Annotated in this window: 55 protein-coding genes, 2 tRNA genes and 2 pseudogenes (2 of these 59 only partly in view); 19 read left to right on the top strand and 40 right to left on the bottom strand. The window is 71.6% G+C overall.

What is annotated here, in order from left to right:
• A protein-coding gene (locus BMY89_RS15045; protein ID WP_092380594.1) for an extracellular solute-binding protein crosses the window boundary here: on the bottom strand, positions 1-13 show its beginning. It extends 1289 nt beyond the left edge of the window; the window shows 13 of its 1302 coding nt (coding positions 1-13); it begins with the start codon at positions 11-13; its stop codon lies off the left edge, out of view.
• 328 nt (positions 14-341) lie between these two features.
• Between BMY89_RS15045 and BMY89_RS15040 the strand changes: the two genes are divergently transcribed.
• Together BMY89_RS15040 and BMY89_RS15035 are read left to right on the top strand one after the other, a co-directional pair.
• Positions 342-1418, top strand: coding sequence for a LacI family DNA-binding transcriptional regulator (locus tag BMY89_RS15040; protein WP_232521346.1), 1077 nt, complete (start codon positions 342-344; stop codon positions 1416-1418).
• Between the two features lie 153 nt (positions 1419-1571).
• On the top strand, positions 1572-3203 hold the full coding sequence (locus BMY89_RS15035; protein ID WP_092380593.1) for a glycoside hydrolase family 13 protein: 1632 nt from the start codon (positions 1572-1574) through the stop codon (positions 3201-3203).
• Positions 3204-3342: 139 nt separating this feature from the next.
• Here the strand turns inward: BMY89_RS15035 and BMY89_RS15030 are convergent, their stop codons facing one another.
• From BMY89_RS15030 to BMY89_RS15010, 5 genes are all read right to left on the bottom strand, one after another.
• Positions 3343-3780, bottom strand: coding sequence for a hypothetical protein (locus BMY89_RS15030; RefSeq protein ID WP_092380592.1), 438 nt, complete (start codon positions 3778-3780; stop codon positions 3343-3345).
• A gap of 55 nt (positions 3781-3835) precedes the next feature.
• Entirely contained in the window at positions 3836-4759 is a 924-nt protein-coding gene (locus BMY89_RS15025; protein WP_092380591.1) for a YihY/virulence factor BrkB family protein, read from the bottom strand.
• Positions 4760-4837: 78 nt separating this feature from the next.
• Positions 4838-5407, bottom strand: a complete 570-nt coding sequence (locus BMY89_RS15020) for a 2'-5' RNA ligase family protein (protein WP_092380590.1) — start codon at positions 5405-5407, stop codon at positions 4838-4840.
• 36 nt (positions 5408-5443) lie between these two features.
• The gene (gene trpS, locus BMY89_RS15015; RefSeq protein ID WP_092380589.1) at positions 5444-6469 is read right to left on the bottom strand and encodes a tryptophan--tRNA ligase; all 1026 of its coding nucleotides are present in this window, start codon (positions 6467-6469) and stop codon (positions 5444-5446) included.
• 33 nt (positions 6470-6502) lie between these two features.
• Positions 6503-7501 carry a hemolysin family protein gene (locus tag BMY89_RS15010; protein ID WP_092380830.1) on the bottom strand — a complete coding sequence of 333 codons (999 nt, stop codon included), beginning with the start codon at positions 7499-7501 and terminating at the stop codon, positions 6503-6505.
• Positions 7502-7726: 225 nt separating this feature from the next.
• On the opposite strand from BMY89_RS15010, the gene galE reads away from it, so the two are divergent.
• Entirely contained in the window at positions 7727-8656 is a 930-nt protein-coding gene (gene galE, locus BMY89_RS15005) for a UDP-glucose 4-epimerase GalE (RefSeq protein ID WP_372433287.1), read from the top strand.
• Positions 8653-9822, top strand: a complete 1170-nt coding sequence (galK, locus tag BMY89_RS15000) for a galactokinase (RefSeq protein WP_092380587.1) — start codon at positions 8653-8655, stop codon at positions 9820-9822. Before galE ends, galK begins: the two co-directional genes overlap by 4 nt.
• Positions 9823-9954: 132 nt before the next feature.
• On the opposite strand, the gene BMY89_RS14995 is transcribed toward galK, so the two are convergent.
• The 9 genes from BMY89_RS14995 to BMY89_RS14955 form a co-directional block, all read right to left on the bottom strand.
• Complete coding sequence (locus BMY89_RS14995; protein WP_092380586.1) at positions 9955-11238, bottom strand: sulfate adenylyltransferase subunit 1; 1284 nt, start codon at positions 11236-11238, stop codon at positions 9955-9957.
• Positions 11238-12149 carry a sulfate adenylyltransferase subunit CysD gene (cysD, locus tag BMY89_RS14990; protein ID WP_092380585.1) on the bottom strand — a complete coding sequence of 304 codons (912 nt, stop codon included), beginning with the start codon at positions 12147-12149 and terminating at the stop codon, positions 11238-11240. Before cysD ends, BMY89_RS14995 begins: the two co-directional genes overlap by 1 nt.
• 74 nt (positions 12150-12223) lie before the next feature.
• The gene (locus BMY89_RS14985) at positions 12224-13057 is read right to left on the bottom strand and encodes an inositol monophosphatase family protein (RefSeq protein ID WP_092380829.1); all 834 of its coding nucleotides are present in this window, start codon (positions 13055-13057) and stop codon (positions 12224-12226) included.
• A gap of 114 nt (positions 13058-13171) precedes the next feature.
• A complete protein-coding gene (gene pth / locus BMY89_RS14980; protein WP_092380584.1) occupies positions 13172-13762 on the bottom strand; it encodes an aminoacyl-tRNA hydrolase in 591 nt (196 codons plus the stop codon).
• Between the two features lie 121 nt (positions 13763-13883).
• Positions 13884-14573: a 50S ribosomal protein L25/general stress protein Ctc gene (locus BMY89_RS14975; RefSeq protein ID WP_092380583.1), complete on the bottom strand. Its 690-nt coding sequence runs from the start codon at positions 14571-14573 to the stop codon at positions 13884-13886.
• A 337-nt stretch (positions 14574-14910) separates the two neighbouring features.
• A complete protein-coding gene (locus BMY89_RS14970; protein ID WP_092380582.1) occupies positions 14911-15891 on the bottom strand; it encodes a ribose-phosphate diphosphokinase in 981 nt (326 codons plus the stop codon).
• A gap of 60 nt (positions 15892-15951) precedes the next feature.
• A complete protein-coding gene (gene glmU, locus BMY89_RS14965; RefSeq protein WP_092380581.1) occupies positions 15952-17529 on the bottom strand; it encodes a bifunctional UDP-N-acetylglucosamine diphosphorylase/glucosamine-1-phosphate N-acetyltransferase GlmU in 1578 nt (525 codons plus the stop codon).
• A gap of 33 nt (positions 17530-17562) precedes the next feature.
• Positions 17563-17633 (bottom strand) — tRNA-Gln (locus BMY89_RS14960).
• Between the two features lie 255 nt (positions 17634-17888).
• Positions 17889-18182, bottom strand: a complete 294-nt coding sequence (locus BMY89_RS14955) for a helix-turn-helix domain-containing protein (protein WP_092380580.1) — start codon at positions 18180-18182, stop codon at positions 17889-17891.
• A gap of 104 nt (positions 18183-18286) precedes the next feature.
• Between BMY89_RS14955 and BMY89_RS14950 the strand changes: the two genes are divergently transcribed.
• Together BMY89_RS14950 and BMY89_RS14945 are read left to right on the top strand one after the other, a co-directional pair.
• The gene (locus BMY89_RS14950; RefSeq protein ID WP_092380828.1) at positions 18287-19246 is read left to right on the top strand and encodes an acyl-CoA desaturase; all 960 of its coding nucleotides are present in this window, start codon (positions 18287-18289) and stop codon (positions 19244-19246) included.
• A 113-nt stretch (positions 19247-19359) separates the two neighbouring features.
• The gene (locus BMY89_RS14945; RefSeq protein ID WP_092380827.1) at positions 19360-20049 is read left to right on the top strand and encodes a TetR/AcrR family transcriptional regulator; all 690 of its coding nucleotides are present in this window, start codon (positions 19360-19362) and stop codon (positions 20047-20049) included.
• Positions 20050-20082: 33 nt separating this feature from the next.
• Here the strand turns inward: BMY89_RS14945 and BMY89_RS14940 are convergent, their stop codons facing one another.
• The 7 genes from BMY89_RS14940 to BMY89_RS14915 form a co-directional block, all read right to left on the bottom strand.
• Positions 20083-20562 carry a DUF4383 domain-containing protein gene (locus BMY89_RS14940; protein WP_092380579.1) on the bottom strand — a complete coding sequence of 160 codons (480 nt, stop codon included), beginning with the start codon at positions 20560-20562 and terminating at the stop codon, positions 20083-20085.
• 306 nt (positions 20563-20868) lie between these two features.
• A complete protein-coding gene (locus tag BMY89_RS14935) occupies positions 20869-21324 on the bottom strand; it encodes a DUF4383 domain-containing protein (protein WP_092380578.1) in 456 nt (151 codons plus the stop codon).
• A 132-nt stretch (positions 21325-21456) separates the two neighbouring features.
• Positions 21457-23265 carry an ABC-F family ATP-binding cassette domain-containing protein gene (locus tag BMY89_RS14930; protein WP_092380826.1) on the bottom strand — a complete coding sequence of 603 codons (1809 nt, stop codon included), beginning with the start codon at positions 23263-23265 and terminating at the stop codon, positions 21457-21459.
• A 276-nt stretch (positions 23266-23541) separates the two neighbouring features.
• A complete protein-coding gene (locus BMY89_RS14925; RefSeq protein ID WP_092380577.1) occupies positions 23542-24489 on the bottom strand; it encodes a 4-(cytidine 5'-diphospho)-2-C-methyl-D-erythritol kinase in 948 nt (315 codons plus the stop codon).
• On the bottom strand, positions 24486-24620 hold the full coding sequence (locus BMY89_RS31350) for a hypothetical protein (protein ID WP_269766867.1): 135 nt from the start codon (positions 24618-24620) through the stop codon (positions 24486-24488). The genes BMY89_RS14925 and BMY89_RS31350 overlap by 4 nt, the downstream gene beginning before the upstream one ends.
• Before the next feature lie 32 nt (positions 24621-24652).
• A complete protein-coding gene (gene rsmA / locus BMY89_RS14920) occupies positions 24653-25525 on the bottom strand; it encodes a 16S rRNA (adenine(1518)-N(6)/adenine(1519)-N(6))-dimethyltransferase RsmA (RefSeq protein ID WP_092380576.1) in 873 nt (290 codons plus the stop codon).
• Between the two features lie 88 nt (positions 25526-25613).
• Entirely contained in the window at positions 25614-26504 is an 891-nt protein-coding gene (locus tag BMY89_RS14915; protein WP_092380575.1) for a TatD family hydrolase, read from the bottom strand.
• 115 nt (positions 26505-26619) lie between these two features.
• On the opposite strand from BMY89_RS14915, the gene BMY89_RS14910 reads away from it, so the two are divergent.
• Together BMY89_RS14910 and BMY89_RS14905 are read left to right on the top strand one after the other, a co-directional pair.
• Positions 26620-27867 (top strand): hypothetical protein, encoded by a 1248-nt coding sequence (locus BMY89_RS14910; RefSeq protein WP_092380574.1) that lies wholly within the window; start codon positions 26620-26622, stop codon positions 27865-27867.
• Between the two features lie 85 nt (positions 27868-27952).
• Positions 27953-28810 (top strand): alpha/beta fold hydrolase, encoded by an 858-nt coding sequence (locus BMY89_RS14905; protein ID WP_092380573.1) that lies wholly within the window; start codon positions 27953-27955, stop codon positions 28808-28810.
• Between the two features lie 183 nt (positions 28811-28993).
• Here BMY89_RS14905 and metG read toward each other — a convergent pair whose 3' ends face one another.
• Positions 28994-30796, bottom strand: a complete 1803-nt coding sequence (gene metG, locus BMY89_RS14900) for a methionine--tRNA ligase (RefSeq protein ID WP_092380572.1) — start codon at positions 30794-30796, stop codon at positions 28994-28996.
• Positions 30797-30955: 159 nt separating this feature from the next.
• Here metG and BMY89_RS14895 point away from each other — a divergent pair, with 159 nt between their 5' ends.
• The gene (locus BMY89_RS14895; RefSeq protein WP_232521344.1) at positions 30956-31876 is read left to right on the top strand and encodes a hypothetical protein; all 921 of its coding nucleotides are present in this window, start codon (positions 30956-30958) and stop codon (positions 31874-31876) included.
• 14 nt (positions 31877-31890) lie between these two features.
• On the opposite strand, the gene rsmI is transcribed toward BMY89_RS14895, so the two are convergent.
• Positions 31891-32760, bottom strand: coding sequence for a 16S rRNA (cytidine(1402)-2'-O)-methyltransferase (gene rsmI, locus BMY89_RS14890; RefSeq protein ID WP_372433285.1), 870 nt, complete (start codon positions 32758-32760; stop codon positions 31891-31893).
• 66 nt (positions 32761-32826) lie between these two features.
• On the opposite strand from rsmI, the gene BMY89_RS14885 reads away from it, so the two are divergent.
• On the top strand, positions 32827-34518 hold the full coding sequence (locus BMY89_RS14885; protein ID WP_092380570.1) for a dolichyl-phosphate-mannose--protein mannosyltransferase: 1692 nt from the start codon (positions 32827-32829) through the stop codon (positions 34516-34518).
• 390 nt (positions 34519-34908) lie between these two features.
• On the opposite strand, the gene BMY89_RS14880 is transcribed toward BMY89_RS14885, so the two are convergent.
• Entirely contained in the window at positions 34909-35214 is a 306-nt protein-coding gene (locus tag BMY89_RS14880) for a hypothetical protein (RefSeq protein WP_232521343.1), read from the bottom strand.
• Positions 35215-35446: 232 nt separating this feature from the next.
• Between BMY89_RS14880 and BMY89_RS14875 the strand changes: the two genes are divergently transcribed.
• The 4 genes from BMY89_RS14875 (at position 35447) to BMY89_RS14860 (ending at position 39152) form a co-directional block, all read left to right on the top strand.
• Positions 35447-36103: a 4'-phosphopantetheinyl transferase family protein gene (locus BMY89_RS14875; protein ID WP_092380568.1), complete on the top strand. Its 657-nt coding sequence runs from the start codon at positions 35447-35449 to the stop codon at positions 36101-36103.
• Between the two features lie 195 nt (positions 36104-36298).
• Positions 36299-36901, top strand: a complete 603-nt coding sequence (locus BMY89_RS14870) for a DUF3558 domain-containing protein (RefSeq protein ID WP_139217952.1) — start codon at positions 36299-36301, stop codon at positions 36899-36901.
• Positions 36902-37044: 143 nt separating this feature from the next.
• Positions 37045-38346, top strand: a complete 1302-nt coding sequence (locus BMY89_RS14865; RefSeq protein WP_092380823.1) for a VWA domain-containing protein — start codon at positions 37045-37047, stop codon at positions 38344-38346.
• Positions 38347-38348: 2 nt separating this feature from the next.
• A complete protein-coding gene (locus tag BMY89_RS14860) occupies positions 38349-39152 on the top strand; it encodes a peptidase (RefSeq protein ID WP_092380824.1) in 804 nt (267 codons plus the stop codon).
• Positions 39153-39358: 206 nt separating this feature from the next.
• Here the strand turns inward: BMY89_RS14860 and BMY89_RS14855 are convergent, their stop codons facing one another.
• From BMY89_RS14855 to BMY89_RS14835, 5 genes are all read right to left on the bottom strand, one after another.
• Positions 39359-39994, bottom strand: a complete 636-nt coding sequence (locus tag BMY89_RS14855; RefSeq protein WP_092380566.1) for a DUF305 domain-containing protein — start codon at positions 39992-39994, stop codon at positions 39359-39361.
• Between the two features lie 82 nt (positions 39995-40076).
• The gene (locus BMY89_RS14850) at positions 40077-40502 is read right to left on the bottom strand and encodes a DUF6153 family protein (RefSeq protein ID WP_092380565.1); all 426 of its coding nucleotides are present in this window, start codon (positions 40500-40502) and stop codon (positions 40077-40079) included.
• Between the two features lie 48 nt (positions 40503-40550).
• A complete protein-coding gene (locus BMY89_RS14845; protein ID WP_092380564.1) occupies positions 40551-42974 on the bottom strand; it encodes a DUF4132 domain-containing protein in 2424 nt (807 codons plus the stop codon).
• Complete coding sequence (locus BMY89_RS14840) at positions 42974-43369, bottom strand: hypothetical protein (protein WP_092380563.1); 396 nt, start codon at positions 43367-43369, stop codon at positions 42974-42976. The genes BMY89_RS14845 and BMY89_RS14840 overlap by 1 nt, the downstream gene beginning before the upstream one ends.
• Before the next feature lie 60 nt (positions 43370-43429).
• On the bottom strand, positions 43430-44878 hold the full coding sequence (locus BMY89_RS14835; protein WP_092380562.1) for a family 43 glycosylhydrolase: 1449 nt from the start codon (positions 44876-44878) through the stop codon (positions 43430-43432).
• A 303-nt stretch (positions 44879-45181) separates the two neighbouring features.
• Here BMY89_RS14835 and BMY89_RS14830 point away from each other — a divergent pair, with 303 nt between their 5' ends.
• Both BMY89_RS14830 and BMY89_RS14825 read left to right on the top strand, forming a co-directional pair.
• Positions 45182-45418: a helix-turn-helix domain-containing protein gene (locus BMY89_RS14830; RefSeq protein WP_232521342.1), complete on the top strand. Its 237-nt coding sequence runs from the start codon at positions 45182-45184 to the stop codon at positions 45416-45418.
• Between the two features lie 135 nt (positions 45419-45553).
• A complete protein-coding gene (locus tag BMY89_RS14825; protein WP_092380561.1) occupies positions 45554-46711 on the top strand; it encodes a glutathione-independent formaldehyde dehydrogenase in 1158 nt (385 codons plus the stop codon).
• Positions 46712-46745: 34 nt separating this feature from the next.
• Here the strand turns inward: BMY89_RS14825 and BMY89_RS31345 are convergent.
• The 7 genes and pseudogenes from BMY89_RS31345 to BMY89_RS14790 all read right to left on the bottom strand — a co-directional run.
• Positions 46746-46928, bottom strand: a pseudogene (locus BMY89_RS31345) (beta-L-arabinofuranosidase domain-containing protein); the annotation flags it as partial.
• A gap of 582 nt (positions 46929-47510) precedes the next feature.
• Positions 47511-47584: transfer RNA gene (locus BMY89_RS14815), tRNA-Ala, on the bottom strand.
• A 207-nt stretch (positions 47585-47791) separates the two neighbouring features.
• The gene (locus BMY89_RS14810) at positions 47792-48703 is read right to left on the bottom strand and encodes a hypothetical protein (protein ID WP_175510372.1); all 912 of its coding nucleotides are present in this window, start codon (positions 48701-48703) and stop codon (positions 47792-47794) included.
• A gap of 178 nt (positions 48704-48881) precedes the next feature.
• Complete coding sequence (locus BMY89_RS14805; protein WP_092380559.1) at positions 48882-49520, bottom strand: GNAT family N-acetyltransferase; 639 nt, start codon at positions 49518-49520, stop codon at positions 48882-48884.
• Positions 49521-49551: 31 nt separating this feature from the next.
• On the bottom strand, positions 49552-50865 hold the full coding sequence (locus BMY89_RS14800; protein WP_092380558.1) for a molybdopterin molybdotransferase MoeA: 1314 nt from the start codon (positions 50863-50865) through the stop codon (positions 49552-49554).
• The gene (locus BMY89_RS14795) at positions 50862-51815 is read right to left on the bottom strand and encodes a UTP--glucose-1-phosphate uridylyltransferase (protein WP_092380557.1); all 954 of its coding nucleotides are present in this window, start codon (positions 51813-51815) and stop codon (positions 50862-50864) included. Before BMY89_RS14795 ends, BMY89_RS14800 begins: the two co-directional genes overlap by 4 nt.
• Before the next feature lie 9 nt (positions 51816-51824).
• Positions 51825-53993 carry a diguanylate cyclase gene (locus BMY89_RS14790; protein WP_092380821.1) on the bottom strand — a complete coding sequence of 723 codons (2169 nt, stop codon included), beginning with the start codon at positions 53991-53993 and terminating at the stop codon, positions 51825-51827.
• An 85-nt stretch (positions 53994-54078) separates the two neighbouring features.
• Between BMY89_RS14790 and BMY89_RS14785 the strand changes: the two genes are divergently transcribed.
• Positions 54079-54744, top strand: a complete 666-nt coding sequence (locus tag BMY89_RS14785; protein WP_092380556.1) for a 5-formyltetrahydrofolate cyclo-ligase — start codon at positions 54079-54081, stop codon at positions 54742-54744.
• Positions 54701-54898, top strand: a pseudogene (locus tag BMY89_RS31470) (FmdB family zinc ribbon protein); the annotation flags it as partial. The gene BMY89_RS14785 and the pseudogene BMY89_RS31470, both read left to right, overlap by 44 nt.
• A gap of 62 nt (positions 54899-54960) precedes the next feature.
• Here the strand turns inward: BMY89_RS31470 and BMY89_RS30915 are convergent.
• Together BMY89_RS30915 and BMY89_RS30390 are read right to left on the bottom strand one after the other, a co-directional pair.
• Complete coding sequence (locus BMY89_RS30915; RefSeq protein ID WP_232521341.1) at positions 54961-55197, bottom strand: hypothetical protein; 237 nt, start codon at positions 55195-55197, stop codon at positions 54961-54963.
• A gap of 82 nt (positions 55198-55279) precedes the next feature.
• Complete coding sequence (locus BMY89_RS30390) at positions 55280-55453, bottom strand: hypothetical protein (protein ID WP_170147694.1); 174 nt, start codon at positions 55451-55453, stop codon at positions 55280-55282.
• 315 nt (positions 55454-55768) lie between these two features.
• Between BMY89_RS30390 and BMY89_RS14775 the strand changes: the two genes are divergently transcribed.
• Positions 55769-56182, top strand: a complete 414-nt coding sequence (locus BMY89_RS14775) for a hypothetical protein (protein ID WP_092380555.1) — start codon at positions 55769-55771, stop codon at positions 56180-56182.
• 50 nt (positions 56183-56232) lie between these two features.
• On the opposite strand, the gene BMY89_RS14770 is transcribed toward BMY89_RS14775, so the two are convergent.
• Positions 56233-56414, bottom strand: the final stretch of a protein-coding gene (locus BMY89_RS14770) for a DUF2231 domain-containing protein (protein ID WP_092380554.1). It continues 304 nt past the right edge of the window; the window shows 182 of its 486 coding nt (coding positions 305-486); its start codon lies beyond the right edge, outside the window; it ends in the stop codon at positions 56233-56235.

Raw genomic sequence — 56414 nt, 5'->3', positions numbered from 1 at the left:
CTGTGCGACGCATGTTCGCTCCTAAGTTGCCTGCCGGGTAACGGCGGGACAGTAGCAAGAAGTTTCGTAACTCGAAACCCCTTGCGAACACGCCTGCAACAACCGTGCCCCATCCGCAACTTCAGTGACCGACAACTACCACCATCTGCGCTTTTCGCCCTCGACTGAGGTGACCCAACTCCCAGCGCCGGTCACTCTCCGCGCCGGATCAGCCCACCCATCGTCCCGACCAAGGCCAGCGCAGGCAAGCCGCATGGGCACGCTCCCGACGACCGCTGCTCGATTCTGCAAGTTCTTACTAGGCAATGCGCAAGAACTTGGCCGTGAGCTACAGTGCCGCCATGCGCGCTCGCCTGTCCGACATCGCCCAGCAGGCCGACGTCAGCGAGGCCACGGTGTCGCGGGTGCTCAATGACCGCCCCGGCGTGGCACCCGAGACTCGGCAGGCCGTCCTGACCGCCCTCGACGTGCTCGGCTACGAACGCCCGGCAAGGCTGCGCAAGCGAAGCGCCGGCCTGGTCGGTCTGGTGGTGCCGGAGCTGGACAACCCGATCTTCCCCGCCTTCGCCCAGATCATCGAGTCGGCACTGGCCCCCACCGGGTTCACTCCGGTGCTGTGCACCCAGACCCCCGGCGGTGTACGCGAGGACGAGTACGTCGAGATGCTGCTGGACCGGCAGGTCTCCGGCATCGTCTTCGTCTCCGGCCTGCACGCCGACACCGCCGCCGACCACGACCGGTACCGGACGCTGCTCGCCCGCCCGCTGCCGATCGTGATGATCAACGGGTACGCGCCCGGCATCCCCGCGCCCTTCGTCTCCTGCGACGACCGGGAGGCCGCCGAGCTGGCCGTGTCTCACCTGGTGGCCCTCGGTCACCGGCGGATCGGCCTGATCACCGGTCCCGACAGGTTCGTGCCGGTGCAGCGCAAGGTCAGCGGCTACAAGGCGGCGATGGGGCGCCTCGCCGGGATCGGCGAGGACGAGCTGGCCGACCTGACCGAGCTTTCGCTGTTCGGCGTGGAGGGCGGGGAGGTGGCGGCCGGCCGGTTGATCGAGCGCGGCGCCACCGGCATCGTCTGCGGCTCCGATCTGATGGCGCTCGGCGCGATCCGGGCCGCCCGGCAGCGCGGCCTGTCCGTCCCGGCGGACCTCTCGGTGGTCGGTTACGACGACTCCCCGCTGATGGCCTTCACCGACCCGCCGCTGACCACCATGCGCCAGCCGGTGGCGGCGATGGCGGTCGCCGCGGTCCGAGCCATGGTCGACGAGATCAACGGACACGGCGCCCCGCACTCGGAGTACCTCTTCCGGCCGGAACTGGTGGTACGCGGCTCGACCGCGGTGGCCCGGCCGGACGCCTTGGCCGGTCCGGGGCGGCAACGGCCGGCACCGCCCGCGCTCCCGGTTCCGGCGTGACGCCGGCCGCAACCGGAGCACTCGCGCATCGTTCTTGCGCAAGGAATGCTTGACTCTTGCAACGGCGGCGCGGCATCCTTCTCAGACACCCGCGCGTCCCACCTCGCCCACGCCGGGTGCCGCCGTCCCGCGCCACAGAACGGGGAACACCCGATGACCGTCAGCACTCCCTCGCCGCTGACCTCCGACGCCGACTGGTGGCGATCCGCCGTCGTCTACCAGGTCTACGTCCGCAGCTTCGCCGACTCAAACGGCGACGGCATCGGCGACCTGCGGGGCATCCGGGAACGCCTGCCCTACCTGCGCGACCTGGGCGTGGACGCGCTCTGGCTGACCCCCTTCTACACCTCACCGATGGTCGACGGCGGCTACGACGTCGCCGACTACCGCGACGTGGACCCGATGTTCGGCACCCTCGGCGACTTCGAGGAGATGATGACCGATGCCCACGCGCTCGGTCTGCGGATCATCGTCGACATCGTGCCGAACCACACCTCCGACCAGCACCCCTGGTTCACCGCGGCGCTGGCCGCCGCCCCCGGCTCAGCCGAGCGGGCGCGCTACCTCTTCGCCGACGGCAAGGGCGAGCACGGCGAGCAGCCTCCGAACGACTGGGAGAGCATCTTCGGCGGACCGGCCTGGACCCGGGTCCCCGACGGCCAGTGGTACCTGCACCTGTTCGACCCGGCCCAGCCCGACCTGAACTGGCGCCACCGGGAGGTGCGGGCCGAGTTCGAGGACATCCTGCGTTTCTGGCTGGACCGCGGCGTCGACGGATTCCGGATCGACGTGGCCCACGGCATGATCAAGGCCGAAGGGCTGCCCGATGTCGGTTTCAGCTCGATGACCACCGGCCGCCGCCAGTCCGAACTGCTCGGCAAGGGCCGGCTGCCCTACTTCGACCAGGACGAGGTGCACGACATCTACCGCGCCTGGCGGCCCATCCTGGACAGCTACCCGGGCGGCCGGATGGCGGTGGCCGAGGCGTGGGCCGAGACCCCGCAGCGGCTGGCCCGCTACATCGGCCCGGACGAGTTGCACCAGGCTTTCAGCTTCGACTTCCTCGACGCCACCTGGTCGGCCGACTCGTTCCGCAAGGTGATCGACACCGCGCTGGCCGAGTCCACCATCGTCGGCGCCCCGACCACCTGGGTGCTCTCCAACCACGACCGGCAACGGCACGTGACCCGCTACGGCGACGGCGACATCGGGCTGCGTCGGGCCCGTGCCGCCGCACTGCTGATGCTCGCCCTGCCCGGCTGCGCCTACCTGTACCAGGGTGAGGAGCTGGGCCTGCCCGAGGTGCTGGACCTGCCCGACGAGCTGCGGCAGGACCCGGCCTTCCTGCGTACCGGCGAGAGCCGGGACGGCTGCCGGGTGCCCATCCCGTGGAGCGGCGAACTTGCCCCGTACGGCTTCGGGCCCGCGGGCAGCGCGCTGAGTTGGCTGCCGGCCCCGGCCACCTGGCGTGCCCTCTCGGCGGCCGCCCAGACCGGCGTGCCCGGCTCCACGCTGGAGCTGTACCGCGCGGCGCTGCGGATCCGTCACCGCCACCCGGCGCTGGCCGGCACCGACGGCATCACCTGGTTGGAGACCGCCCCCGGAGTGCTCGCCTTTCACCGCACGGCCGGCGACGCCGTGCTGACCTGCGTGGTCAACACCGGTGACGCGCCGGCACTGATCGACGGGTACGGCGCACCGGTCGTCGCCAGCGAGGCGCTCACCGAGCAGGACGGCGGACACCTGCTCCCCGTCGACGCGGCCGTCTGGTTCGAGCGGCACTGAACGGGTAAGCCCGCCATCGACCTGGCCGTTCGGCGTGCTCCGCGCCGCCGGGCGGCTAGGCACACGACCCCTTGTGGTGGGGGGTGCGACGGTGACCGGCGCCCGGGGCGATCCCCCGGGCGCCGGTCACCGTAGGTATTCAGCCGCCGGTCAGCCGGGCCGCGATCCGGGCGAAACCGGCACGCAGCTCGGCCACGTCCGGCGCCGGCAACGGGTCGGTCCCGTGGTCGTACTCGGCCGCCAGCTCCTCTTCCTCGTCGACGGTGTCCTCGTAGTCGCCGTAGATGTCGGCCTGGTCCACCCGGACGCTCTCGTCCTGTGCGGCCAGTTGCGCGGCGGCTATCTCACCCCGGATCTGCTCCACCGACACCGCGGGCACCAGCGGTTCGACCACCGCCATCAGCTGTTCGGCGGCGACCACCGCCTCGGCCAGCGCCAGCGCGTGCGGGCGCTCGTACGGGCCGCAGACCACCGGCTCCCACTCGTCCGCGTCGGAGAGCGGACCGAAGGTGATGATCCACGGAAGGTCGCGCAGCGGCGAGTCGCTCGGCAGGTCCAACGTCACGAGTGCCCCCACTGGCCCATCATCGTCGCTACCAGGCGAGACAGGGGCTGATTCGGCCCGTTCCGACTCAGCCGGCACCACCCGGGGTACCGGGATCGCTGTCCGGATCAGGGTCGCCCGGCCCGTCGCCGCCGGCCAGGTCCACCACCCGCCCACGTTCGCTGGTCGCGGCCAGCGCGGCTCCGAAGAGCACCAGTTGGTTCAGCAGATAGAGGTAGACCAGCAGGCCCACGGCGGTGGCCACCACCGTGTACGCCGGATTGTGCTCGATTCGCCCCACCCAGAACCGGCCGACGGTGTTGAGCAGGGTGATGCCGATCGCGACGAACAGCACCACCGGACGCAGCCGGGCCCGACTCATCCGCAGCCGGGGTACCGCGACCAGCAGCAGCGTGGCCAGCACCGCGTTGACCAGCACGCTGAGCACGGCGCTGACCGTGGTCAACCCGAACGAGCCGGTGCTGCGCAGCAGGAACCGCAGCAGTGACTCCAGCGCGTCCACCGCCGCCACCGATACACCCAGGAGCACGAAGACGACGAGCAGCACGCCGAGATCGACCAACCGCCGGAGGACCAGGTTTCCCGGGTGCTGGTTGAGGCCGTGGATCAACCGTTGCGAGGAGCGGATCGCCTCCACCCAGCCGATCCCGGTGAGCACCAGGATGAGCAGACCGACCACTCCGGCGGTGCCGCTGCTGTCGGCGACCTGCGTCGGATCCAGGAACGGCAGGTTCTCACCGAGGAACTCCTCCGCCGCACCGCGGAGTTCGTCGTTGTCCTCCAGGATCGCGCCGAAGATCGCGTACCCGACCAGGGCGAGGGCGAAGGCCGCGAAGAACCCGTAGTAGGCGATCGCGGCGGCGAGCCGGCCGCCCTGCAGATCGGTGTAGAGCACCCCGGCGCGCCACAGGTGCCCGAAGACCGGGGAGCGGCGACGCGCGGCGACCAGCCGGCCGTCGATGGCCGCCTCGACCCGACCCAGAAGGTTCACGTGGTCATCCTCGCCGATCTTTGATCGGCCCGCCCGGAACCCGTCGGTTACGAAACCGGACGGCCGCCACCGGACGGGTCAACCACCCAGCCGGAAGTCCCGGCGCGGCTGCCACCGCGTCTGCCCGCTGTGCGAGAAGAGCGTGAAGCACTCCACCTCGAAGATCGCGGAGAAGTCGGCCAGGTCCTCGTACGCCCGGTCCAGCGCCTCCGGCGCGACGTCCTGCGCCACCGTCACGTGTGGATGGTAGGGAAAACGTAGTTCCCGGCGCAGTTGTGGGGCGGCGTTGATCGCGGCTGCCAACAGTTCGCACTCGCTGATCCCGGCGGCCACCGCGACGAAGACCACCTGGGTGACCGGCCGGAACGTGCCGGTGCCCCGCAGGTGCAGGGTGAACGGCAGGTGGGCGGCGGCGACCTGGATGAGGTGCCGCTCCACCGCGGGCAGCGCGGTCATCGGGATCTCGGTCGGCCCCAGCAGGGTGACGTGCGCCTGCACCGCGTTCGGGTCACCGGCCTCCAGCCGCCGCCGGGTCAGCACACTGCCCCACGGCTCCGGAATGTCCACCGCGATGCCGATCTCGACGGTGTCGCCGGTCGTCGACGATCCGTTCCCCTGATCCACGCTCCGCGCCACCCCTCCGGCCATCGATCCGTGCCCGCACCGCCGCCCTCGCGCGGACGCTCACTCGCCGCGTACCGGCGGGAAGAACCCCACCTGTTCGTACGCGGAACGCAGCGTCGGCGCCGCCACCGCGCGGGCCTTCTCCGCGCCGGCGGCGAGGAGCTTGTCCAGCTGGGCGGGATCGTCGAGGTGCGAACGGGTGCGCTGCTGGATCGGGCTGACGAACTCCCGGACCACCTCGGCCAGGTCCTTCTTCAGGTCGCCGTAGCCCTTGCCGTCGTACGCGGCGACCAGGTCGTCGATGTCGCGTCCGCTCAGGGCCGAGAAGATGGTGAGCAGGTTGGAGATTCCGGGCTTGGTCTGCTCGTCGAAGACGATCTCCCGGCCGGTGTCGGTCACCGCCGAACGGATCTTCTTGGCCGAGCGGGCCGGATCGTCGAGCAGGTCCACGATGCCCGCCGGCGACGAGGACGACTTCGACATCTTCGCCGTCGGGTCCTGCAGGTCGGTGATCTTCGCAGTGGCCTTGACGATGTGCGGCGCCGGGATCGTGAAGGTCCTGCCGAACAGCGAGTTGAACCGCTGCGCCAGGTCGCGGGAGAGCTCCAGATGCTGACGCTGGTCCTCGCCCACCGGTACGGCGTTGGCCTGGTAAAGCAGGATGTCGGCGGCCTGCAGGATCGGGTAGGTGAACAGGCCGACGCTGGCCCGCTCGTTGCCCTGCTTCTGCGACTTGTCCTTGAACTGCGTCATCCGGCTGGCCTCGCCGAAGCCGGTGATGCAGCCCAGCAGCCAGGCCAGCTGCGCGTGCTCGGGCACCTGCGACTGCACGAACAGGGTGCAGCGTTCCGGGTCCAGCCCGACCGCGAGCAGCTGCGCGGCGGCCACCCGGGAACGCTGGTGCAGCACCTTCGGGTCGTGCCCCGCGGTGATGGCGTGCAGGTCGACCACGCAGTAGAACGCGTCGTGCGACTCCTGCAACGCCACCCAGTGCCGCACCGCGCCGAGGTAGTTGCCGAGGTGGAACGAGTCGGCCGTCGGCTGGATGCCGGAGAAGACGCGGGGGCGGACGGGAACATCGGACATGCCGGCAATTCTGTCAGCAACACCCGCCGTACGTCATGACGGGCCGGCGGGTCGGGCCCGCTCGATGCTGGCGACGGCCTCGCGTCGCTGTTCGGGCAGGCGGGCGGCGGTGACCGCGAGCCGGGCCACCCGCCGTCCCTCCAGGGTCAGTACCCGCAGCAGCCAGCCGCCGTCCGGCCGGTCGGCCGGGTCGGCCGGCACCGCGATCTCGTCGCCCGGCGCCGGCAGCCGTCCCAGCGCGGCCATCACGAAACCACCCACCGTCTCGTACGGCCCGCCGGGCAGCGGCACGCCGGTGCGATCGGCGAAGTCGGCGAGGTTGAGCCGCCCCTCCACCACCGCCGGAAGCCCGCCGAGCGGGGGATCGGCTGCGTCGGCGTGCTCATCGTGGATCTCCCCGACCAACTCCTCGACCAGATCCTCGCAGGTGACGATGCCGGCGGTGCCGCCGTACTCGTCGACCACCACGGCCAGGTGGTGCCCCTCCCGCCGCATCTCGGTCAGCGCGGGCAGCACCCGTTTGCTGGCCGGCAGGCGCATCACCTCGCGGGCCAGCTGACCGACCGTGGTGCCCGGCTCCCGGTCCGGTCCCAGCAGCAGGTCGCGCACGTGCACGACACCGACCACGTCGTCGTGGGTGCCGTCGACCACCGGGTAGCGGGTGTGCGGACCGGCCCGCACCATGGGTTCCGCCTCGGCGATGGTCGACGCGGCGGAGAGGAAGACCACCTCGGTGCGGGGCATCATCACCTCACGGACCAGACGCGCGCCCGCCACCAGCACCTCGTCGATGATGCGGCGACCCACCGGGTCGAGCACCGTGTTGGCGGCGACCAGGTCCCGCAGTTCCGCCTCGCTGATCCGCTCGCGGCCGGCGGCCGGGCCCGCCCCGAGCAGTTCGGTGACGAGCCGAAGGGTGCCGTCGGCGGCCCGGACGACCACCCGGGCGACCGCTCGGGCCAGCGGGCCGGGTTGGCGGCGGGGCCGATCGTGGCCGCGCCGCCGGCGTACGCGCTGACGCGCTGCCCGCATGGAAGTGATGGTAACCAGCGGCACCCACTCCGGGAGTGTTCGACTCTGTTTAGATGTGCTCGTTCGTGGTGGAATGGACCGGCCGCAGGGAAAGCGTGGGCGCAACCGGCCACCGTAGGGTGATCAGCGCGAGGCTACGACCAGACGGGCCCGGCTAGGAGGAATACCGACGTGAAACTGCTCGTCACCGGCGGCGCCGGCTTCGTCGGCAGCGTGGCGACCCGGATGCTGCTCGACGCCGGACACGAGGTGGTCGTCCTGGACGACCTGCGCACCGGCCACCGGGAAGCACTCGCCCCCGACGCCATCCACGTCGAGGCCGGCATCCACGACGCGGCCAGCGTGCTCACCCCGCAGGCCGGTTTCGACGGCGTGCTGCACTTCGCCGCGCTGATCGCCGCCGGCGAGTCGATGGTCGCCCCGGAAAAGTACTGGCACAACAACACCGTCGGCTCGCTGGCGCTGCTCGACGCGGTGCGGGCCGCCGGCGTACCGCGGCTGGTCTTCTCCTCCACCGCCGCCGTCTACGGCAACCCCACCGAACTGCCCATCCCGGAGACCGCCGCCAAAGCGCCGACCAACACGTACGGCGCGACCAAGCTCGCCGTCGACATGGCGCTCACCTCCGAGGCGATCGGACACGGCCTGGCCGCCGTCTCACTGCGCTACTTCAACGTCGCCGGGGCCCACCTCGACGGCGACATCGCCCTCGGCGAGCGGCACGACCCCGAGACCCACCTCATCCCGATCGCGCTGGAGGTGGCCGCCGAACGACGGGAGAAGCTGCAACTCTTCGGCGACGACTACCCCACCACCGACGGCACCTGCGTCCGCGACTACATCCACGTCGCCGACCTGGCCCGCGCCCACCTGCTCGCCCTCGACGTGGCGCGGGCCGGGCAGCACCGGGTCTACAACCTGGGCAACGGCAACGGCTTCACCAACCGTCAGGTGGTCGAGGTCGTCCGCGAGGTCACCGGACACCCGGTGCCGGTCGAGGTGGCGCCCCGCCGCGAGGGCGACCCGGCCGAACTGGTCGCCTCGTCGGCGCTGGCCCGCGCCGAGCTGGGTTGGGAACCCCGCAAGCCGACCCTGCACGACATGGTCACCGACGCCTGGGCGTTCTACCGCACGCGGTTGGTGGACCGCCGGTGAGCGACCGCCACCGCGACGTCGCCCACCGCGCCACCACCGGCTTCCAGACGGCGTACGGCGAAGCACCCGCCGGCCGCTGGGCGGCTCCCGGCCGGGTCAACCTGATCGGCGAGCACACCGACTACAACGACGGCTTCGTGCTGCCGTTCGCGCTCCCGTTGCGTACCGTGGCCGCCGCCGCGACCCAGGCGGACGACGCCTGGACCGTCTGGTCCGAGTTGACCGGCGAGACCGTCGCCTTCGGCGCCGACGAGGTGGCCGCCCCCGGCCGGGTCACCGGCTGGGGGGCGTACGTGGCGGGCGTCGTATGGGCGCTGCGCGAGGCGGGCCACCGGGTACCCGGCGCCCGGCTGGCCATCGCCTCCGACGTGCCACTCGGCGCCGGGCTCTCCTCCTCCGCCGCCCTGGAGGCCGCCGTGCTCACCGCGCTGGTCGACCTCGGCGGGCTGAACCTGCCCGCCGAGGACCAGCCCCGGCTCGCCCAGCGGGCCGAGAACCACTACGTCGGCGCGCCCACCGGCATCATGGACCAGTCGGCGACGATCCGCTGCCGCACCGGACACGCCCTCTTCCTCGACTGCCGCAGCGAGCAGGTGGAGCACATCCCGTTCGACCTGGCCCGCACCGGTCTCGCGGTACTGGTGATCGACAGCCGCGCCCCACACCGACACGCCGACGGCGAGTACGCGGCCCGCCGGGCCACCTGCGAGAGGGCCGCGGGGCTGCTCGGCGTGCCCGCGCTGCGGGACGTGCCCGCCAGCGAACTCGACGACGCGCTGGCCCGGCTGCCCGACGACGAGACCCGCCGTCGGGTCCGGCACGTGGTCACCGAGGACCAGCGGGTGCTGGAGACCGTCGCACTGCTCCGCGACGGGCGGATCCGCCGCATCGGAGGGCTGCTCACCGCCTCGCACGCCTCCATGCGCGACGACTTCGCCATCACCGTGCCCGAGGTGGACACCGCCGTCGAGGCGGCGCTGGCGGCCGGAGCGCTCGGTGCCCGGATGACCGGCGGCGGCTTCGGCGGCTGCGTACTCGCCCTGGTGGACGCCGCCGACGCCGACCAGGTGGCCGCCGCGGTCACCACCGCGTACGCCCAACGAGGCTTCACCGCCCCCGACCACCTCACCGTGACCCCGTCCACCGGCGCCACCCGCCTCCCCTAACCCACCCCACCCCACCCACCCCACCCCACCCCACCCGGTGATCAAGAACTTTTGGTCAGATATCACGCTGGATCCCGACCAAAACCTCTTGATCAACTAGGGAGGAGGAGGGAGGGAAAGAGGGGAGGGGGGTTAGGCGGTCTCGACGATCATGCCGGCGCCGACCGTGCGGTTGGTGGCCTCGTCGATGATGACGAACCCACCCGTGGTGCGGTTGCGGCGGTACTCGTCGGCCAGCAACGGGACCGTGGTCCGCAACCGGACCCGGCCGATCTCGTTGAGCCGCAACTCGCCCGCCGAGTCGTCCCGGTGCAGGGAGTTGATGTCCAGACGGTAGTGCAGGCCCCGGACGATCGCCCGCGCCGCACGGGTGGTGTGCTTGATCGCGTACTTGCCGCCCACCCGCAACGGGCGGGTCTCGTCCATCCAGCAGACCATCGCCTCGATGTCCTGCGCGACCGCCGGGGCGTTGTTCGGCCGGCAGATCATGTCGCCCCGCGAAATGTCGATCTCGTCTTCCAGACGCACCGTCACCGACATCGGCGGGAACGCCTCCGCGACCGGACCGTCGGCGGTCTCCACGGCGGCGATCCGGCTGGTGAAGCCCGACGGCAGCACCATCACCTCGTCACCCGGCTTGAGCACACCCGAGGCGACCTGACCGGCATAGCCCCGGTAGTCGGTGACCACCCTCGACTGCGGCCGGATCACGTACTGCACCGGGAAACGGACGTCGACCAGGTTGCGGTCGCTGGCGATGTGCACCCGCTCCAGGTGGTGCAGCAACGCCGGCCCCTCGTACCAGGGCATGTTCTCCGAGCGGGTGACGATGTTGTCACCCTTCAGGGCCGAGACGGGCACCACCGTCAGATCCGGGACGTCCAGCTTCGCGGCGAACGCGGTGAACTCGTCGGCGATCCGCTCGAAGACGTCCTGGGAGAAGTCGACCAGATCCATCTTGTTGACGCAGAGAACCAGGTGCGGCACCCGCAGCAACGAGCAGAGGAAGGCGTGCCGCCGAGACTGCTCGACCAGCCCCTTGCGGGCGTCCACCAGGATCAGCGCCAGGTCCGCGGTCGAGGCCCCGGTGACCATGTTCCGGGTGTACTGGATGTGCCCTGGGGTGTCCGCGATGATGAACTTGCGTCGGGGCGTGGCGAAGTAGCGGTACGCCACGTCGATCGTGATGCCCTGCTCCCGCTCCGCCCGCAGACCGTCGGTGAGCAGCGCCAGGTTGGTGTACTCGTCGCCGCGGGCCGCGCTGACTGCCTCCACCGCGGCCAACTGGTCGGTGAACAGCGACTTCGTGTCGTAGAGCAGCCGGCCGATCAGCGTCGACTTGCCGTCGTCCACGCTGCCGGCGGTGGCGAAACGCAGCAGATCCATCGGCCGGGCCTGGACCTCGGTGGTGGTCATCAGAAGTAGCCTTCCCGCTTGCGATCCTCCATCGCGGCCTCGCTGACCCGGTCGTCACCCCGGGTCGCCCCGCGCTCGGTGATCCGGGTCGCGGCGACCTCCTCGATGACCTTCTCGACCGTGTCCGCGTCGGAACGGACCGCCGCCGTGCACGAGGCGTCGCCCACCGTGCGATACCGCACCCGCGCCTTGAACCGCTCCTCGCCCGCCCGCGCCGGCAGGAAATCGTTGACCGCGTAGAGCATCCCGTCGCGCTCGACCACCTCACGCTCGTGCGCGTAGTAGATCGACGGCAACTCGATCCGCTCCCGGGCGATGTAGTGCCACACATCCAGCTCGGTCCAGTTGGAGAGCGGGAAGACCCGGATCGACTCGCCCGGGTGGTGCCGCCCGTTGTAGAGCGCCCACAGCTCCGGCCGCTGATTCTTCGGATCCCACTGGCCGAACTCGTCGCGGAAGCTGAACATCCGCTCCTTGGCCCGCGCCTTCTCCTCGTCCCGCCGGGCACCACCGAAGAGCGCGTTGAAGCGGTGCTTCTCCACCGCCTCGAGCAGCACCGGCGTCTGGATCCGGTTGCGCATCCCGTCCGCCGACTCCCGGACCAGCCCACTGGCCAGGGCCTCCGGCACGCTGGCCACCACCAGTTGCAGGCTCAGCTCGGCAACCCGCCGATCGCGGTAGTCGAGCACCTCCGGGAAGTTGTGGCCGGTGTCGACGTGCATCACCGGAAAGGGAACCTGGGCCGGCGCGAAGGCCTTCTGCGCCAGCCGGAGCATGACGATCGAGTCCTTGCCGCCGGAGAAGAGCAGCACCGGCCGCTCCATCTCGGCGACGACCTCGCGCATCACGAAGATGCTCTCCGCCTCCAGCGCGTCAAGGTGAGTGACCTGGTAGGCCGCTGGCGCGGTCATGACCCGGGCTCGATTCGCTCACTCATCCGCTTTCCAGACCTTTCCGGTCGGGGATGTCAGGAAGTAGCGCCAGGCTACCCGCAATGCCGGTGCAGCGCTGCAAGTAACCGGCTGGCGAGATCCTTGCGGCACACCAACAGATCAGGCAGACGTGGATCCGCCTCGTTGTATCTCAGCGCAGAACCGTCGATCCGGGAAGCATGTAGTCCGGTGGCCGTCGCCACAGCCACCGGTGCCGCCGAATCCCACTCGTACTGCCCGCCGGCGTGGATGTAGGCGTCCACCTCACCGGTGATCACCGCGGCGATCTTCGCACCGGCCGAGCCCATCGGCACCAAATGCGCACCGACCTCCTCCGCGAGGTCGGTCAGGAACACCGGCGGCCGGCTCCGGCTGGCCGCCAACCGCAGCTGCCGGGCGCCGCCCATGGTCGCCGCCTCCGGCGTCATCGGCGGATAGGCCGGCGGAACGTCCGTACCCAACACCCGATGCTGGGCCGGCAGCCCGACCGCACCAGCAACCAGACCGTGCGGGGTGGACGCGTGACGCGTCCAGAGCGCCACATGCACCGCCCAGTCCACCCGCCCCTGCTCGCTGAACTCCCGCGTACCGTCCAGCGGGTCGATGATCCAGACCCGGTCGGCGGTCAGCCGGGAAACGCTGGCGGAGTTCACCTCGGCCGCCCACGCCAGCCGGGAACCCTCGTCCTCCTCGGAGAGCACCCCGTCACCTGGGCGCCACTTGGCCAACTCGGTCCGGATCAGGTCATGCGAGACCTTGTCCCCCGCCGCCTTCAGCGCACCGGCGTCCGAGAACCCCATCTCCGCCCGCAGACCCACCAGCGCCGCACCGGCCTGGGCCGCCAGCCACCGCGCGAACGCGCCGTCGATCATCGGTGGACCGCTCATGCTCCCGCTCCCGTCGCTCGCCACGATCCGCGCACGCAGAGCGACCGACCCCGCCCGGCCGCCGAACCCGCACACTACCGGCCCGCCACCGCACCCGGCCGCGACGACCCGTCCTCAGCTCGCGTGGTAGAGGTTCTGCGTCGGCTCCACGCCCCGGGTGACCACGGACTCCACCACGTCCGCCGCCCGGTCCACCAGAAAGTCCAGCTCCTTGCGCTCCACCTGGGCGAAGTCCGACAGCACGTAATCCGCCGGATCCTGCCGTCCCGGCGGTCGACCGATGCCGAACCGCACCCGCACGTAGTCCTTCGTGCCCAACGACTTCGACATCGACCGCAGGCCGTTGTGACCGCCCTCACCACCGCCGCACTTGATCCGCAGCTGGCCGTAGCCGATGTCCAACTCGTCGTGCACCGCGATCACCCGCCCCGGCGGCACCTTGTAGAACTGGGCCAGGCTCGCCACCGGTCCGCCGGAAAGATTCATGTACGTCAGCGGCTTGACCAGCACCAACTTCGGCCCGCCCAAGCCGAGCCGCCCCTCGGCGACCTCCGCCGCCGCCCGCTTGTGCCGGCCGAACTTCCCGCCCAGCCGAGCGGCCAACAGGTCGACGACCAGGAACCCGACGTTGTGCCGGTTGCCCGCGTACTCCCGGCCCGGGTTGCCCAGGCCGGCCACCAACCACGGCCCGGTCTCGTCCGTCACGCGCCCCGCCCCTCCCGCCTCCGCCGGCGCTCACCGCAGCCCCCGGCCGCCGATCCTCCGATACGCCGGCAGGCGCCCCCGAAGACCGGGGACGCCTGCCGCAAACTGAACCGCGAAACGATCAGGACTCGGTACGGCCCTCGGTGCCCGCCTCGGCCTCGGCAGCCGACGCCTCGGCACCCTCCTCGGTGACCTCGCCGGTCTCGGCCTCGGCCTCCTCGGTGGCCTGCTCGACCTCGGGCAGCGTGGCCTCAAGCTGCTCGGCGGTCGGCGCGGCGGTGACCGTGGCGATCAACAGCTGCGGGTCGGCGGCCAGCTCGACACCGGCGGGCAGCTCGACGTCGGCGGCGGTGACCTGGACACCCGGCTCGGCACCCTCGATCGAGGCGTCCAGGTGATCCGGCACCTTGGTCGCGTCGGCGGTCACCGACAGGGTGTCGTGGTCGTGCACGATCAGGGTGTTCTTCGCGGCCTCACCGGTCAGCTGGACCGGCACATCGATGGTGACCTTCTCGCCCCGGCGCACCAGCAGCAGGTCGACGTGCTCGAACGTGTCCTTGATCGGGTCACGCTGGATCGCCTTCGGCAGCGCCAGCGCCTGGGTGCCGTCACTGACGTCGATCGCGAAGAGCTGGTTCGCGCCGCCCTTGCGGATCGCGGCCGCGAACTCACGGGCCGGCAGTGCGATGTGCTTGGGCTTCTCGCCATGGCCGTAAAGCACGGCGGGCACCTTGCCGGCCCGGCGGGTACGGCGGGCACCACCCTTGCCGAACTCGGTGCGGGGCTCGGCGCTGATCTTTACCTCGGACACGGGGAAACTCCTGATGCTTCGCTGCGGCAGCTTGTCGTCTGGCGGTGCTGGGCGGGGGGCTCGCAGGGGCTCATGCGTCAAAGACTGCCCGGAGCACCGCGTCGATCACGGTGCCTCCGTGCGGCGCTTCTCAGCGGCCCGCAGGGCACCCTCGCCGTGGCAACCGCACCAGTCTACCCGAGCGGTTTCCCTGGCATCCGGCAGTCCCCGGATGCGGCCCCACACACCGGCGGGACGGCCGGCGCGCCACGGCACCCGGACGAGCCGACCACATCGGCCGACCCGTCCGACACCGGGCCACCACGCGGCGAACCGCGCTCGGCTCAGCCCACCGCGCTCAGCTCAGCCCACCGAAGAGCGTGGTCACCGAGCCGTCGTCGAACACCTCACGGATCGCCCGGGCCAGCAGCGGCGCGATCGACAACACGGTGATCTTGTCGAGCTGCTTCTCCGGCGGCAACGGAAGGGTGTTGGTCACCACGACCTCGCTGATCGGGCTGTTCTTCAACCGCTCCGTCGCCGGGTCGGAGAGCAGCGCGTGGGTGGACGCCACGATCACGTCCGCCGCCCCCGACTCCTTCAGGATGTCGGCGGCCTTGCTGATCGTGCCACCCGTGTCGATCATGTCGTCGACGATCAGGCAGACCCGGCCCTCGACCTCACCGACCACCCGGTTCGCCACCACCTGGTTCGGCTTCAACGGATCCCGGGTCTTGTGGATGAACGCCAACGGGCAGCCACCCAACCGGTCGGTCCACCGCTCGGCCACCCGCACCCGGCCCGAGTCCGGCGCGACCACTGTCATCGGCCGGCCCGCGTACTTGCGCTCCACGTACTCGGCCAGGATGTCCATCGCGAAGAGATGGTCCACCGGGCCGTCGAAGAAACCCTGGATCTGCGCGGTGTGCAGGTCCACGGTGAGGATCCGGTTCGCTCCCGCCGTCTTCATCAGGTCGGCGACCAGCCGGGCCGAGATCGGCTCCCGGCCGCGGTGCTTCTTGTCCTGACGGGAGTACGGATAGAACGGCAGGACCACCGTGATCCGCTTGGCCGAACCGCGCTTCAACGCGTCGATCATGATCAGGGTCTCCATGACCCACGTGTTGACCCCATGCGTGATCGACTGCACCACGAAGGCGTCCGAACCACGCACCGAGTCCTTGAACCGTACGAAGATCTCGCCGTTGGCGAACTCGTACGCGTCGGTCGGCGTCGGCGCGACGCCGAGCACCTCACCGATCTCTCTGGCCAGCTCCGGAAAACCACGTCCGGAGAAGAGCATCAGGCTTTTGCGGTTTTCGGCGACGATGCTGCCCATGGGCCCGTCTGCTCCCGTTTAGGTCGGTGGTACCCGGCCACGGTGGTGGTCGGCCGGGGACTATTCGGTTGCAGTATCTCCCGCGCCGGGCGTGCCGCCCACCGACGCGGCGGTGCCGTGGATTGCCTCACCTTCGCTTGCGGACGAGGTCGGGGCCGGAGCACCCTGCGTGCCCCGCTGGGCACGCTCGGCCGCCGCCGCCGAAGCGGTGTCCGGCCGCTTACGCGCCACCCACCCCTCCACGTTGCGCTGCGGCGCCCGGGTCACCCCCAGCGCACCGGGCGGCACGTCGTTGCTGATCGCGCTGCCCGCCGCCACGTACGCCCCGGCACCCACCTCGACCGGCGCGATCAGGCTCGTGTCACAACCCACGAAGGCCGCCTCGCCGACCACGGTGCGGTGCTTGTTCACCCCGTCGTAGTTCACGAAGATCGTCGCTGCGCCGATGTTCGCCCGCGCCCCGATCGTCGCGTCACCCACGTACGACAGGTGGGGCACCTTCGCCCCGGCGCCCAGCTCGGAGTTCTTCACCTCGACGAAGGTGCCGACCTTCGACCGCTCCGCCAGCCGCGCGTCCGGCCGCAGGTACGCGTACGGTCCGACGCTGGCATCCGGGCCGACCTCGGCACCGACCGCGTGGCTGCGCAGGATGGTTGCGCCCGGCCCGACCACCGTGTCGATCAGGGTGACGTCCGGCCCGACCACCGCGCCGCTGCCGACCACCGAACCGCCACGGAGCTGGGTGTTCTGGTCGACCACCGCGTCCCGGTCCAGGGCCACCGTCACGTCGATCCAGGTCGTCTCCGGGTCGAGCAGGCTCACCCCGGCGCGCATCCAACGCTCGTTGACCCGATCACGCAGCAGCCGACGCAGCGCCGCCAACTCCACCCGGTCGTTGCAGCCGAGCGTCTCGGTGTGATCGCCCGCCAGGTGCACCCCCACCGGTTCGCCGGCGGACACCAGCATCTTGAAGACGTCGGTCAGGTACTCCTCGCCCTGGTCGTTGTCGGTGGAAAGCTTGCCGAGCACGTCCCGCAGCCGGGCCGCGTCGAAGGCGTAGATGCCGGCGTTGATCTCCCGGACGGCGAGCTGGACGGGAGTGGCGTCACGCTGCTCGACGATCTGTTCGAGACGACCCGCGCCGTCGCGCACGATGCGACCGAGGCCGGTCGGATCCGGCACCTCGGCGGCGAGCACGGTCGCCGCCGCACCCTCGCTCTCGTGCGCCGCCACCAACTCGGCGACCGTCTCCGGCCGCAGCAGCGGCACGTCGCCGTTGAGCACCACGACGGTGCCCGTCACCTCGGGAGCGGCCTCCAGTGCGATCCGCACCGCGTGCCCGGTACCGAGCTGCTCGGCCTGCAGGACCGCGGTCGCCTCCGGCGCGATCGCGGCCAGGTGGTCGCGGACCTGGTCCGCGCCGTGCCCCACCACCACCAGGGTGCGCGCCGCGGTCAGCGGGCCGGCAGCGGTCAGCACGTGGCCGACCAGCGTCCGACCGAGTAGCGGATGCAACACCTTCGGCAATGACGACTTCATCCGCTTGCCCTCACCGGCGGCAAGCACGACGACGGTGCGGGAGTGGGGCTCGGACACGACGTGGCTCCCGTCGGAACGCGGACAGTCTCTCGCGGCCATGCTAACCAGACATTAGCTGCGGATCAGTGGAAGCTCCCGGGAGAGGATTCGAACCCCTATAATCAGGACCAAAACCTGACGTCCTGCCATTAGACGACCCGGGAAGGTCTATAACGGACAAAAGTCACTGCTAGCCGAACCCCTACACCTTAGCGTCCCGCTGCCGGAGCACCATCGCTCATCCCCTTCATGATCCCCTCGATCTTCCCGTACAGCCGACGCGAGCGGGGTACCTCGACCACCAGGCATCCTCGATAGGTTTCGGCCGTGTTCAGTCGGACGGTGCCGGGACGGTGCCGCTGCAAGGTCGTGGGCTGGGAGGTTTCAGCCGGCACCCAACTCTCGATAAAACAGTTCCTTCACCCAGCGGCGCTGGCAGCCACCGTGGTGGCGCGGGCGGCGTCCCGGGCGCGGCGGTGCTCTCCCCACTGCGCGGCGGTCACGGTCTTCGAGTGGGCGCGGCGACGCTCCAGTTCCTGCGCCGGATCCCGGTCGAGCGGAAGATGCCGAACCCAGAGGTACGCCGTGGACCGGCTCACCCCGAGCCGTTGCGCGATCTCCGGCACCGACTGCTGTTCCTCGGTGCGCAGCCGGCGCACCTCGGCGGCGTCGAAGTCGGCCGTAAAGCGCAGGTTAGAACGACCGTACGACACATGGGTATCCGCCCGTGTCGCTGCCTGATGTGATCTACCCGCAGCTTAAGTTACGGTGACGTAGGCGTAGTTTTCGCGATCACCACCGTCCCGTGGAGGTGCCCATGTCTGCTGCCCTGCTCGACCCGACCGGCCCGAAACCGCTTACCCAGGGCACCCAGTCGCGGGGCATCCTGATCGCCCTGTGGTCCTTCGTGCTGATCCCGTTCGCGGCGCTGATCGCCGCCGTCCCGGTGGCCTGGGGCGGCTGGCTCAGCTGGGTCGACGTGGGCGTCGCGGCCTTCTGGTACGTCGTGTCGGGGCTGGGCATCACCGTCGGGTATCACCGCTACTTCACCCACGGATCCTTCAAGGCCAAGCGCTGGCTGCGCATCGCGATGGCCGCCACCGGCTCGCTCGCGGTGCAGGGCGAGATCATCCAGTGGGTGGCCGACCACCGTCGCCACCACGCGTTCTCCGACCTGGAGGGGGACCCGCACTCGCCGTGGCGGTTCGGGGCCACCCTGCGCGGCCTGACCAAGGGACTGTTCCACGCGCACATCGGCTGGCTGTTCGGGCGCGAGTTGTCGAACCGGGAGCGCTTCGCCCCGGACCTGCTGGCGGACCGGGACATCAGGCGGATGGACCGACTCTTCCCGGTGATGGTGATCGTGTCGGTGCTCGGGCCGGCGCTGATGGGTGGGCTCCTGACGTGGTCCTGGCAGGGCGCGCTGACGGCGCTGTTCTGGGCCGGTCTGGTCCGCATCTCGCTGCTGCACCACGTCACCTGGTCGATCAACTCGGTGTGCCACGTGTACGGCGAGCGGCCGTTCATGATGCGCCACGGCGACCGGGCGGCGAACTTCTGGCCGCTGGCGCTGATCTCCTTCGGGGAGAGTTGGCACAACCTGCACCATGCTGACCCGACGAGCGCGCGACACGGTGTCCTGCGGGGTCAGATCGACATCTCGGCCCGGGTGATCTGGCTGTTCGAGAAGGTGGGCGCGGCCTGGGACGTCCGTTGGCCGAAGCCGGAGCGGATCACGGCAAAGCTGGCGAAGCCGGCGGACCGGGTGACCACCTAGGCCCTGAGCGGGCGCCGATCCAGCAAGTTACCTGACAGTATGTTCAGGTGACCGGGCAGAACGCAGGCAGCATCCCACGACAGGGCGTCACCGAGCGCCGGCGAGGTGACGAGATGGCGCAGGCCCCAGGCGACGAGGGCGCCAAGCGCCGACGGCGGGCGGTACCCGCCGCGTCGGCCAAGCCGACCTCCCGGGTACGCATGTCGGCGGCGCAGCGCCGCGAGCAGCTGATCTCGATCGGTCGGCAGATCTTCGCCGAGCGCGGCTTCGACGCCACCTCGATCGAGGAGGTGGCGTCCCGCGCGAAGGTGTCCAAGCCGGTGATCTACGAGCACTTCGGCGGCAAGGAGGGGCTCTACGCGGTGGTGGTCGACCGGGAGGTCCGCTCCCTGCTGGATCGGATCACCACGGCACTGACCGCGGGCGATCCGAGAGAGTTGCTGGAGCAGGCCGCGCTGGCCCTGCTCGGGTACATCGAGGAGGAGACGAGCGGGTTCCGGGTGCTGGTGCGGGAGTCGCCGGTGCTCTCCGCGACCGGCAACTTCAGCAGCGTGATGAACGACGTCGCGCATCAGGTGGAGCACATCCTCGGCGCGGAGTTCTCCAGCCGGGGGTACGACCCGAAGCTCGCCGAGTTGTACGCGCAGGCGCTGGTGGGCATGGTGGCGTTGACCGGCCGCTGGTGGCTGGAGGTGCGCAAGCCACGTAAGGAGACGGTGGCCGCGCACCTGGTGAACCTGTCCTGGAACGGGCTGTCGAATCTGGAGGCCAAGCCGGGTCTGATCACCACCCGCGTACGCTGATCGGCGGGGGCGGGCGTCGTCCGATCGCCCCGGTCAGCTTCGACGGTGGATCTCGGCGACCGGGTGGTAGCGGCGGTTCCGTTCGGCCTCGGCGTCCTCGGGCGCGCCGACCTTGTCGTAGAGCCCGGTGCCGAGCAGGATCAGGCCGAAGAGCATCGAGACGACCACGGTCGACATCGAGAAGTTCAGGAAGTTGGCATCCGTCTGGAGCACCGACATCATCAGGATGCTGGTGGCCAGGAAGACCACCCCGGCGGTGAGATTCATGTAGTGGCCGAGGTTGTTGCGCCGGGACGCGCCCACGATGAGCACGATCCCGAAGGCGATGGAGACCAGCGAGAACGCCAGGTTGGTACGGAGCCCGAGGGCCCAGTTACTGCCCCGGCCGAAGAGCGGTTCACCCCAGGTGAGGGCGGTGCCCCAGACGCCGAAGACCAGGATGTAGAGCCCGATCAGAGCGGACAGCGCTCGGTAGACCGGTCGCGCGGGATGGTTCACCGGCAGGTGCGGCATGACTCCTCCACGCTGACGACAACAATAGGGACATTGTCCCCCATCTGCCGCCGCCCACTCCCAAAACCGCCCAATCAGCCAGATCGAACTTACCCGGGCCGCACCCGCGAGGTGGCCCCGTTGGTACCTCCGTCCACCGGCCGCCAGGCCCGGTACCAGCGAAACCCCGACAGGTTTTCGCCGGAGCCCGGCCCGCGCAGGGATCAAGCCTGACCGCCCGGAGCGGGTCGGGCTCCGGCGAAAACCACCAGGGAAACCACCAGGGAAACCACCAGGGAAACCACCAGCGCCAACCAGCACTCGGGCTCAGAGCACGAGGCGGGCCTTCTCCCAGCTCTCCCGCTCCTCGTCGGTGCCGACCTTGCCGTACATGCCGGCCATCAGCAGCACCAGGCTGAGCACCATCAGGACGACGACCGTGGCGACGCTCAGGTTGAAGATGTTCGCCTCGGTGCGGATGAAGGCGAGGCCGGCCAGGCTGACCACCATGATCAGGTACGCCATCCACTGGTTGATCAGCACGTCGAGGTTGCGGCCGATGACCGTGCCGACCAGCACGATCGCTCCGGCCACGATGCTGAACAGCGAGAACCCGAGGTTGGTGCCCTGGCCGAGGAACTGCGTGTCACCCCGGCCGAAGAGGGGGTCGCCGGTGCTGGTGATGAAGCCGATCGCACCGAAGGCCACCAGGTACAGACCGGACAGCCCGCCGATCGCCCGGTAGATCGGCCGCGCGGGGTGGTTGACGGGGGTGTGGGCCATGGCTGTGTCTCCAACGCCGTTGGGTGAGGGTCGTGGGCGATTCTCCCGCACCCTACGGTGTGACGCCGCACACGGGGTGGTCCAGGGCGAGCGCGGGTCGTTGCCTCGCCGGCGGCCGGTCAGCCGGCTGGTTCAGCCGGTCGGGATGTCGTCGGCCAGCGAAAGCCACGCCTCCTCGACCTGTTCCCGCTCGGCGCGTACCTGGTTGAGCTGGGCGTCCAGCTCGGCGACCTTGGTGTAGTTGGTGGCGTTGGTGGCGAGTTGGTCGAGCAGCGTGGCCTCCTTCTGCTCCAGCTTGCCGACCTGCCGCTCCAGGCGCGCCAGCTCCTTGCGGGCCTGCCGGGCCTCGGCGGCGCTCATTCCGCCGCTGCCGTCCGGCTGGCCGTTGGTTGCCGCGGCGGGTACGGCGCTCCGGCCGGGTCCGGGTAGGTCGGCGGCCCGGGTGAGGTACTCCTCGACACCGCCGGGCAGGTGCACCAGCCGACCGTCACCGAGCAGCCCGTACGCCGCGTCGGTCACCCGCTCGATGAGGTAGCGGTCGTGGCTGGCCACCACGATCGTGCCGGGCCAGGAGTCGAGCAGGTCCTCCAGCGCGGCCAGGGTGTCGGTGTCGAGGTCGTTGGTGGGCTCGTCGAGCAGCAGCACGTTCGGCTCGCCGGCGAGCAGGCGCAGCATCTGCAACCGGCGGCGTTCGCCTCCGGAGAGGTCGCCGACCGGTGTCCAGAGGCGCCGGTCGTCGAAGCCGAACACCTCGGCGAGCTGGGCCGCGGAGATCTCCCGGTCACCGAGGCGTACCCGCCGGGCGACCTCCTCGACCGCTTCGAGGACGCGCAGTTCGCTGGGGAGTTCGGTGAGTTCCTGGGAGAGGAACGCGGGGCGGACGGTGGAGCCGGTGATCAGCCGGCCGCCGTCGGGGCGGGTGACGCCGGCGAGCATCCGCAGCAGGGTGGTCTTGCCGGCGCCGTTGGCGCCGAGGATGGCGACCCGGTCGCCGGGGCCGACCTGCCAGGTGGTGTCGTCGAGGATGGTCTTGGGGCCCGCGTGCAGCCGGACGTGCTCCAGGTCGTACACCTGCTTGCCGAGCCGGGCGGTGGCCAGCCGCTGCAGGGACATGGTGTCGCGCGGTGGCGGCACGTCGGCGATGAGCGCGTTGGCCGCGTCGATGCGGAACTTCGGCTTGGAGGTGCGGGCCGGCGGGCCGCGACGCAGCCAGGCGATCTCCTTGCGGAGCAGGTTCTGCCGTCGGGCCTCGGTGGCGGCGGCGACCCGTTCCCGTTCGGCGCGGGTGAGGATCCAGGCGGCGTAGCCGCCCTCGTAGGCGTGGACGGCCTGGTCGGCGACCTCCCAGGTGGTGGTGCAGACGGCGTCGAGGAACCACCGGTCGTGGGTGACCACCACCAGAGCGCCCTTGCGGCCGAGCAGGTGCCGGGCCAGCCAGTCGACGCCGCCGACGTCGAGGTGGTTGGTGGGCTCGTCGAGGATGAGCAGGTCGGCGTCGCGGACCAGCAGGGCGGCCAGCGCCACCCGGCGGCGTTCGCCACCGGACATCGGCCCGACCTGGGCGTCGAGGCCGAGGTGGGGCATGCCGAGCCCGTCGAGGATGGCGCGTACGCCGGAGTCGCCGGCCCACTCGTGCTCGGCGCCCATGCTCTCGGCGAGCCAAACGGTGCCGAGCACGACGTCCCGGACGGTGGCGTCGGGGCTGAGGGTGAGGTTCTGTGGCAGCCAGGCGACCCGTAGGTCGCGCCGGTGGGTGACGCGGCCGTCGTCGGGTTCCTCGATGCGGGTGAGCAGCCGCAGCAGGGTGGACTTGCCGGCACCGTTGAGCCCGACGACGCCGATCCGGTCGGCGTCGTCGAGGCCGAGCGAGACGTCGGTGAGCAGTTGCCCGGCCGCGCCGTAGCCCTTGGACACCCGGTCCAGGTTGACGATGTTGGCCACGAACCCACCTTCCATGATTGAGAGTTCGCGCGAGCATGGCTGGCGGGGCGGCCGCGTCTCCACCGCCCTGTTCGCGCGAAAATCCAAGGCGTCCCGGTGCCGGCGGGCACCTGGGGACGCCTGGCATTCCAGGGTACGCGGCGGGGTCGGGTACCCGCGCCGGCCGCCCGCGACCGGGGCCGGCCTGGTGATCAACCCCGGTTAGCTGGCATGGCGGTGTTCGCCGCGCTCCGAGACCGCCAGCCCGGCGGAACGGTGTGGATCACCGCCCGCTGGTCAGGTGACCCGGGCGCCGTGGACCGGACCGTGGGCGGTGCGGGCCTGTCGGCACACCCCGGCCGCCTCCAACTCGGCTGCGACGCGTTCGGCGTCGGCGGCGTCGGCGGTGAGGAAGACGCAGGTCGGTCCGGAGCCGGAGACCACGCCGGCCAGCGCTCCGGCCGCCTCGCCGGCCTTGAGGGTGGCCGCCAGCGAGGGGCGCATGGCCAGCGCGGCGTCCTGCAGGTCGTTGCCGAGGGTGGCGGCGAGCACCCGGGGGTCGCGCTGCCGGAGCGCGGCAAGCAGCCCGTCGGTGCTGCCGAGCGGCGCCCCGGCGGAACCGGTCTCGCGGAGCCGGTCGAGCTCCCGGTACGCCTGCGGGGTGGAGAGCCCGCCGTCGGCGAATGCCAGCACCCAGTGCCAGGAGGTGGGGCGGGCCAGGACGGGGCTGACCGCTTCGCCCCGGCCGGTGCCCAGCGCGGTGCCGCCGTAGATCAGGAACGGCACGTCCGAGCCGAGGTCGGCGGCGATGCCGGCGAGTTCGTCGCGGGACAGTCCGGTGCCCCAGAGCGCGTCGCAGGCGACCAGGGCGGCGGCCGCGTCGGCGCTGCCGCCGGCGAGCCCACCGGCGAGCGGGATCTGCTTGCGCAGGTGCAGCCGGGCGTGCGGCATCACGCCGGCGTACCCGGCGAGGGCGTGGGCGGCCCGGATGGCGAGGTTGGAGTCGTCGAGGGCGAGTTCGCCGGTGCCCTCGCCCTCCATGGTGAGGGTGAGCGTGTCGCCCCGCCGTGCGGTCAGCTCGTCGTAGATCGAGATCGCGTGGTAGACGGTGTTCAGCTCGTGGTAGCCGTCCCGGCGCAGCGGGCCGACCCCCAGGTGCAGGTTGACCTTCGCGGGCACCCGTACCCGGACCGGACCGCTGGCCCCGCGCGGCTCGTCGTCATCCGGTCGCCAGGCCTCGGTCACGGGGTGAGGTCCCGGACGGGCAACCGCACGTCGAACGGCTTGGTCACGATCAGCTCCTCGACGGAGTCGGCGACCAGCTCGTACCGGCACCACATGCCGGACACGCCGGGATCGATCGGCTGCGCGGTCACTCGTACACCTCCTCGACGGGCACGGCGTCAGCCTACTGCGCTGCGGGCGTACGGCTGGGGGCCGACGCGGCGACGGCGGCGAACTGCTCGACGGTGAGTGACTCGCCGCGTGCGCCGGGGTCGACCCCGGCGGCGACGAGCGCCGCGCCGGCCCGGTCGGCACCACCGGCCCAGCCGGCCAGCGCGGCGCGCAGGGTCTTGCGGCGCTGCGCGAAAGCGGCGTCCACCACGGAGAAGACCTGCGCCCGAGGTACGTCGGCGCGGGGCGGCTCGCGCCGGGTGAAGGCGACCAGACCGGAGTCGACATTGGGCACCGGCCAGAACACGTTCGGTGGCACCTTCCCGGCGGCTCGCGCGTGGGAGTACCAGGCGAGCTTGACCGACGGCACCCCGTACACCTTGGAACCGGGACCGGCAACGAGCCGGTCGGCGACCTCCTTCTGCACCATCACCAGTCCGTGCCGGAGACTGGGCAGCTCGGCGAGCAGGTGCAGCACCACGGGTACGGCGACGTTGTAAGGCAGATTGGCCACGAGCGCGGTGGGTGCCGGATCGGCCAGGTCGGCGGCGGTGATCCGGAGCGCGTCGGCGTGGTGCACGGTCAGCCGGGCGGCAAGCGGGCCGGCGTGCCGGGCGGCGGTGTCGGACAGCGCGCCGGCCAGGGTCCGGTCGATCTCGACGGCGTGCACGTGGGCGGCGGCGGGCAGCAGGGCGAGAGTGAGTGAGCCGAGCCCGGGGCCGACCTCGAGCGCCACGTCGTCTCCGGTGAGCCCGGCGGCGGTGACGATCCGGCGGACGGTGTTCGGGTCGTGCACGAAGTTCTGGCCGAGCCGCTTGGTGGGTGCGACGCCGAGCCGGGCGGCGAGGTCCCGGATCTCCGCCGGGCCGAGCAGGTCTGCGGCCATACCCGACACCCTACGGGGTAAGGAAGGGCCCCCTATTAACGCCTCGTGTATAGGAGGGGCCCCCTCTTAACAGCTCGGTCGCCCGCGGTCAGTGCCAGGGGCCGAAGGCGCGTTCGCCGGTGGTGGAGATCGCGGCGCACAGGTCGTCGAGGTCGGCGCCGGTGGTGGCAGCCAGGGCCCGGACGGTCAGCGGGATCAGATATGACGCGTTGGGGCGCCCCCGGTGCGGGACCGGCGTGAGGTAGGGCGCGTCGGTCTCCACCAGGATCTGGTCGAGTGGGGTCAGCGCGGCGGCCTCGCGCAGCGGCGCGGCGCTGGCGAAGGTGACGGTGCCGGCGAAGCTGAGCAGATAGCCCCGGCGGACGCACTCGCGGGCGAACTCGGCGTCGCCGGAGAAGCAGTGCAGCACCACCGTCTCCGGCGCGCCCTCGTCGTCGAGGATGCGCAGCACGTCGGCGTGCGCGTCCCGGTCGTGGACGACCAGGGTCCTGCCGTACCGCTTGGCGATGGCGATGTGGGCGCGGAAGCTCTCCTCCTGCGCGGCGCGGCCCTCGTCGCCCGTGCGGTAGAAGTCCATTCCGGTCTCGCCGATGCCGCGCACCCGGTCCTGGGCGGCCAGCGCCTCGATCTGGCGCAGGGCCGCGTCGAGGTCGGCCAGCCGGGGTGCCTCGTTGGGGTGCAGCGCCACCGTGGCCACCACCGCCGGATGTCTGGTTGCCACCTCGGCGCCCCACCGGGAGGACTCGACGTCCACCCCGACCTGCACCAGCCGGTCCACGCCCACGGCGGCGGCGACGTCGATGGCCGCCGCGACCGGATCGGCGGCGGCGCTGCCACCGGGTACGCCGACCTCGCCGAGGGTGATGTCGAGGTGGGTGTGGCTGTCCAGCACCGGGCGGGGCAGCGGCTCCGGCGCGGGCGGGAACTCGCCGGCGCGGCGGGCCGCGCGTTGGCGGCGGGGGTTGGTCGGCTCGCTCATCTCCTCGACAGCATCACACACCGGCCGAATCCACCCGGCCGCCACCCACAGTTCACCTCGGCTACGCCGGGCCCACCTACCGTCGCCGGGTGACTGCGCGAAGCGAGGTGACAGCGTGAGCACCACTCCCCGGGCCGAGAGCGCGGCGCAGGAGCGGACCGGCCTGCGGGTGGCGTACGGCGGGGCGGTCTACCCGGCCGAGGAGGTCGCCCGCGGCGCGGCGTACGAGTTGTTCAGCGCCGACGAGGTGGCCGGGTTCGAGTGGATGCCCCGGCCGAACTCGGCGCTGCCGTGGCGGCGGTTCGTGCACGTCACCGAGGTCACCACCGTGCTCGGGGCGACCGATCAGGCCGAGGATCCGGAGGCGCCGCTGCTGCTGCCGCTGCATCGCGAGCGGGGCTGGACGGAGGTGCACCGGCTCGCCCAGCAGCCGGCCGCCGCGGACGATCCGCTGGTCACCACGGTCCGCGCGTCGGCGGTGCTGCGGCGCGGTACCCGGATGGTGAAGATCCTCTCCGCCCGTCAGCTCGCCGGATACGTGCGGGGCTGGCTGCCGCACGGGTTCTGCTATCGGGAGCACGATGTGGCGCACCTGCGTACCCCGGCGGCCACCACCGTGCTGCGCACCGACGGCGGGGGTGGCCGGGAGGGCGTGGACGTGACGTACGCGTTGCGGTGGCGCGCCGCCGACCCGGGTGACTACGACGTGCCGGCGGGATCGGCGTACCGGGGGCTGGCCGCGCTGGGCGCCCGCGACCGGTTGGGGCCGGCGGTGCTGGGCACCGGATTCACGCCGAGCAGCAACCAGTTGATCCCGGAATTCGTCACCCGGGACCTCGCCGACCTGCCGATGCCGGCGAACGCCACCCTGCTGGCGTATCCGGCGACCGGGCTGGAGGTGGTGCTCTACGCCTACCAGGCGGAGCAACGCGGCTGGCTGCGAATGGTCGGGCCGCAGTGGCGGCACCTGCTCGCCGCGGTGCCCGGCCTGTCGCCGGACCAGGAGTACGTGCCGATCGGGGACGCACCGCGATCGACCACGCTGGTCGGCACGTACGCGGGCGGCGAGTACGAGGCGGTCGCCGACCTGCCCGGCGGTTTCCGGGTGCTGGCGCTGACCCGGGCCGCCCGGTACCCGGTCGACACGGTGACCCGGCGGTTGCGGCTGGCCGCCTGGCGGGAGGTGCCGTGCCTGGTACTGCGGGAGGAGGCGGGCTGGCTGCGGCTGCGGTTGCGCCACCCGAATCCGGACGCGGTCGCCATCACCGGCGCACAGTGCCACGAACGGGGCGTCTACGAGGTCTGGGCTCCGGGCGGTGAGGTCACCGACGACCAGGTGGTGGACCACCCGTACCTCCTCTGACCTGGCCCGGTCGGTGGCGCCGCGGCCAGGAATATCGGCCGTACGCCGGGGAAGGCTCGGTTTCCCACCCTGACAGGAGGACGAGATGCCCTTCATCACCGTCGGCGCGGAGAACTCCGCGCCCATCGACCTGTACTACGAGGACCATGGGTCGGGTCAGCCGATCGTGCTGATCCACGGGTTCCCGTTCAACGGGGCGACCTGGGAGAAGGTCTCCGGACCGCTGCTCGACGCCGGATACCGGGTGATCACGTACGACCGACGCGGCTACGGCAATTCGGCGCAGCCGACGTTCGGGTACGACTACGACACCTTCGCCGCCGACCTCGACGTGCTGATGACGGAGCTGGATCTGCGCAACACGATCCTGGTCGGTCACTCGATGGGCACCGGTGAGGTGACCCGCTACCTGGGCGCGTACGGCTCGGAGCGGGTGGACCGGGCGGTGCTGCTGGCGCCGCTGGCGCCGTACCTGCGGCAGGCGCCGGACAATCCGGAGGGCGTGGAGGCGAGCGTCTTCGAGGGGTTCAAGCAGGCGATCGTGCAGGACCGGTTCGCCTACCTGACCCAGTTCTGCGACGCCTTCTTCAACTACAGCGAGAACAAGGGCAAGCTGGTCAGCGAGGAGGCGTACCGGGCGCACTGGGAGATCGGCGCGCGGGCCTCGGCGATCGCCACGCTGAACTCGGTGGACGCCTGGGGCACCGACTTCCGGGCCGACGTGTCGCGGATCGACGTGCCGGTGCTGATCGTGCAGGGCGACAAGGACAACGTCCTGCCGTACCCGAAGACGGGTCAGCGGCTGCAGCCGCTGCTCTCCGACAGCCGGCTGGTCACCCTCAAGGGCGCGCCGCACGGCACCCCGTGGACCAACGCCAACGAGGTCAACCAGGCGATCATGGAGTTCATCGGCTCGCCGTCCATGGCCAAGGCCCGGGCCTGAGTCGAGCCGGCGTGACCGCTGGTGCGGACGGGTGATCGGCTCCGCGTCAACCGCGGCGGGAACACCCGACGGGTGCGACCCCTTTCCCGGGGCCGCACCCGTCGCCTGCGGCGCCCGCAGTGCGCGTGGCCCGCGGTGCCCGCCGGCCACGGCGCCGGCCGGCGACGAGGTGCGGCGTCACGGTCAGCCGTCGAGCCGGGCCAGCTCCTCGTCGACGATCGACGGGTCGAGCTTGCGGAAGACCGGCTTGGGCACCGCCAGCGGCCGGCCGATCTCCAGGGGTACCGACTCCCAGCGCACGCCCTGCGTGTAGTCCCCGGTCAGCACCGGGTACGCCGGGCCACCGTCGAGGTCGGCGACCTCCTCGACGACCGGCATCGGTGCGTGCACCCCGGTGCCGCCGAGCAGCTCGTGGACCTTCTGCGCGGAGTGCGGCAGGAACGGGGTGAGCAGCGTGTTGATGTCGCTGACCACCTGTAGGGCGACGTGCAGGATGGTGCCCATCCGGGGCTTGTCGGCCTCGGCCTTGAGCTTCCACGGGGCCTGATCGGAGAGGTACTTGTTGGCTTCGGCGGCCACCTTCATCGCCTCGCCGATGGCCTGCTTCTGCCGGTGCCGAGCGATCAGCTCACCGACGGTGGTGAAGCCGGCGCGGCCGGCAGCGAGCAGCGCCTCGTCGGCTTCGGTGAGCCCGTCCGGGCCGACCGGCGGCACCGCGCCGAAGTTCTTCGCCGCCAGCGAGATGGATCGGTTGACCAGGTTGCCCCAGCCGGCGACCAGTTCGTCGTTGTTGCGGCGGAGGAACTCGGCCCAGGTGAAGTCGGTGTCGTTGTTCTCCGGGCCGGCCACCGCGATGAAGTAACGCAGTGCGTCCGCGTCGTAGCGTTCGAGGAAGTCCCGGACGTAGATGACCACCCGGCGGGAGGAGGAGAACTTGCGCCCCTCCATGGTCAGGAACTCGCTGGAGACCACCTCGGTGGGCAGGTTGAGCCGCCCGAGCTGGCCCGGCTCACCATCGTGGCTGCCCTCACCGGAGTAGCCGGCGAGCAGGGCGGGCCAGATCACCGAGTGGAAGACGATGTTGTCCTTGCCCATGAAGTAGTAGGACTGCGAGTCCTTCCCCTCACCATCGGTGGACCACCACTTTCGCCACGCCTCGGGGTCTCCGGAGCGGCGGGCCCACTCGACGGACGCGGAGAGGTAGCCGATGACGGCGTCGAACCAGACGTAGATCCGCTTGTCGGCGCGCTCGCGCCAGCCGTCGAGCGGGATCGGCACCCCCCACTCCAGGTCACGGGTGATGGCCCGGGGCTGGAGGTCGTCCAACAGATTCTTGGAGAACCGCAGCACGTTGGGGCGCCAGCCGTCCCGGGTGTCGAGCCACTGCCGCAGCACGTCGGCGAGCGCCGGCAGGTCGAGGAAGAAGTGCTCGGTCTCGACGAACTTCGGCGTCTCCCCGTTGATCTTCGACCGGGGGTTGATCAGGTCGATCGGGTCGAGCTGGTTGCCGCAGTTGTCGCACTGGTCGCCGCGGGCGCTGTCGTAGCCGCAGATCGGGCAGGTGCCTTCGATGTACCGGTCGGGCAGCGTCCGGCCGGTCGACGGCGAGATGGCACCCATCGTGGTCTTCGGCACGATGTAGCCGTTGCGGTACATCCCCTCGAACAGCTCCTGCACGACCGCGTAGTGGTTACGGGTGGTGGTCCGGGTGAACAGGTCGTAGGAGAGGCCGAGACCGTGCAGGTCCTCCACGATCACCCGGTTGTAGCGGTCGGCCAGCTCACGCGGGGTCAGCCCCTCGGCGTCGGCCTGCACCTGGATCGGCGTGCCGTGCTCGTCGGTGCCGGAGACCATGAGCACGTCGTGGCCGGCCATCCGCATGTATCGGGCGAAGACGTCGGAGGGAACGCCGAAACCGGAGACGTGGCCGATGTGGCGCGGGCCGTTGGCGTACGGCCAGGCCACTGCCGCGAGAACGTGACTCATGGGCAGAAAGCCTAGTGACCCGTCGGGAGCGACCGCGAATCAATAGCGCTCCCCGTTGGGCCCAGCGGCCCAATTCCGCCCGACCGATAGTCCGATTTGTCGCCGACACGCTGCCTGAGCTGCCCGGTCAGCCACCCCCGCCGGTGTCCAATGAAGCGCGTGACTGGCAGCCGAGACCACGAGGACAGCCCTCCCCTCGACATCCGACCGGAACCGACCGGGCCGGCGCGTACCCAGGCGGTGGCACCGCATCCCCGCACGATGCCGGCGGTGCCGGACGGCGGGATGCCGGTCGGACCCGGCCGAGCCGACCCGGCCACCGTCGAACTGGAGCGCACTGGCGTCGAGGTGGAGGCGACCACCGGGGCGCCGGCGGACACGCTGCCGCGCCGGGTCCCGCTCCGGTCGGCGGGCCGCCGGGGCCGCCGGGGTCGGCCCTGCGTCGACGGTACGCCGGACGAGGAGACGTTCTGGGCCCCGATCGAGGAGGTGCACTGGGACGGAACGCCGGTGCGGCAGGATGCGCCCGGCATCCCGTGGTGGCGTCGCCTCTGGCCGGTACGCCGCCGCCGGGAGCGGGCCGTCCATCCGCCGGATCCGCTGGCAGGGCTGGCCGCACTGGTCGGGTTGAGCCTCGCGGCGGCCTTCTTCGCCTGGGTGAGTGCCGGCCCGTTCTGGCTCGCGGTAGGGCACGCCAGCCCGGGCACGGTGATCCTGAGCGGGTGCACCGGTGACGGCCTCGCCCAGCACTGTCGGGGCATCTTCACCGCGACCGACGGGGAGTTCCGGACCCACGGCGTACGGGTCAGCGGGGTGCCCGGGGATCGAACGGCGGCCGGCACGGCGCTGCCCGCCCGGGTGACCGGTCCCGACGGCGAGGTCGCGTACGTCGACCACGGGGTGGGCGCCCAGCTGCGTTGGCTGCTCGGCCTGCTGACGGTGCTCGGCTGCGGGGTGGGCATCGCCCGCTGGACCGGCGCCACCCGACTGCCCGAACCGGGCACCCGACGCTGGGCGGTCACCGCCTCGCTCGCCGGCCCGTTGCTGATCGCTCTCGGCTTCCTCGTCGCCGCCTGGTGACTGCTCCGGGGACCCTACTGCTGGTGCACGACGGTGTACACGTCGCGGCGGCGCAGCCCGTGGGCGGTCGCGACGTCGGTGATCGCGTCCCGGCGGGTTCGGCCGGCCGCCTCCCGCTCCGCCACGAGTGCGCGCAGCGCGTCGTCGTCCGGGCGGGACGGGGGCGCCGCGGGGGCGCCGGCCACCACGAGGGTGATCTCACCGCGCGGGTCGCCGTCGGCAGCCCACCGGGCCAGGTCGCCCAGCGGGCGGCGCAGCACCTCCTCGTACGTCTTGGTCAGCTCGCGGCAGAGGGCGGCGGGCCGTTCGGCACCGAACGCGTCGGCCAGGTCGGTCAGTGCGGCGGCTACCCGGTGTGGTGCCTCGAAGAGGACCAGGGTCCGCTCCTCGGCGGCCAGCGCGCGTAGCCGGGCCCGACGGGCGCCGGGGCTGCGCGGCAGGAACCCTTCGAAGCAGAACCGGTCGCAGGGCAGGCCGGACAGGGCGAGGGCGGTGGTGACGGCGCTGGGCCCGGGTGCCGCGGTGACCGGGATCCCGGCGTCCAGGGCCGCGCGGACCAGCCGGTAGCCGGGGTCGGAGACGCTGGGCATGCCGCCGTCGGTGACCAGCGCGACGAGGTACCCAGCGGTCAGCACCTCGACCAGTTCCGGGGTACGCCGCTCCTCGTTGCCCTCGAAGTAGGAGACGATCCGCCCGGGGATCGTGACGTCGAGGTCCCGGGCGAGCCGGCTCAGCCGGCGGGTGTCCTCGGCGGCGACCACGTCGGCGGTGGCGAGCACCTCGCCCAGTCGGGTGGAGGCGTCGGCGGGGTTGCCGAGCGGCGCGCCGAGCAACACCAGGCGACCCATTTCGGACATTTCACCCACAAGTACGCACTCCTTCATCGATGACCGTTCCGAAATCGGGGACGACAGACGCCACCAACCCCCTCCGCAGCCTACGATCGCCGGGTGACGAGTGCGTCGACAGCACAGAGCGCGGGCCCGGACCAGCCGCCGCCGGACCAGCCGGCGACCACGGCCACCTCCACCGAACCGACAGGCGGTGGCGTGCCGGCGGCGATCCGACGTCGGCTGGCCACCATCGAGGCGGGGCTGGACGATCGCTCGTGGCTTGCCACAGCCGTGGTGGTGGCAATCGCGGCGGTTCTCCGCTTCGCCAACCTCAGCCATCCGCCCGGCAAGATCTTCGACGAGGTCTACTACGCCCGGGACGCCTGGGGCCTGATCGACAAGGGCGTGGAGTGGAACTACAAGGACGGTGGCCCGTCGTACGTGGTCCACCCGCCGCTCGGCAAATGGCTGATCGGCTTCGGCGAGTGGGCCTTCGGCTACGCCGACGCCGAGCACGGCATCTCCGTGCCCGGCCACCTCTTCACCACCTCGCCCGAGTTCGGCTGGCGTTTCTCGGCGGCGCTGTTCGGCACCCTCTCCGTGCTGCTGCTGGTCCGCATCGGCCGCCGGATGTTCCAGTCGACCGTGCTCGGTTGCGCCGCCGGCCTGCTGCTCGCGGTCGACGGCTTCCACCTGGTGCTCTCCCGCACCGCACTGCTGGACTTGTTCCTGCTCTTCTTCGTGCTGGCCGCCTTCGGTGCGCTGGTGCTCGACCGGGACGCGACCCGGCGGCGCTGGGCCCGGGCACTGGAGGCGGGGTTGGATCCGACCGCCCGAGGGCGTGCCGGCCGTCCGCCGACCGGCTGGCGGAACTGGCCCTGGTGGCGGCTGGCGACCGGGGTGCTGCTCGGCTGCGCGTTCGCGGTCAAGTGGAGCGCGCTGTTCTTCGTCCCCGTCTTCGCGCTGCTGATGTTCCTCTGGGACGTCGGCGCCCGCCGCTCGGCCGGGGTACGCCGGCCGTGGCGGGACACCCTGCTCGACGGGGTGCCCTGGATGGTGCTCGCCGGCCTGCTGATGGCGGTGACCTACGTGGCGACGTGGTCCGGTTGGCTGTTCAGCCAGGAGGGCTACTACCGGCTCGCCGAGCGGTACCCGGACGCCGGGCTCAGCGACACGCCGATCATCGGCCCGCTGTGGAACCTGGTGCAGTACCACCAGGCCGCGCTGGGCTTCCACAGCCAGCTCGACGATGCGCACAAGTACCAGTCGTGGCCCTGGCAGTGGTTGCTGCTGGGTCGACCGGTGGCGTTCCACTGGACCGGCGACGGCCCCTGCGGTGCGGCGAGCTGCGCCGAGGAGGTGCTGCTGCTGGGTACCCCGCTGCTGTGGTGGTCGTTCCTGCCCGCGCTGGTGGCGCTGGTGTGGCTCGGTCTGGCGCGACGCGACTGGCGGGCCGGCACGATCCTGCTCAGCGCGGCGGCGGGCCTGTTGCCCTGGTTCTGGTTCGCCCTCGACGGCCGGACGATGTTCTCCTTCTACGCCGCCCCCACGCTGCCGTTCCTCGTGCTCGCGGTGGTCTACGTGCTCGGTGCCATCGCCTCTCCGGCGGGGCTGAGTGGCACCCGACCGGTGGGCGGCGCCGACGAGGAGGCGAGCCAGGACCGACGGCTGGTCGGTGGGGTGATCGCGGGAGCGTACGTGGTGCTGGTCGTCCTCTGCTTCGCGTACTTCTATCCGATCTTCGTGGGTCAGGTGCTGCCGTACGAGGACTGGTCTGGACGGATGTGGTTGGACGGTCGTTGGATCTGAGCCGACGAGACTGATCTCCGCTGCACGGAAAGGGCCCGCACGCTTGGAGCGTGCGGGCCCTTTCCGTGGACGACGTTCGTGTTGGTGAAAAATAGGGCGCGCCCCGATCGCCTGCCACGGGGGAAGCGGGCGATTGGGGCGCGCATCAGCAGCTTAACTACCCGCGACCAGCGGCACAACGGGGCGGCGCAAGTCAGATTTCCGACGCAGGCGCAAACTGGCGGGGATCCGCGCACACCGTCACCCCTGCGTGATCTTCTGCGGACTCTACGCTGCGCCAAGACATCCACCCGCCGCCGAGCTGAATCGTTTCTTCCAGCGACGCGAGCAGCCCTTGCATCGATCCGGCTCGAACGCAAGTCCGAACAGGACAGCGGGTGGCCGGGGCGATCAGAACCGCTTTGATCGGCGCGGCAGCCAGCCGAAGAACCGGTCCTGCAACGAGGTCGATCCGCTGGCGTGCAGATCGGCGGCCGCGGCAGCCAGGCAGGCACCCAGGTAGACGCTGAGCATCGCCCGATCCGCGCCGTACTCGGTCAGCAGTCGGTCCTGTTTCGGCTCGCAGGGCCAGAGCGCGCCGCAGGTGCCACACGTCCAGTCGGGGGTCAGCGGGGCGTGCTCGCCGACCTGCGCCTGCGGCGCGGTTCCGCCCGCCTCGACCATCGTGACACCCGAGCGATCCGCAACACCCGTCATCGCGCTCCCTTCCGCCTCCAACTGGGCGGCGGGTGGGCACCCGCCGCCGGTCCCTACATGCCTCGTGCGCAGCTATAGCGCCCTGGGACGCCACGGTGTTACGCCGTTGCGGTACGTTGACCAACCATGGTCACCGCGACCCGCTGTAGGCAGGGCATCAACCCAGCGCATCCATCGTCGCCGGTCGACGGTACCGGTACCGCTGGCCGAAAGCACTACCACGGAGCGGAAGGTGCGTGACCTGCTTCCGCCCGCCGTCGCGGTGGCCGTGGCCGAGCCGGGCGACTGGTCCGGGCAGTTGCACGCCGCAGAGGCGGCCTGCCTCGGCGAGCGGGCGGTCCAGAGCCGCCGGCGCGACTTCACCGCCGGTCGGGTCTGCGCCCGGCGCGCCATGGCCGCGCTCGGCCTGTCCCCGGTCGCCGTACCGGCCGCCGCCGACCGGTCGCCGGTCTGGCCGGCGGGGATGGTCGGCACCATCACGCACACCCGCGACTACTGCGCCGCCGCCGTGGCCCGCAGCAGCGAGATCCGTGCGGTAGGGATGGACGCCGAGCGGCACAAGGAGCTGAGCGCGGGGGTACGTCGCCTGATCTGCCTGCCCGAGGAGGACGAGTGGTGCGCACGGTTGCCGCCGGGCATCTCCTGGCCGGCAGTGATCTTCAGCGCGAAGGAGACCGTCTACAAGATCTGGCACCCGATCGTCGGCGGTTGGCTGGACTTCCACGACGCGCTGGTGCACGTCGACCCCGACGCCAGGACCTTCACCGCACGGATCTCGACGGCCCGGGTCGCCGCCGCCTCGGCCACCCAACCGCCGTCGCTGGTCACCGGCCGCTTCGCTGTCGACGACGACCTCGTACGCACCGCTGCCACGCTCCCCGCCCGGTGACGCCCCCGGGCTGACGTCGCTCATCGCACCACTGCCGACACCACCGTTGACATCGCCGCAGCCGTCGCTGTCGCCTGCCCGCAGGTCTATTCACTAGACAGCAGTATTGGAAATGAACTACTGTCTATCGAAATTGGTGGCGAGCTTGTCCGGCCGCCGCCTGTCACCGACCCACACCCACCGGAAGGGCTGGTCATGGCAGGACCTCGTACCGCAGCGGCACCCGCGCGTTCCATCCGCTCATTGACCCTGACCTGGTTGGCCGTCGCCCTGTTCGCGGTCACCGGCTGCGGCGGCGACTCCACCCCGTCCCCGACCGGGCAGCCGGCGGGCGAGCCAACCGCAGCCAGCGACCCGCTGGCCGACGGCGACCCGCTGGCCGACGGCGGCGGGACCGCAGTCGACACACCCACCAGCGCGGCAGCCGCTCCGGCCGTCGTCGATCCCTGCTCCCTGGTCTCGCGGCAGGAGGCCGAACAGCTGGCCGGCACCACCCTCAACGAGCCCCGGAAGGTCAAGGCGACCTGCACCTACACCGCGCCACCGTCCGGGCCGACCGCGCAGGTGGAGGTATTCGTCGGCGCCGGGGCGAAGAAGATCCTCGACGTCAACCGCAACCTCGGCCACGAGCTGCGCGAGCTGCCGGGTGTCGGGGACGAGGCCTACGCCGAGGACCGGGTCGTCTACGTCCACAAGGGCGGCCAGTGGGTCTCGGTCCGGCTGGTCCGGCTCAACGACCCGGCCGAGAACCGGCAGGGGCTGGAGGCCGTCGCCCGTCAGGTCGCCGACCGGCTCTGAGCCTCGGCCCGGACGGTCTCCGGACGATGACCCGGCTGGTTCTGAACCTTGATCCGGCCGGGTCTGAGCCTTGATCCAGACGGCGGGCGCGTGGTCTCCGGCCGGAGTCTCTGTCCGGAGTGGACATCGCTACACTCCGCCCGGTGATCAACAAGAGATGGTCGTCAGCCGTCCTGCTCGGGCTGCTGGCGGCGACCACCCTGGCCGGCCCGGTGCCGGCATCCGCCGACGACAAGGCAGAACCCATCGCGGAGCCACCCCGCGTCCAGCTGGTGCTGGACGTCAGCGGCTCGATGCGGGCCACAGACATCGACGGGCGCAGCCGGATCTCGGTCGCGCAGCAGGCGTTCGGCGAGGTGGTGGACGCCCTACCCGACGAGACACAGCTGGGCATCCGGGTGCTCGGCGCCACCTACCAGGGCAAGGACAAGAAGCAGGGCTGCCTCGACACCCAGCAGATCGTGCCGGTCGGCGCGGTCGACCGGGCGAAGGCGAAGGCGGCCGTCGCCACGCTGCGCCCGACCGGGTTCACCCCGGTGGGACTCGCCCTGCGCGAGGCGGCCAGGGACCTGGGCGCCGGTGCCACCGCCCGGCGGATCGTGCTGATCACCGACGGCGAGGACACCTGCGCCCCGCCGGACCCGTGCCAGGTGGCGCGGGAACTGGCCGCCCAGGGCACCACGCTGGTGGTCGACACGCTCGGCCTCGCCCCAGACGAGAAGGTACGCCGGCAGCTGCTCTGCATCGCCGCCGCCACCGGCGGGACCTACACCGCGGCGCAGAGCGCCGAGGACCTCACCGACCGACTGAAGCAACTGGTGGAGCGGGCCCGCGACACCTACACGACCACGCCAGCGAAGGTCGACGGGACCGACGCCTGCCAGGACGCGCCGCTGCTCGCCCCCGGCGTCTACACCGACCGGGAGAGCTTCTCCGAGCACCGCTGGTACCGGGTGCCGGTCCGGCCGGGACAGGAGCTACGCGCCTCGGTCAGCATGGCGCTCGACCGGCCGATCAAACCCGACCACGGCGTACTGCTGCGCGCCACCGCCGCCGACGGTCGGGAGCTCGTCCGAGGGGTGGACGCCGGCAGTGGACGCACCGACGTCGTATCCGCCGGCCTACGCTGGTCGGCCACCGAGGACAGCGACGACGCCGAGCGCGACGAGGACGCCACCCCAACTCCGACGGCCAGCTCGACCTCGGCCGTCACCACCGTCTGTCTCGTGGTCAGCAACATGTTCTCGCCCGCAGCCGGCACCGCGGCCGACCCGGGCATGCCGGTCGAGCTGACCGTCGACGTGGTCGCCGCCTCACCCGCACCGGACGGCCCGGACCTGGGTCGAGGCTGGGTGCTGCTGCTCCTGCTGACCCTGGCCGGCCTGCTCACCGGGCTCGTCACCGGCCTGCTCACCCGCTGGTGGGTAGCCACCTGGAGGAACTGAAGATGCGTACCCTCTCGGCAACCGCCGCCGCACTGCTGGCCGCCGGCGTCGCCCTGGCCCCGGCCACAGCGCTGGCCGCGCCCACCCCGACCCCCTCCCCCGGTGCCACCACCGTCACCAAGGCCGGCACCACGTTCCTGGGCGCCACCCCACTCGCCGCCGGCCAGCCCGTCCGGGTCAGCGCGTCGACCGGCGAATACCTCTACTGGGCGTTCCCGGCCGCCGCTGGCGAGATCCACGAGATCACCGCGACGGTCGCCCTCGCCCAGAACCGCAGCGGCCGGTCCACCTGGACGGTCGAGGTCTTCGACGGGCTGCGCCGCCGGCAGGCATGCACGGCCGGCGCGCAGACGCCGACCGCCGACGCCTCGGCGCGCAGCGTGGCGATCGGCTGCACCCTGCGGCGGGTCCGCCCGTGGGCCGAACCGTGGTCCGCCGATCCGCTGCCCGGCACGTACTACGTGCGGCTGACGGTGGTCGAGATACCGGAGCCCGACCTCGGCCTGCCGATCGACGTGGACCTGTTGGTCTCCACCACCGGTGACGCCGACACGTCGTCTGACGACGGCAGGCTGGAGGCCGCACTGGTGCCGCCGGCCAACGCCGGCACGGTGCTGGACACCGAGCCGACGGTCGCGCCGGAGGCGGAGGAGGAGAGCGGCTGGAACCTCAGCCTCACCGGCTGGCTGCCCGAGGCCGGCTCCCGCTGGATCTGGACCACCGCCGGTGGCGTACTGGCCGCCGTGGCCGGCGTGGTCGGCTTCGCCCTGACCCGCCGCCCCTCCACCAGGCGAGTTGCCGGGTAATTCCAGCACCAGGTGAGCCCACCGGCAGGGCGCGACCAAGGTGCCCGGTCGCGCCCTGCCGGTGGCCCCCGGCAGGGCGCGACCGGGTGGGCGCCGTCGGCCAGCCGGCGAATCCGACCCGCGTGGTGGCGTACGGAACGGCTCTCTTTCTGCCGGTGGTGCGGGTGCGGTGCCCAGGCGCCGAAGCGCCTGGGCACCGTCGCGGGTCAGAGTCGGTCCAGGATCTTCTTCATGGTGTCGATCTCGGCCCGCTGGGTGGTGATGATGCGCTGCGCCAACGCTCTGGCTTCCGGATTGGCGCCCTCAGCGGCCTCCTCCTCGCCCATCGTGATGGCCCCTTCGTGGTGGGCGATCATCATGGTGAGGAACTGTCGGTCGAACTCCGTCCCGGAGGCAGCCGCGAGCTTGGCCATGTCGGCGTCGGACATCATGCCCGGCATCTCGTGGTCCATCTCAGGCGTACTGTGGATCGTCCCGTGGCCGTCGCCGTCTGCGCCAGGCATCGGCGCTCCCCACTGCGTCAGCCAGTGCCGCAGCTGGGTGATCTCCGGCGCCTGGGCGTCCTTGATCTGCACGGCGAGCTGCTCCACCTGCGGGTCGGAGGCCCGGGTGGCGGCCAGGTCGGACATCTCCACCGCCTGCTGGTGGTGCGGAATCATCATCTGGGCGAACATCACGTCGGTCGCGTTGCTGGCGGCGGATTCCCCGCTGAACGCGCTGGCGGACGAAGTGCCGGGCGCGTCGTGGGCGGCACCGTGGTCGGAGCCGCAGGCGGCGAGACCGACAGCGACGGCGAGGCTCACGCCGAGCTGGAGGGTCCGGCGCAGGTAGGTGCGATTCATGATCGAAAGGGCCTTTCAAGATCGGTGAACAGGCAGGACTCGTCGGCGCGGTCGCCCCGTCCGGGGTACGCGCTGGTCGCTCCTATATCCGCAGCACCGATGCCGAGGCCGTGGTGAGGCCGATCGTGGTGGCCGTCGGCGGCGCCCGACCGCCCACTGCCCGGGTGTGACTACGACCCCGTGGCCGCAGGCTTCGGGTACGGCGAAGGAAATGGGCGGCAAGCACGACGGCGAGGGCGAAGCCGGTGAGGATCGCCATGCAGACGGCCCAGCCCGTGGCGTGGCCGTGCCCCGGTTCCTCGGAGGCCGGGGCGGCCTGTTCGATACACCGCTCGACGTGGCATCCGTCGGCAAGAGCGGGCGTGGCCGGCGCGGCGTGGCTGCCGTGCCCGGCCGTGCCCAGGATGGGGTCGTGGCCCAGGCTGTGCATCGCGGCCAGCCCGAACAGGGTGCACACAAGCAGCACGAACCGGAGCCGTCGCCCGGTGGTGGCCGCTTCGCCTCGCACTCAGTCACGGTATCGTCCGGCCGACCATCACTCGCACCGAACCCGGCGCTAGCCGCCGGGCTTGATCTGCTGCGTGATCGAGGGGTCGGTGATCTTGGTGTCGTTGGCCAGCAGCATCGCCTTGCTGAGAATGACGGCGAGCATGCCGTCCCCCTCGAACGGCAGGAACTGCTGCTCACCCGTCCGGCCCGCGGCACGGTCCGGCACGATGCAGAGGTACTCGTCGTTCGGGCTCATCAGGATGTTGCCCGACCCAAGGTGGATCCGGTACGTGCGCAGGTCGCCGTCGACCACCAGGAACCGGCCGTCGATGCGGGCGTGGCGCCCCACCGCCAGCCGGGGCAGCAGCCGGGTCAGCAGGTCCCGCCGGGTCTCGGCGGTCACCGAAAGCTCCCCGAAGCTGTACGACGCCCAGTAGTCCCGGTACCGGCCCTGCGGTCCCCCATCCGACCAGGTCGGGTCGTTGCCGACGCTGGACACCCCGACGAACAGGTCCACGTCCCGCATGACCTCGCTGAGCACCAGCGGCGGAACCTGATCCAGCGGCAGCGGGTCGGCCGGCACGGTGCCCGTCCACCGCTCCGACGTGTAGCCGCCGCCGGAGGCGTGCGAGGTGTTCTGCGCGGCCGCGATCGGATAGAAGCGCACCTGGTCGGTGACGAGCCGCAGGTACGACCCGCTCTCGGTGGTGTCCGCGCCCCAGTCGTCGCCGATGCCCTCCACCCAGTACTCGGCGCGCAGGCCCCACCTGGGCAGCTCGCGAGCGGTCGGCGGGTAGGAGTCGTCGACCATCAACCGGAGTCGGTCGGTCCAGCCCCGGATCGCGGCCAGTGCGTGGTACTGATGTTGACGCAGGATGTGCCCGGCAAACCGGTTGGAGTAGGTGCCGGTGGTCTCCTCGGCCGGCGTGAGCAGGTAGACCTCCCGGTGAGCCTGCTTGAACGGCTGGACGATCTGGTGCCGCTCCAACCACTCCCGCCAACCGACGACCTCCGGCACCGGCCGGCCGATCGGATGCCAGATCCGCACCTCGGCGTCGTCGCGGGCGATCACCGGAGTGTCGTCCAGGGTGCGTAGCGAGCCGTCCGCCCAACCGCAGGGCACCCCGCCGATCAGCCAGATCAGCCGGCGGGCCAGCGCGCCGACCAACGGATGGTCCAGGTAACGCTGCCGCCACCCGGTGAGGGTCCAGTGCCGCTGGGCCAGGAAGAGCCGGTCCAGCCGGGCCGTCTGGGCCGCCAGCATGCCGGTGACCTCCTTGGCGAGGCCCTTCAGCTCGGCCAGTTGGGCCGGGTGATCCCGGCGTACCGCCGCCGGTGGACTCTTCACCTGCCGGCCGGACTCGTTGTGCCAGGCCAGGGTGGCGCTGGTGGAGTCGATCAGCAGCTCGGCCCGGCAGCCGCCGAGGGTCACCTCGTGCCGGCCCACCCCGGTCAGACCGTAGTCCGGGACGGCCAACTCCTCGATCTCGTCCCGGCCGATGCCGAGCGCCGCAGCACGGGCGTCGAGCGCCTTGTCGATCTCGTTGCCGGTGCCCTTGTAGGTGACCCGGGCCGACAGCCGGGCAAGCTGCGCCAGCGCCGCCTCGCCGTCGATTCGCCCGAGCACCCCGACCGCGGCGTTGGCCACCTTCGGGCAGGCTGGCCCGATTCCGGGCAGCCGGCGCAGCATCGCCTCGACCAGGCCGGCGATCCGGCGGACCTGCTCCGGCGTCGGTCCGGTCAGCTCGACCAACCAGAGCAGGCCACGCAGCAGATCCGCGTTGGCCGAGGTCGGCGGCGTGTGCGGAGTACGGGTAGCGGCGGCCAGCCACCGACCGAGGACCTCCCTCGTCTCGGCCGGGTCGATCGCGGTGAGCAGCCGGGACGCCTCGGTCGACCAGCCGACCGTCGGCCGGGCCATGGCGGCGGTGCTGGCGTGGCCGACCAACCGCTGCCAGGCCGGGTCGAGGGTGGGCAGCTCGGTGAGCATCTGCCGGGCCCACGGGTCTGCCGGGTCGAGTTGCGGGCCGGACAGTTCGACCATCAGCTGCCGCAGCCGTTGACTCTCGTCGGAGCGGTCGACCAACACCGCCACCAGTTCGGCGGGGAGCGGACCGGCGGCGATCATCCCCCGCGCCACGGTCTCCAGCGCCGTCGGTGACAGCGAGTACGGCTCCTCGACGGCGTAGGCCGCGAGATCCTGGAGTTGCTCCGGTGTCAGGTCGGCGGGGAGCCGGCGGGCCAACTGCCCGATCAGCTCCAGCGTCGCCCACTTCCGACTCCGGTCCCTGCGATGGACCGCGACCATGGCCTGGACCAGCCTGGCCACGTCCGGACGGGACAGCGGGCGCAGCGCGGCGCGTACCTCCGGGTTGTCCCGGCACAGCCGGGCGTGCGTGTAGAGGTGGCCGGCCAGGGCAGTCAGGTCGTTCTCGGCGACCAGGGCGCGGGTCCGGGTGACGTGCCAGGTGGGGTCGGTGATGGTGGTCATCAGCCACCGACCAGCGCGACGAGCTTGAGGAAGGTGACCTCGGTGTCGCGGCGCAGGTCGACCTCGTCGTCCAACTCCTCGACCTGCCGGTCGCCGACCAGCACCACGAAGCCGTTGCGGCCGAACGCCTCCTCGGCGAGGGCGAACTGCCGCTCCGGATCGACCCGGCGGGCGGTGCGCTGGGCCGGGTCACCGTTGAGCGCCCGCTCGGTCGGGCTGGGCTGCACCAGGAGCCGGCGGGGACCTGCGTTGGCGGCGTTGTGCTCGGCCACCTCCTGGTGGATCCGCCGCCGGATCAGCTCGCGCAGCGTCAGCCGCTCCTCGAAGATCTGCAGGGCCCACCCGGGGGTACGAGCACCGGCCGTGCTCTCGTCTACAAAGGTCACGGTCGCCATGCCGCAGGAGTCTAGGTACGCCCCCCGACACGCTGACGCTGGCGCATGCCGACCGGCGGCCTAGTCCAGGGCGAAGGTCGCCGACGCCCGCCCGGCCGCGTCCGGCACAGCTTCCAGGTAGAGCAGCCCGTCGCGGTGGCGGACGTACTGGCCGGGGAAGTTGACCGACTCCAGCGACACCTTCGTCGCGTCGGCCAGCCCGGCCCGGCGGGTGAACGTGGCGTCCTGCCGGAACAGGGCCGAGCCGTCGCTGCGCTCCACCCAGACCTGGTGGTTGCGGTGCCGCAGGTAGTAGCCGGGATAGTTGGTCGACTCCAGCGAGATGGCCGAGGCGTTCGACAGCCCGGCCACGATCCGGAACTGCGAGTCGGCCAGGTTGGTGACGTTCGGTTCCAGCCGGGCCCGGAACTCCCAGTGCCGCAGGTAGCGGTCCGGCAGGTCGTGCGAGCGCAGCCGGACCGGGGTGAGACCGTCCGGCACCGGTACGCCGAAGTTCGGCGTGCCGTCGGCGTTCCAGTAGACCCGCTGGATCCGGGTACGCCGGTTCGGATCGCTGAGCGGGTCGTAGCCGTTGCCGAGGTACCGCTCGTAGTTGCGGGAGTGGTAGACGATCACGTCGCTGCCGTCCTCGGCGACGGTGAACGAGTTGTGGCCGGGCCCCCACTGGCCGGTGCGGCCGTCGCTGGCCAGCACCGGCGTGGCGCGCTTGCTCCAGGACGCCGGGTTGAGCAGGTCGCTGCCGGCTGCGGCGGTGAGCAGACCGACGGCGTAGCTGGCGTCGGTGGCGCTCGCCGAGTAGGTCATGAAGACCCGGCCGTTGCGGATCAGCACCGCCGGTCCCTCGTTCACCCGGTAACCCCGGGTCTCCCAGGCGTACGTGGGGGTGGCGATCAGGGCCGGGGTGCCGGTGTACGTCCACGGGTTGACCGCGCGGGCCAGGTAGATGTTCGAGTTGCTGCCGGCGTACTCGGCCCAGGCCAGGTAGCGCACTCCGTTGTGGACGAAGGTGGTCGCGTCGAGCGAGAAGCTGCTGCGGGCCGGCTGGAGCTGGCCACGTTCCACCCATGGCCCGTCGAGCGGGTTCGCGGCGCTGCTCTCCAGCACGTACGGCCGGATGGCCCAGATGTCCTCGGTCCGCCCGGCGGCGAAGTAGACGTACCACCGACCGTCGATGAAGTGGATCTCCGGGGCCCAGATGTGCGCGCCCATCTCGCCGCTGCCGTGCCGGCGCCAGATCACCCGCTCGGTCGCGGTGGCGAGCCCCTGGAGGGTGGTGGCGCGGCGCAGCACGATGCGGTCGTATTCGGGCACCGTGGCGGTGAGGTAGTAGTACCCGTCGGTGTGCCGGTAGACGTGCGGGTCGGCGCGCTGCTCGGCCAGCGGATTGGTGAAGGTGACGGCGGCGGCCTGCGCCGGGGCGGCCGGCCCGATCAGGGCGGTGGCCGCCGCCGTGACCAGGGCGGCGAGCGCCGTCGCCCAGCTGCGGTAGGTGAGCTGCGGACGCGTCATCGCGGTCGCCTTTCGCCAGGGGGCGAGCCGATCATCCGGAACGGGCACGGTCTCATCCGACCGCGCCCGCCGTGCCCGCTACCTCATTGATAGCGTTAACAATCACCAGCCGTCAAGAGATTGACATCTATCTGAATCCTGGCCGTAACGCATCGACCGCCGGGGTGCGCCGCCACATCCGCCAGATGGCCGGGCCGGCAGTGGGCAGGCTGATGGGGGTCCGGCGGTGTAGTCGAGGCGGAGGTAGAGCCGCCGGTGGGGTGCGGAGACCGCTCCGATGGCAGAGTGGTGATATGAGGCTCCGTGTCCGACACGGACGGATCGACCCTTTTGAGGCGAAGGATCGGCCGCAAGATGGCCGCCGCCCTCCGCAAAGAGACCGGGATGAGCCAGGAGAAGGCCGCCGCACTCCTCCAGCGCAGCCCCGCAACCATCCACCGCATCGAAGCCGGCGACCCTCGCGTGAAGTTTCGTGACATCGAGATCAAGGCGATGTGCGAGCTGTACGAGGCCGGAGTAGGCGCACGCCGCCCGGGATAGTCCTGAGCAGGTGGCGCGGACCAACGCACAATAGTGCGAATCATGACGTGGGGGGCGAAGCGGATTGCGAGAATGTGACTGCCAGGCGGTCTTGGAGCCGCGGTAGGGACGAAATCTTCACGCGGGGGGCAATGAATGAAGGCAGTCGTGTACGACGGGCCACGGACGGTCAGCGTCAAGGAGGTGCCGGACGCCAGGATCGAACGACCGACGGACGCCCTGGTACGCATCACGACGACGAACATCTGCGGGTCCGACCTGCACATGTATGACGGGCGCACGGATCTGCAGCCGGGCATGGTGCTCGGGCACGAGAACATGGGTGAGGTCATCGAGGTCGGCGACGGAGTCGACCTGGTCAAGGTGGGCGACATGGTCTGCCTGCCGTTCAACGTCTCCTGCGGCGCCTGCGCCAACTGCAACCAGGGCCTCACCGCGTACTGTCTGGTGGCCAACCCGGCGCCCGGCATGGCCGGTGCCGCCTACGGCTACGCCGACATGGGTCCGTATGCGGGCGGTCAGGCCGAGTTGCTGCGGGTGCCGTGGGCCGACTTCAACTGCCTGGTCCTGCCGCCGGACGCCCGGGACATGAGCAGGCAGAAGGACTACGTGATGCTCTCGGACATCTTTCCCACCGGCTGGCACGCGACCGAGCTCGCCTGCGTGCGGCCGGGCGACAGCGTGGCAGTTTATGGTGCCGGACCGGTCGGGTTGCTGGCCGCGTACTCCGCGATCATCAAGGGTGCCAACAAGGTCATGGTGGTCGACCGGCATCCGGACCGGCTGCGCTTGGCGGAACAGATCGGCGCCATTCCCATCGACGATTCCAAGGGGTCGCCGGTGGAGCAGATCCTGGAGCAGACCGGCGGGATGGGCGCGGACCGCGGCTGCGAGGCCGTCGGTCACCAGGCACACGACCCGAGTGGCCAGGAGAAGTCGGCGCTGACCCTGAACAACCTCGTGCACTCCGTGCGGTTCGGCGGCACGATCGGCGTGGTCGGCGTGTTCATCCCCAAGGACCCAGGATCCCCAGACCCGCTGCAGAAACAGGGGAAGGCGCCGTTCGACTACGGCATGTTCTGGTTCAAGGGGCAGAGCATGGGCACCGGTCAGTGCAACGTGAAGAACTACAACCGGCAGCTGATGAACCTCATCGCGAACCACAAGGCCGATCCCTCTTTCCTGGTGTCGCACGAGCTGAAGCTGGACCAGGCACCGGAGGGGTATCGGAACTTCGATGTCCGCGCTGACGGCTGGACCAAGGTGGTGCTGCACCCGGACGGCGGACGCTGACCACTGCCTGACCCCATGACGCGCGGGGGCGGCACCCGAGGTAGCCGGTGCTGTAACCCCGGCTCGGTGACGCCGCCCGGCAGGCCGCCAGCGCGTTGACCAGGTAGCCACCCCTGGTCTTGTAGGTGGCGTCGCCGGTGATCACGTACGCCTGCGCCAGCGCGGACAGCAGGTGTCCCATCGTGTGTCCGCGCGGCTCCATGTTCGGGGCCTCCCAGCCCCTCCACCGGCTGGGCGGAGCTGGTCAGCCCGACGTTGGTGCGAAACGTGTAAAGCATCCGATCCGCGTCGATGAACCGCAGGTAGGCGAGCGTCGGTTCTGGTTGTCGAGCCATCGGCCGGTGGCGAGTCGTACCTGACCGAGCGCGAACGGAAATGCCGAGACGCCGAAGTCCGGGCGGACGGGGGACACAGCGGCGGCGGCGCTCTCCGGCGCCGCCGACACGGGCTGCCCCCGGCAGGGCGCCCGCCGGGATGACACCGGCCGCCCGCAAGTAGGGTACGGCGATCGATGCCGAGCCTGTCATGGGTTGGATCGGTTTCATCTTGATCCTCACCAGGGCTGGGGGCGCGTCACCGCGACCACATTGATGACAGTCAAGGCAATTCGTATGATGTTCAGGGTCAATGCCGACCCGGGGTGGTGCGTGCGGAACAGCCCGCAACGCGGACAGACCCAACCGCCGCCGAACGTGACCGCACCCACGCGTTTGTGGGGGTTTTTGGTCAGTGATTCAAAGTCGCATAGACAAACTTAAGGCCCTGACCGGCGCTTCCGCTGGTCAGGGCCTTAATTCTGTGGAGCTGAGGGGATTTGAACCCCTGACCCCCTCGATGCGAACGAGGTGCGCTACCAGTCTGCGCCACAGCCCCTCCGCCGGCTGACCGGCATCGGTCCCACCCGGCTTTCACCGGGCGGGCCGGCGACAAGGCTAACAGGTCGGCTGCCCCCGCCGCGAACCGCCCCGCTCACCACTCACGCAAGATCCACACAACTTCACCGAAGCTGCTGCCTCCGAGTGCCCCCGAGGCAGCAACTTCCCCGAAACTGCCGCCTCGTCCTGAGTAGGTAGGGCGACGTCAGGCGCTGTGGGAGCCGGGGCCGGCTTCGTAGGGGCGGCCACGCAGGCCGCCGGCACGGCGGTAGGACACTGAGCCGCCGTTGGCCGCCTGCGGCAGGTCGGCCGGGCGGTCCAGGCCCATCGCGTTGCGCCGGACGGACTCCCGCTGGGCGGCCAGCCGGCGCTGCGCCTCCCGCCGGGCCGCGGCACGGCGGGCCTGCTCCCGGCGTACCTCGGCCTGGCGGGCGGCCAGCCACGCGGCCTCGCGAGCCAGGGCCCGGCGTCGCCGGCGGTCGGCCACCGCGCGGGCGCGCAGGTGTACGACGTACACGATCAGCAGGGTGGCGGTGACCGCGAAGCTGATCCAGAAGCCGGGGCCGACGACCAGCACACCGACCAACTCGACGGCGTTGAGCAGCACCAGCGCGGCGAGCACCCGGCGGCGGCGGTAGATCGCCGGGGTGTGGTGGCGACGCCGGTCGGGGCGACGGCGGGGTCGGCCCGCCGGTACGGCGCGCAGTCGGCTCGGCCGACCGGAGCGGCGCGCCGACCGTTCGCCGACCTGCCGGGAGCCGTCGTCACGCTCACCGGCACGGCGCGGGCGCGGCCCCCCATCGGATTCGCCGGCTGAGCCGCGAGGCACGGGTGGGACGGTGCGACGCATCGCGGGTGGGCCGGAGACCGGGGCGGCGAGGGCACCCGAGGCGGCATCCTCGCTGAGGGTGACCACCAGGGCGCGGGACGGGTTGACCGGCCGCCGGCCCGGGACAGTGCGGCGTCGGCGGCGGCGCTGGAGCACCCGCGCCGTCGTCTGCGCCCGCTCCGCCACCAGCCGCTCGGCGGCGTCGTACCGGCGGACCAGCGCCGGAGCGAGGGCGAGCAGACCGGCGGCGGCGAGGACGGCGAGGAGCACCGAGGTCGGCACCCTCACCCCTCCCGTCACCGAATTCGGAGCAAGCTCCGACCGGCCGCAGGATCTTTCACCGATCGACGTCGGCGACGTGAATCGTGCGGAGCGGGCAGCGCCTGCCGCAGCTTGCAGTTACCTGAGGTTACGGGTCACCCTCGCCGGAACCGCCGCGCCGCGCCGATCCCGCACGTGGGACGCCTCACGGCGTACGGGCGCGCAGCCGCTGCCAGCGGGCCAGCAGGCCGCCCTCGGCGGCGATCTCCTCGCTGGTCATCGCGTATCCGATGTGGTCGCGCCAGGCGCCGTCGATGTGCATGTAGCGAGCGTGGTACGCCTCCTCGCGGAAGCCCAGCTTCTCCACCACCCGGCGCGACGCCCGGTTCTCCGGACGAATGTTGATCTCGATGCGGTGCAGCCCGCCGGGGCCGAAGGCGTGGTCGACGACGAGCGCCAGCGCGGTGGGGATCACCCCACGGCCGGCAACCCGGCGGTCCACCCAGTACCCGATGTACCCGGAGCAGAATGCCCGCCGCACGATGTTGCCCACGTTGATGTGGCCGACCAGCCGTTCCTCGCCGCCGTCGTAGAGGCAGACCGCGAACGGCATCCCCTCGCCGGTACGCGCAGAGCGTCGCTGGTCGCGGTACATCCAGCGGAAGGTGGCCGGCGAGTTCAGGTCGTCCCAGTCACCGGGGATCGACGACTCCCAGGGGGCCAGCCAGTCCCGGTTGGCGCGACGCACCTCGGACCAGGCCACCGCGTCGGAACGCCGGTAGGGCCGTAGCAGCACCGGGCCGTCGGAGTGCACCGCCGGCCAGCCGGGTGCCCGTCGGAACACCTAACCTCCACTCCCGAGCATCACCGACGGCTCACCGTCGACGATCGAGCAGCAGCACGTCCACGGTGGAGCCGGCGGCAGCGGCCGTCACTCGCTCACCGAGAACGAGAAGTCCATTCGCCTCTGCCAGGCCGGAGAGGGTGAACGGGCCGCCGTTGAGCGGTTGGACAGTGTAACCCCCGCCGCGTCGCTCGGCGACGTGCGCGGGCCGGAACTCCCGCAGCCCGGCCGGGGAGGAGACGGTCTCCAGCAGGTGTGCCCGCACGCTCGGGCGGAACACCGGCTCGGCGCCGGCCAGCAGGTTGATCGCGGGGCGAGCCAGTACCTCGAAACCGATCATCGCGGCCCCCGGGTCGCCGGGCAGGCAGACCACCGGCACCTCCTCGGCGCCGACGGTGCCGAACCCGAGGGCGGTGCCGGGATAGAGGGCCACATCGGTGAAGGTGACCGGACCGGCCCGGCTGCCCTCCCGGCGGGACAGGATGCGGCGGACCATGTCGCCCGGACCGGTGCCGGTGCCGCCGGTCGTGATGATCAGGTCGGCGTTCAGGGTCTGGTCCTCCAGCAGCCCGCGCAGCCCTTCCGGATCGTCGTCGCAGATGCCCACCCGGTACGCGAGCGCGCCCGCCTCCGCCGCCGCGGCGGTCAGCGCGTGCGAGTTGGCGTCGACCACCTGGCCGGGCTGACTGCCGCGGCCCACGTCGACCAGTTCGTCCCCGGTGGCCACGATGACCACCCGGGGGCTGGGCCGCACCACCACGTGGCCGATCCCGGTGGCGGCGAGTACCGCGACCAGCGCCGGCGAGACATAGGTGCCGGAGCGGGCCAGCAGGGCACCGCCGGTCACCTCCTCACCAGTGCGGCGTAACCCGTACCCCCGCTTCGGGACACGGAAGATCTCCACCGCCGCCATGCCCTGGTCGGTCCACTCCACCGGGACGACCACGTCCGCGCCGATCGGCAGCGGCGCCCCGGCGGCGGCCGAGAAGCACGAGCCCGGGGTGAGCCGGACCGGCCGCCAGCTCGCCGCGCCGAGGTCACCGACGACGTTGAGCCGTACGGTGCGGCCACCCGGCCCGCCGGACTGGGCCGGGACGTATCCCGCGCCCCGGCCACCGCCCGCGATGTCCTCCCAGCGCGCGGCGTACCCGTCGACGGCCGCCTGGTCGAAGGCCGGGAACGAGTGCGGCGCGACGACATCCTCGGCGAGGACGTTGCCGTACGCCTGGGTGAGGTCGAGGTCGAGTGGAGGCAGCGCGCGCAACCTGCGCAGCACACTGCCCAGGTAGTCGGCGAGCGGCGTCAACCCGTTTTCGGCCGCCTCGGCGTCGGCCGTCGCTGTCATGTATTCGGACCGCCCGACGCGTCGGAGTTGACGAACTCGGCCAGCCACTTACGGAACTCGCCGCCCAGGTCCTCACGCTCGGCGGCGATCTGGACGACGGTCTGCAGGTAGCCCAGCGGCATGCCGGTGTCGTAGCGGATGCCCCGGTACACGATCGCGTGTACCGGGGTGCCCTCGGTACGCAGCAACTCCATCGCGTCGGTCAGCTGGATCTCCCCGCCGCTACCGGGCTCGGTACGGCGGATGGCGTCGAAGATCTTGCCGGGCAGCACGTACCGGCCGAGCACGGCGAGGTTGCTCGGCGCCTCCTCCGGCTTCGGCTTCTCCACCATGCCGGTCACCTTCACGACCTCGCCGATGTCGGTCAGCTCGGACTCCGCCGGCTCCACCGAGGCGATCCCGTAGCGCTTCGTCTCGGCCGCGTCCACCTCGAAGAAGGCGAGCACCACCCCGCCGGTACGCGCCTGCAGCTCCAGCATCGCCGGCAGCAGCGGCTCGGAGAGGTTGACGAACTCGTCGCCGAGCAGCACCGCGAAGGGCTGGTCACCGACGTGCGACTCGGCGTACCCGACGGCGTGACCGAGGCCCAGTTGCTCCGGCTGCCGGCAGGTGTAGATGGCCGCCAGCTCCTCGGTCCGCTTGACCTCGGCGAGCAGGTCAGGCTTCTCCGCGAGCCGTTCCTCCAGGTCAGGGCGGCGGTCGAAGTGGTCCACCATCGACGTCTTGCCCCGGCCGGTGATCAGCAGTACGTCGCCGATGCCGGCCTGGGCGGCCTCCTCGACGATGTACTGCAACACCGGCCGATCCACGACCGGCAGCAGCTCCTTGGGGACCGCCTTGGTGGCCGGCAGGAACCGGGTGGCCAGGCCGGCGGCCGGGATGACAGCCTTGACGGCACGGGGACGACCGGTGGCGGCGGCCGCTGAGGGGTTCGCTGAGTGCTCCGACATGCCGCGAGACTATCGGCCATGGCCGCGCCCCGGCGGGTGAGGACCAGAAGACGCGCCGCCCGGCGGGCCGGTTCTGCCGGTGCCGGGTCCGGCGCGGGGCAGCCCGTCGGAGGGGCTGCGCGCCGCCGGCGGTACGGGCATCTCCCGGGTGACCGACGCCTCCCGGGCCGACGCCACCCGCCAGGTGTCCCGACCGGCGGCCTTCGCCGCGTACAACGCCTCGTCGGCTGCCTGGAGCACCTGCGGGCCGGTGTCGGCGTGGTCGGGAAAGACGGCGATGCCGATGGAGACGGTGACCTGGATCGGCTCCCGTACCCCGGTGTGCCCCACCACGACCACCGGAGCACCCCGGACGGCCGCGCCGAGCCGCTCGGCGACGATCGTCGCGCCCCGGGCGTCGGTCTCCGGCAACAGCACCACGAACTCTTCCCCGCCCTGGCGGAAGGCGAGGTCCACCTCTCGGATCTCGCCGCGTACCCGGCGGGCGAACTCGGCCAGCACGGTGTCCCCGGCGGCGTGGCCGTACGTGTCGTTGACCGTCTTGAACCGGTCGAGGTCGAGGACGAGGACGCTCACCATCCGGCCGAACCGGCTGGCCCGCTCCACCTCCCGGCGCAGCGACTCGCGCAGGTAGCGGTAGTTCCACAGCCCGGTCAGCGGATCGGTGAGCGACAGCCGCTGGTTCTCCTCGTGGACGCGGACGTTGTCGACGGCGACCGCCGCGTGCCCGGCGAAGGTGCGCAGGGTGATCAGGTCGTCGTCGTCGAACTCCTCCCCGCCGAGCCGGTCGTAGAGGGCCAGCACACCCAACGCCAGCTCCGCCGGGGTGTCACCGTCCGCCGCAGAGATCGAGCCGGGTTCCCCGCGTCCGGCAGGCGCCGCGAACGGCACCGCGATGTACGTCCGGCACGGTGGGTCGCCGGGCTCGGCCGGTGCCGGGCCGACCCGACCCCGACGAGGTTGACCGGTCGCCGCGACCGTGCCGACCACGCCGCCACCCAGCGGCACGGTCGGCGCACCCGCACCCGCACCCGGCCAACGCCCGTCGAACCCCTCGGTGCACTGCGCCACGAGCACGCCACCCGGCTCGGTGAGCAGCACCGCCCCGGCCCGGGCGCCGGTCGCGGCGAGCGCGCTGTGCAGGATCAACCGCAGGATCCGTTGCAGGTCGTGGGTGCTGGCCAGGGTGTCGCCGAGCACCGCCAGGTGCCCGCGCAGCTGGTCCCGGCTGCTGGCCAGCGCCGCCAGGTAGCCACCGGTCTCGCGGGTCATCCGATTGAAGGCGACAGCCAGCCGGCCGATCTCGTCGCCGCTGCGTACCGGCACCCGAGCGGTGAGGTCTCCGGCGGCGACCCGGTCCACCGCGCCGGCCAACTCCACCAGCGGGCGGGTGGTCACCCGGGCCAGCCGCCAGGCCGCCGCCACCCCCAGAAGTGCGGCCAGCAGCACCACGGCGACCAGCACGGCGTGCAGGCCGGGCGGCTGGTTGCTGGGCACCGAGAGCACCAGGGGCAGGGGTTGCCCGGTGGTCGGGCCGGCCCGACGCACGTACCGGCCGTCGGTGGTGCCGCTGACCCGTCCGTCCGGCAGGGACGCGGCGGCGGCGAGCACCGCGTCACGTCCACCGGCGGACTCGGTGGTGTGCGCCACCTGGGCGGGCCCGCTGGCACCGTCGAGCAGGGTCACCGCGACTCCGGTCACCGCGGCGAGCCGCGCGATGAGCGCAGGGTCGACCGGTTGGGCGGCGGCGACCGTACCCAGCGTCATGCCGGCGGTGTCGCGCAGCTCCACCCGGACCACCAGGGCGCTGACCGACCCACCGGGCGGTTGCGGCGCGGCACAGTCCCGCCAGGGCGCCGGTGGGGCGTCCGGGGTGGCGTGGCTGACCCGCCCGGTCACGTCGGTCACCAGCACCGCAGCGGCCAGCCCGCGGCTGACCGCCTGCGTCGCGGCACCGGCGTGGTCCGCGGTGAGGGCGACCGCGTCGGCGGCGGCCCGCAACTGCTGGCAGAGAGCATCGATCGAGGTACGCACCGCCGTGGCGGCCACCGCCAACCGTTCGGTGGCGCGGCTGCGGTCGACCGCAGTCACGGTGGACGCGACGAAGACCGCGCCGAGCAGCACCGGACCGAACGCCACGGCCAGGAAGGCTGCGGTCAACCGCCCGCGTAGCGTCAACACTTCCCCCCGGAAGTTGCGCGACCGTTGCCTGCGATGTTGACACAGAGCGACGTCGAGGAGAGCGTTGCGTGAGGAGTGTTGCGTGCCGGAATTTGCTGAGGGAGCGGAAGTGACACATGACGCGAAGCGGGAGGCGCGCGTCGCGCTGCTCGCAGCCCGGCGGGCCCGCTCCGAAGCCGAGCGCCAGAGCGCCGCGGCGCGCGTCCAGGCCGAGCTGACCGCCCTGGTACGCCGGCTGCGACCGGACCGGGTCGCCGCGTACGCGCCGGTCGGCGGCGAGCCCGGCGGCCCGGACCTGCCGGCGGTGCTCGCCGACGCGCTGCCCGCCGGTGGACGACTGCTGCTGCCGGTGCTCCGCGACGACCTGGATCTGGACTGGGCCGTCTGGGCCGGCCCGGCGGCGATGATCGCCGCGGGGCGGGGCATCCGCGAGCCGGCCGGCCCTCGGCTGGGGCGCACCGCGATCGCCACGGCCGAACTGGTCGTGGTGCCCGCGCTCGGCGTGGACCGCCGGGGCGTGCGTCTGGGTCGGGGCGGCGGCTCGTACGACCGGGCTCTGGCGCGGGTGCCGGCGGGCGTCCTCACCGTGGTGCCACTGCACGACGGTGAGCTGGTGGAGGCGTTGCCCGCCGAGCCGCACGACCGGCCGGTCCGTGCGGTGGTCACCCCGACCGGCGGCCTGCAGCCCCTGACAGCACTCTCGGGTGTCGTGCCCCACACTTCCGCTGGACGAACCGGGGGCCGATGACGCACCATTGGCACTCGAATACGTCGAGTGCCAACCGGCCGTGTCAGACCCGGAGGAGAACGTGCCCACGTACCAGTACGCCTGCACCGCGTGCGGTCACCAGCTCGAGGCGGTGCAGTCTTTCTCTGACGAGCCGCTGACCGACTGCCCGGCGTGCGAGGGGCGGCTGCGGAAGCTGTTCAACTCCGTCGGCGTCGTGTTCAAGGGTTCGGGTTTCTACCGCACCGACTCCCGCGCCGCCAGCACCTCCGGCTCGTCCGGCTCGTCCGGCTCGTCCGGCTCGGACGCCGGCTCGGGCAGCTCCACGAGCAAGTCCGAATCGTCGTCCTCCGGCTCGCCCAGCTCGAACACCTCGTCGTCCGGTTCCGCCCCGGCCGGCTCCGGCAGCGGTTCGTCGGGGGGTTCGGGTTCCTCCGGTGGCGGCGCGAGCAAGTCGCCGGCCGCGGCCAGCACCTCCTGACCCCTCCGCCCAGCCCGGCGCAGTGCCGGGCGGGGCCACCGGGTCGCGCGGCGGTGACCGATGACAGTCGGCCGGTCAGTCCCAGTGCGGTGGGCGCTCGGCGAGCAGCCAGTCGTCGTTGCCGCCGGCCCGCTCACCCCACCCCTGATCGGTGTCGTCGGCGGTCTGCTCGGGCAGCACCACGAAGTCGTCGCTGAGGTCGACCGAGCGATCCTCGTCGCCCCGGCCGCCGGGGTCTTGGATGGTCACGATCGGCAAGGGTAACGCAGCCGCAACACCGGGACAGGCGACTGAGATTGGTGCGGTATCCCCGGTGTCGACCGGCCGAGGCAGCACTTCTCGCCGCCGTGATGTCACCCTGAAATATTTACTTCGGTGTGAAATCACGGCGATGAGGAACATGGAGACTTCCCGGGAGCCTCGCCGGGGCCTCCGGGAACTCGCCGGCAGCTCACCGGTCGCGGTCGGGATCAGCGTGGGGAGCACGTTCCGCGCGGCGCGGACGTGTCCCGCGCGGCGCGGCCTGACGCGCGGCAGCGGGGGTCGTTGGTAGCGTCGGACGGCGTGACGACCCCCCGCCCCGGCCCGGCCTCCGACGATCCGTGGCGCCGGCCCGAAAGCGGCGACGGTTCCACGTCGAGCACCCCGGCGGATCACCAACCCGCGCCGAGCCCACTCGCCACGCCCAGCCCGGCGCCCGCGCCGAGCCCACTCGCCACGCCCAGCCAGCCGCCCGGGCCGAGGCCGACCGGCCCGGGTGGGTACAACGGACCGCCGCCGACCACCGCGCCGCCGGCAGGTTGGCGGCCACCGGTGCATCTACAGGCGGCGCCGCCTCGCCACCTGCCCCACCAGGACATGGGGGCGCTGGACGCGCGGGAGCAGCGGGCGCAGCGGGTGACCTGGGCCATCGGCGCGGTCGCCGGTGCCGTCCTGCTGGTCCTTGGCTGTCTGCTCTGCGTCCGGGCGCTCTTCTGAGCCGGCACCCGACCCGCCGGCGGGCACCCGGCCCGTCGGCGGGGCGTGGCCTACTCGAAGGTGTTGCCCCAGACCATCTCGCTGCCGGAGTGACCGGTGAGCCAGACGTAGATCAGAGCGGCGACACCCAGCCCCACCACCACGACCGACAGCACCGGAGGCACCCAACGCGGTAGCTTCGGCGCCCGCGGGTGCCCGCTGGTCGCCACCAGCAGCAGGATCACCGCCAGGG

The sequence above is a fragment of the Micromonospora phaseoli genome (genome assembly GCF_900109115.1).
GTDB classification, from domain to species: Bacteria; Actinomycetota; Actinomycetes; order Mycobacteriales; family Micromonosporaceae; genus Micromonospora; species Micromonospora phaseoli.
Note: the sequence above shows the minus strand (reverse complement) of the source record. Positions and strands in the feature narration are given on the sequence as shown.

What these genes read in the sequence shown, in the direction of transcription:
- BMY89_RS15040 (WP_232521346.1), top strand. Translation starts at nt 342, where the DNA reads ATGCGCGCTCGCCTGTCCGACATCGCCCAGCAGGCCGACGTCAGCGAG.
- BMY89_RS15035 (WP_092380593.1), top strand. Translation starts at nt 1,572, where the DNA reads ATGACCGTCAGCACTCCCTCGCCGCTGACCTCCGACGCCGACTGGTGG.
- BMY89_RS15020 (WP_092380590.1), bottom strand. Translation starts at nt 5,407, where the DNA reads ATGGCCGGAGGGGTGGCGCGGAGCGTGGATCAGGGGAACGGATCGTCG.
- trpS (WP_092380589.1), bottom strand. Translation starts at nt 6,469, where the DNA reads ATGTCCGATGTTCCCGTCCGCCCCCGCGTCTTCTCCGGCATCCAGCCG.
- BMY89_RS15010 (WP_092380830.1), bottom strand. Translation starts at nt 7,501, where the DNA reads ATGCGGGCAGCGCGTCAGCGCGTACGCCGGCGGCGCGGCCACGATCGG.
- galE (WP_372433287.1), top strand. Translation starts at nt 7,727, where the DNA reads ATGCTGCTCGACGCCGGACACGAGGTGGTCGTCCTGGACGACCTGCGC.
- BMY89_RS14995 (WP_092380586.1), bottom strand. Translation starts at nt 11,238, where the DNA reads ATGACCACCACCGAGGTCCAGGCCCGGCCGATGGATCTGCTGCGTTTC.
- cysD (WP_092380585.1), bottom strand. Translation starts at nt 12,149, where the DNA reads ATGACCGCGCCAGCGGCCTACCAGGTCACTCACCTTGACGCGCTGGAG.
- BMY89_RS14985 (WP_092380829.1), bottom strand. Translation starts at nt 13,057, where the DNA reads ATGAGCGGTCCACCGATGATCGACGGCGCGTTCGCGCGGTGGCTGGCG.
- BMY89_RS14970 (WP_092380582.1), bottom strand. Translation starts at nt 15,891, where the DNA reads ATGGGCAGCATCGTCGCCGAAAACCGCAAAAGCCTGATGCTCTTCTCC.
- glmU (WP_092380581.1), bottom strand. Translation starts at nt 17,529, where the DNA reads ATGGCCGCGAGAGACTGTCCGCGTTCCGACGGGAGCCACGTCGTGTCC.
- BMY89_RS14950 (WP_092380828.1), top strand. Translation starts at nt 18,287, where the DNA reads ATGTCTGCTGCCCTGCTCGACCCGACCGGCCCGAAACCGCTTACCCAG.
- BMY89_RS14945 (WP_092380827.1), top strand. Translation starts at nt 19,360, where the DNA reads ATGGCGCAGGCCCCAGGCGACGAGGGCGCCAAGCGCCGACGGCGGGCG.
- BMY89_RS14940 (WP_092380579.1), bottom strand. Translation starts at nt 20,562, where the DNA reads ATGCCGCACCTGCCGGTGAACCATCCCGCGCGACCGGTCTACCGAGCG.
- BMY89_RS14935 (WP_092380578.1), bottom strand. Translation starts at nt 21,324, where the DNA reads ATGGCCCACACCCCCGTCAACCACCCCGCGCGGCCGATCTACCGGGCG.
- rsmA (WP_092380576.1), bottom strand. Translation starts at nt 25,525, where the DNA reads ATGGCCGCAGACCTGCTCGGCCCGGCGGAGATCCGGGACCTCGCCGCC.
- BMY89_RS14915 (WP_092380575.1), bottom strand. Translation starts at nt 26,504, where the DNA reads ATGAGCGAGCCGACCAACCCCCGCCGCCAACGCGCGGCCCGCCGCGCC.
- BMY89_RS14905 (WP_092380573.1), top strand. Translation starts at nt 27,953, where the DNA reads ATGCCCTTCATCACCGTCGGCGCGGAGAACTCCGCGCCCATCGACCTG.
- metG (WP_092380572.1), bottom strand. Translation starts at nt 30,796, where the DNA reads ATGAGTCACGTTCTCGCGGCAGTGGCCTGGCCGTACGCCAACGGCCCG.
- rsmI (WP_372433285.1), bottom strand. Translation starts at nt 32,760, where the DNA reads ATGAAGGAGTGCGTACTTGTGGGTGAAATGTCCGAAATGGGTCGCCTG.
- BMY89_RS14880 (WP_232521343.1), bottom strand. Translation starts at nt 35,214, where the DNA reads ATGACGGGTGTTGCGGATCGCTCGGGTGTCACGATGGTCGAGGCGGGC.
- BMY89_RS14870 (WP_139217952.1), top strand. Translation starts at nt 36,299, where the DNA reads ATGGCAGGACCTCGTACCGCAGCGGCACCCGCGCGTTCCATCCGCTCA.
- BMY89_RS14860 (WP_092380824.1), top strand. Translation starts at nt 38,349, where the DNA reads ATGCGTACCCTCTCGGCAACCGCCGCCGCACTGCTGGCCGCCGGCGTC.
- BMY89_RS14855 (WP_092380566.1), bottom strand. Translation starts at nt 39,994, where the DNA reads ATGAATCGCACCTACCTGCGCCGGACCCTCCAGCTCGGCGTGAGCCTC.
- BMY89_RS14845 (WP_092380564.1), bottom strand. Translation starts at nt 42,974, where the DNA reads ATGACCACCATCACCGACCCCACCTGGCACGTCACCCGGACCCGCGCC.
- BMY89_RS14840 (WP_092380563.1), bottom strand. Translation starts at nt 43,369, where the DNA reads ATGGCGACCGTGACCTTTGTAGACGAGAGCACGGCCGGTGCTCGTACC.
- BMY89_RS14835 (WP_092380562.1), bottom strand. Translation starts at nt 44,878, where the DNA reads ATGACGCGTCCGCAGCTCACCTACCGCAGCTGGGCGACGGCGCTCGCC.
- BMY89_RS14825 (WP_092380561.1), top strand. Translation starts at nt 45,554, where the DNA reads ATGAAGGCAGTCGTGTACGACGGGCCACGGACGGTCAGCGTCAAGGAG.
- BMY89_RS14800 (WP_092380558.1), bottom strand. Translation starts at nt 50,865, where the DNA reads ATGACAGCGACGGCCGACGCCGAGGCGGCCGAAAACGGGTTGACGCCG.
- BMY89_RS14795 (WP_092380557.1), bottom strand. Translation starts at nt 51,815, where the DNA reads ATGTCGGAGCACTCAGCGAACCCCTCAGCGGCCGCCGCCACCGGTCGT.